The sequence below is a fragment of the Sphingobacterium lactis genome, from assembly GCF_051951495.1.
In the GTDB taxonomy this organism is placed as follows: domain Bacteria; phylum Bacteroidota; class Bacteroidia; order Sphingobacteriales; family Sphingobacteriaceae; genus Sphingobacterium; species Sphingobacterium lactis_A.
This window is the reverse complement of record NZ_JBNHAS010000001.1, coordinates 173015-230685: the sequence shown is the minus strand read 5'-3', so window position 1 is coordinate 230685 and position 57671 is coordinate 173015. Positions and strand designations below refer to the sequence as shown.

General features: G+C 36.4%; 35 protein-coding genes (1 of these 35 cut by a window edge). 17 read left to right on the top strand and 18 right to left on the bottom strand.

What is annotated here, in order from left to right; all coding sequences use genetic code 11:
• Positions 1–600: 600 nt before the first annotated feature.
• The 16 genes from ACP6L2_RS00890 to ACP6L2_RS00815 form a co-directional block, all read right to left on the bottom strand.
• A complete protein-coding gene (locus tag ACP6L2_RS00890) occupies positions 601–2376 on the bottom strand; it encodes a hypothetical protein (protein WP_440507429.1) in 1776 nt (591 codons plus the stop codon).
• Between the two features lie 15 nt (positions 2377–2391).
• Positions 2392–2610 carry a hypothetical protein gene (locus ACP6L2_RS00885; protein ID WP_440507428.1) on the bottom strand — a complete coding sequence of 73 codons (219 nt, stop codon included), beginning with the start codon at positions 2608–2610 and terminating at the stop codon, positions 2392–2394.
• 466 nt (positions 2611–3076) lie between these two features.
• Positions 3077–4474, bottom strand: a complete 1398-nt coding sequence (locus ACP6L2_RS00880; protein ID WP_440507427.1) for a TlpA family protein disulfide reductase — start codon at positions 4472–4474, stop codon at positions 3077–3079.
• A 27-nt stretch (positions 4475–4501) separates the two neighbouring features.
• Positions 4502–5650 (bottom strand): hypothetical protein, encoded by a 1149-nt coding sequence (locus ACP6L2_RS00875; protein WP_440507426.1) that lies wholly within the window; start codon positions 5648–5650, stop codon positions 4502–4504.
• A gap of 32 nt (positions 5651–5682) precedes the next feature.
• Complete coding sequence (locus ACP6L2_RS00870; RefSeq protein WP_440507425.1) at positions 5683–7497, bottom strand: hypothetical protein; 1815 nt, start codon at positions 7495–7497, stop codon at positions 5683–5685.
• A gap of 3 nt (positions 7498–7500) precedes the next feature.
• On the bottom strand, positions 7501–9474 hold the full coding sequence (locus ACP6L2_RS00865) for a M60 family peptidase N-terminal accessory domain-containing protein (protein WP_440507424.1): 1974 nt from the start codon (positions 9472–9474) through the stop codon (positions 7501–7503).
• Between the two features lie 19 nt (positions 9475–9493).
• Positions 9494–11257: a LamG-like jellyroll fold domain-containing protein gene (locus ACP6L2_RS00860; protein ID WP_440507423.1), complete on the bottom strand. Its 1764-nt coding sequence runs from the start codon at positions 11255–11257 to the stop codon at positions 9494–9496.
• 3 nt (positions 11258–11260) lie between these two features.
• Positions 11261–12883 (bottom strand): DUF5008 domain-containing protein, encoded by a 1623-nt coding sequence (locus ACP6L2_RS00855; protein WP_440507422.1) that lies wholly within the window; start codon positions 12881–12883, stop codon positions 11261–11263.
• Between the two features lie 9 nt (positions 12884–12892).
• Positions 12893–13621 (bottom strand): fasciclin domain-containing protein, encoded by a 729-nt coding sequence (locus ACP6L2_RS00850; protein WP_440507421.1) that lies wholly within the window; start codon positions 13619–13621, stop codon positions 12893–12895.
• Between the two features lie 12 nt (positions 13622–13633).
• Positions 13634–15211 carry a RagB/SusD family nutrient uptake outer membrane protein gene (locus ACP6L2_RS00845; protein WP_440507420.1) on the bottom strand — a complete coding sequence of 526 codons (1578 nt, stop codon included), beginning with the start codon at positions 15209–15211 and terminating at the stop codon, positions 13634–13636.
• A gap of 5 nt (positions 15212–15216) precedes the next feature.
• Positions 15217–18354, bottom strand: coding sequence for a SusC/RagA family TonB-linked outer membrane protein (locus ACP6L2_RS00840; protein ID WP_440507419.1), 3138 nt, complete (start codon positions 18352–18354; stop codon positions 15217–15219).
• Positions 18355–18381: 27 nt separating this feature from the next.
• The gene (locus tag ACP6L2_RS00835; RefSeq protein ID WP_440507418.1) at positions 18382–19434 is read right to left on the bottom strand and encodes a DUF5007 domain-containing protein; all 1053 of its coding nucleotides are present in this window, start codon (positions 19432–19434) and stop codon (positions 18382–18384) included.
• Entirely contained in the window at positions 19434–20096 is a 663-nt protein-coding gene (locus tag ACP6L2_RS00830) for a hypothetical protein (protein WP_440507417.1), read from the bottom strand. Before ACP6L2_RS00830 ends, ACP6L2_RS00835 begins: the two co-directional genes overlap by 1 nt.
• 16 nt (positions 20097–20112) lie before the next feature.
• Positions 20113–21585, bottom strand: coding sequence for a RagB/SusD family nutrient uptake outer membrane protein (locus tag ACP6L2_RS00825; RefSeq protein ID WP_440507416.1), 1473 nt, complete (start codon positions 21583–21585; stop codon positions 20113–20115).
• 79 nt (positions 21586–21664) lie between these two features.
• Positions 21665–24613: a TonB-dependent receptor plug domain-containing protein gene (locus ACP6L2_RS00820; RefSeq protein WP_440507415.1), complete on the bottom strand. Its 2949-nt coding sequence runs from the start codon at positions 24611–24613 to the stop codon at positions 21665–21667.
• 606 nt (positions 24614–25219) lie between these two features.
• Entirely contained in the window at positions 25220–26704 is a 1485-nt protein-coding gene (locus ACP6L2_RS00815; RefSeq protein ID WP_440507414.1) for a redoxin family protein, read from the bottom strand.
• A gap of 704 nt (positions 26705–27408) precedes the next feature.
• On the opposite strand from ACP6L2_RS00815, the gene ACP6L2_RS00810 reads away from it, so the two are divergent.
• The 3 genes from ACP6L2_RS00810 to ACP6L2_RS00800 all read left to right on the top strand — a co-directional run bounded on the left by ACP6L2_RS00810 (position 27409) and on the right by ACP6L2_RS00800 (position 31598).
• Complete coding sequence (locus tag ACP6L2_RS00810) at positions 27409–27579, top strand: hypothetical protein (protein WP_440507413.1); 171 nt, start codon at positions 27409–27411, stop codon at positions 27577–27579.
• A gap of 11 nt (positions 27580–27590) precedes the next feature.
• A complete protein-coding gene (locus ACP6L2_RS00805) occupies positions 27591–29363 on the top strand; it encodes a hypothetical protein (protein WP_440507412.1) in 1773 nt (590 codons plus the stop codon).
• A 600-nt stretch (positions 29364–29963) separates the two neighbouring features.
• Positions 29964–31598, top strand: coding sequence for a hypothetical protein (locus ACP6L2_RS00800; protein ID WP_440507411.1), 1635 nt, complete (start codon positions 29964–29966; stop codon positions 31596–31598).
• Between the two features lie 91 nt (positions 31599–31689).
• On the opposite strand, the gene ACP6L2_RS00795 is transcribed toward ACP6L2_RS00800, so the two are convergent.
• Positions 31690–34167 carry a TonB-dependent siderophore receptor gene (locus ACP6L2_RS00795; RefSeq protein WP_440507410.1) on the bottom strand — a complete coding sequence of 826 codons (2478 nt, stop codon included), beginning with the start codon at positions 34165–34167 and terminating at the stop codon, positions 31690–31692.
• Between the two features lie 886 nt (positions 34168–35053).
• Here ACP6L2_RS00795 and ACP6L2_RS00790 point away from each other — a divergent pair.
• Positions 35054–36079, top strand: a complete 1026-nt coding sequence (locus ACP6L2_RS00790; protein WP_440507409.1) for a LacI family DNA-binding transcriptional regulator — start codon at positions 35054–35056, stop codon at positions 36077–36079.
• On the opposite strand, the gene ACP6L2_RS00785 is transcribed toward ACP6L2_RS00790, so the two are convergent.
• Positions 36066–37640, bottom strand: coding sequence for an MFS transporter (locus ACP6L2_RS00785; RefSeq protein WP_440507408.1), 1575 nt, complete (start codon positions 37638–37640; stop codon positions 36066–36068). The two genes, ACP6L2_RS00790 and ACP6L2_RS00785, sit on opposite strands and share 14 nt — an antisense overlap.
• A 305-nt stretch (positions 37641–37945) precedes the next feature.
• Here ACP6L2_RS00785 and kduI point away from each other — a divergent pair, with 305 nt between their 5' ends.
• The 13 genes from kduI to ACP6L2_RS00720 all read left to right on the top strand — a co-directional run.
• Complete coding sequence (gene kduI / locus ACP6L2_RS00780) at positions 37946–38791, top strand: 5-dehydro-4-deoxy-D-glucuronate isomerase (RefSeq protein WP_440507407.1); 846 nt, start codon at positions 37946–37948, stop codon at positions 38789–38791.
• Positions 38769–39920 (top strand): DUF4861 family protein, encoded by a 1152-nt coding sequence (locus ACP6L2_RS00775; protein WP_440507406.1) that lies wholly within the window; start codon positions 38769–38771, stop codon positions 39918–39920. The genes kduI and ACP6L2_RS00775 overlap by 23 nt, the downstream gene beginning before the upstream one ends.
• A 9-nt stretch (positions 39921–39929) precedes the next feature.
• Positions 39930–40700, top strand: a complete 771-nt coding sequence (locus ACP6L2_RS00770) for an SDR family NAD(P)-dependent oxidoreductase (protein ID WP_440507405.1) — start codon at positions 39930–39932, stop codon at positions 40698–40700.
• A 66-nt stretch (positions 40701–40766) separates the two neighbouring features.
• A complete protein-coding gene (locus tag ACP6L2_RS00765) occupies positions 40767–41987 on the top strand; it encodes a glycoside hydrolase family 88 protein (RefSeq protein ID WP_440507404.1) in 1221 nt (406 codons plus the stop codon).
• A gap of 777 nt (positions 41988–42764) precedes the next feature.
• The gene (locus ACP6L2_RS00760; RefSeq protein WP_440507403.1) at positions 42765–45743 is read left to right on the top strand and encodes a SusC/RagA family TonB-linked outer membrane protein; all 2979 of its coding nucleotides are present in this window, start codon (positions 42765–42767) and stop codon (positions 45741–45743) included.
• An 18-nt stretch (positions 45744–45761) separates the two neighbouring features.
• Positions 45762–47360, top strand: a complete 1599-nt coding sequence (locus tag ACP6L2_RS00755) for a RagB/SusD family nutrient uptake outer membrane protein (protein WP_440507402.1) — start codon at positions 45762–45764, stop codon at positions 47358–47360.
• Positions 47361–47381: 21 nt separating this feature from the next.
• Positions 47382–48080: a hypothetical protein gene (locus ACP6L2_RS00750; RefSeq protein WP_440507401.1), complete on the top strand. Its 699-nt coding sequence runs from the start codon at positions 47382–47384 to the stop codon at positions 48078–48080.
• 7 nt (positions 48081–48087) lie between these two features.
• Positions 48088–49089 (top strand): DUF5007 domain-containing protein, encoded by a 1002-nt coding sequence (locus ACP6L2_RS00745; RefSeq protein WP_440507400.1) that lies wholly within the window; start codon positions 48088–48090, stop codon positions 49087–49089.
• A 32-nt stretch (positions 49090–49121) separates the two neighbouring features.
• Positions 49122–52286 carry a SusC/RagA family TonB-linked outer membrane protein gene (locus ACP6L2_RS00740; protein WP_440507399.1) on the top strand — a complete coding sequence of 1055 codons (3165 nt, stop codon included), beginning with the start codon at positions 49122–49124 and terminating at the stop codon, positions 52284–52286.
• A 17-nt stretch (positions 52287–52303) separates the two neighbouring features.
• On the top strand, positions 52304–53821 hold the full coding sequence (locus ACP6L2_RS00735) for a RagB/SusD family nutrient uptake outer membrane protein (protein WP_440507398.1): 1518 nt from the start codon (positions 52304–52306) through the stop codon (positions 53819–53821).
• A gap of 4 nt (positions 53822–53825) precedes the next feature.
• A complete protein-coding gene (locus ACP6L2_RS00730) occupies positions 53826–54539 on the top strand; it encodes a fasciclin domain-containing protein (protein ID WP_440507397.1) in 714 nt (237 codons plus the stop codon).
• 33 nt (positions 54540–54572) lie between these two features.
• Positions 54573–56276, top strand: coding sequence for a DUF5008 domain-containing protein (locus ACP6L2_RS00725; RefSeq protein WP_440507396.1), 1704 nt, complete (start codon positions 54573–54575; stop codon positions 56274–56276).
• A gap of 21 nt (positions 56277–56297) precedes the next feature.
• Positions 56298–57671: the 5' portion of a LamG-like jellyroll fold domain-containing protein gene (locus ACP6L2_RS00720; protein WP_440507395.1), read on the top strand. 363 nt of this gene lie beyond the right edge of the window; 1374 of the gene's 1737 nt are visible here — the first part of the coding sequence; its start codon is at positions 56298–56300; the stop codon falls past the right edge of the window.

Below are 57671 nucleotides of genomic sequence, written 5' to 3'. Positions count from 1 at the left end.
TTTTGAAATATTATTTTTTCAGTTTAATGGTCGATTAATAAGGCAGGTATTTGCTTCTACATTTTATTTTATTGTTTTATGATAAATGGCAATCCTTAATATGGACTTTCTGTATGAATGATATTCGGGTATAATTTGACTAGATTTTAAGGACACTTTTGTTCTATACTCCTACGGATTTTATAAGGATTTGACATGGATCTTGTTCGGATCTCGTTCGCTTCTAACCGAACGAGATCCGAAGGAGTTCCGAACGAGTTCCGAAGGAGATCCGAAGGAGTGTCGAAGAAAACCTCTGTAAGAGTCAGTTAGACATCAAACAAAAGGCACCAGAAAATATCAAAAAACAATAGAAAGGATTAAGGAAAAATCATATGGTTATATCGCTGATTTTACCGATTTTTTTATTTTATGGAAATGGGATTGTTTATGTGGGGAGGTTTAGATTTTACGAACAATTCAGAAATTTAGTCAGAAAAAAAAGGGAGCACATTACTGTACTCCCAAACTGCAACAAAAGGAATTGAAACTTAACAATAAACGCTCTTATTACATCATTAACACAAAAGAATGAAATAAAAAATTATAGGATTTGCAGCATTATTTCAGTACATCACGGACGCATCGAATTGGCAAACGTTCATCTCTAGAGAATTCGTTTGTTCCATCGAAATGTCGATCACTGACAAAGGTTTTTCCACTGACACTTCCTCGGTAAGTCGGAGGGTCCAATCTAAAAGTACAACCGCCATTTGAACTGTTTTTATACTCTTGTTCATTTGCCGTTGGGGCAGTTGCTCCTTGAATACAACTCAAGCAGCCTATATTAGCATCGATGGCAAGGTATTGAAAGTAACCAGGTCGCCAAGAACCATAGGGGGCAGCTCCTGCACCGAAAGCTCGCCCAGCAGCATAAAACCTCAATCGTTCAGATTTACCAGTAATTTCATTTACACCATCCCACCAAATGTGACCTGTATCGGGATTCCCATTAGGTTGAAATTTCGGAAGATATTGAACATCGACTTCTGGAAAAGTACTATTGACCTCTCCCAAATCAGCATATTCTTGAATAGTGGGCATTCGCCATCTTCCACCTATGATTTTTGTACAAGGATCATCAACTACATCCTTTATACGATCAATATGCTTATTGTTTGGCCAAACCGCGTTGATGACTTTTAAAGGTTCAAAGGAATCAAAGGTCCAATAATCTGTATGATAACGTTTGTTGTTTAAAGTCATCTCCGACCCATAATTCAATCCCTGTCCCCATCCAGTCTCTTCAGGGAGATGACGGTTAAAATAAATTCCATTTACTTTAGCTAAATTTCCTTTTGCCCAAACCAAATTATTAACCCGTATTCCTGCTGCTTGAAAACTAACCTTTAATTTATAATGGTATCCAGGCTTTATTTGGAAACCAGTCAGTTCAGGTATCATAGTATTTGGCATCTGACCATCTCCAGAATTTGGAATGGTTTGGGTCATACCATTAAGCGTGATTTCCGAAATTTTTAAAGAGCTTCCCTTATTCGTTGTTCCGCATATAATCAATTCTTTACTTTCCCATAAATTTCCTTGACCAGTTATAATTAATGGCAGCATGACAGGAGTTCCATAGGGCATCAGCTCTTTACGACCTAAGTTAAAGTTAGCTGTAGGATAATGCATACCTAAGGAAGCTTTAATAGAAGTAAAAACACCCATATCGGGGGAAGATTCAAATACTACAGAAACTTTGGCCATCTGATAATGCAGTACGACATCTAAAAAATTAGATGAACCATATTCTATTTTCTTGACGGATTTATTATATAAAAATTCAGAATCAGCAGTTATGTTCTGTATCACAAGATCAGAAAGGGCAACATCCTTTGAAATCGGAGGAATGTCTTTTGTATTATTAAACGAGTAGATAACGAAAGTATAGCTTTTTCCGGCATCCATTATTAAGGAGGCATCCTTATCAACACTAATAAATTGTTCCTGTGTTACTAATTTCTCATTAGCATCATACACTAAAATTCTATATTTTACATCAGGAGCCATTTCCATTGCACGAGCAGTTCTTTCAGATCTCGATTCTTCTTGGTTGGCCTCTTCTAAAACAGCGACCAGCATATCACCATTAGGTAAAGGAGCCGTTTTTACTTGATTGGTCATTTTAGTCGATTCTCCCCTATTCTGAATTAGATTATCTGGTATATCAGAGTTTTCCTGGAGCGGATATACAGCACCTTTATAATTTAACTTTAGAACTACTTTCCCTCCCTCTAAATCTCCATTATCTAAGGATTTTGAACAAGAGGTGTAAGCAATATGGATTATAAATGCAAAGACCGACACAAGCAATAATTGAAATTTTATTTTCATTTTCATCATTATTAATTACCAAATTACCTTGTCACCATATTCGGAAATAACTTCATCCTCGCCTTTCTCCCATTCGTACATTATTGAGTTATTTGTTGGCCCAATAGGATTAACAATAGCTGAGCCTGCTGCAATTTCACTTTCCATCTGAACAAGAATCTCTTCTATGTTAGGTTTTACATACTTTCTTTTAATCTTTAAACCAGCTAGATCATTTTCGCCTTTTAAATTCATATTTATTCTTTAAATTTTATTTTATTTCGACAAGTACATAGATAATCTACCCTACGCTATCATACGAGATAAATCGATAATATTTTTTACCCATGAATGTTTAATATTTAACAAATATGCTATTTATTAGCTATTACGCAAATGAAGGGAATCACAATAAATAGTAAGGCAAATCACTTATTAATAAGTAACACCTTACAATCAATACTTTACAAAATATATTATTCGAAATTATTAAAATAAAATTAGATGCATAGAAAACCAATTAACCTAAATAATTATATTATTAGTATAATTCACCTCTTTATTTACAATAAATGTCTCTTGAGAAAAATTCTTCGGATAGGAACTTGACTTTGATGATGCAATAGGTATTGGAGTTAACAGGATATAAAAAAAATAGAGCCTAACTAAAAATTAGCTAGACCCTAAACCTATTATTTATTTACCCAGTTTTTCTAATGAATTATAGATGCTTTAAGATTAGTTCTTTAAGTTTTGGATCACTTGGTCTTGGCGCACTAAGTGTGATAATCTTTCCTTCTTTATCGAAAAGCATAAATTGCGGAATGGTTGTGAAGTTATAATATTTGGTAATGTAAGTCCAGCCATTTGCCCACAATTGGATATTATGTTCTGTACCATCATCTTTCATAGCCTTCAACCATTTATCACGATCTTTTGGTACATCGAGTGTAATACTAACTACTACAAAGTTTGGATTATCCTTTAGTTCCTCTTCCAGCTTTTTAAGAGCAGGAACTTCTGCACGGCAAGCATGACACCAAGAAGCCCACATATCCAATAAAACAACTTTACCTTTGAAATCATTGAATTGAACCATTTCACCTTGGAGATTCGGATATTTAAAATTTAATCCTTGATCTCCAGGTTTTAATTTGGCCACACGGATAAGTGTTGCCATGTTCAATTCTTCTTGTTTTGGAAGTGTTATAAGGTCTCCATATTTCTGGTATGCCTCATCATACTTTTCGAATTCATTTTGACGGTAAAGATAATTAGCCAAAATATCGCCTTTCAAGGTGTCGTTATTCAAATAAGTCATTTTACGCTCGAAAACCTCGTAAGTTCTTGCAACATTCAAATCTGTAGGTTTACGAACGCGTTCTAGGACATGTGTATATCCTTCAACTGCAGTGTTTCCCCAAGGAAGTTGATGCACGTCAGAAGCAGCATGCGTAAAGGTATTTGGTTTTATTCCATGTAAGAATTCACCTAATAAATCTTTTTTACCACGTTCCACCATTCCTTTGGTTTGGAAATACTCTCCTATTAGGCTGTAAAAATTAACGTCCAATAATATGGGCAACAAATGATTGAACTGTTTATTTTTCGTTGGATTCTCCTTTGCAAATGTTTTAGTGCGTTTATATAAAGCATCAATTTGCGGCATGGTATGATCTCCTCGACTATACTTTTCACGGCTATTGACTACCTTTTGCTCGAAATTTAGAATTTCATTATGCCATTTATTTAAAACTTGGTTTTCTGGACTAATAGATTTACCATTTAGCATATAGGTAGAATCGTTGATCGTCAGATCTAGTTTATCACCAGGCTTAAAATAAAACGTATAATTGTTATTTAACGAATTTGTACCCCCAAATCCAATGACGTAGAATGACTCTTCAGAAGGATAAAATGAAAATCCAAAATCTCCTTCTTCCAAACCTTTTGCACTTGCAATTTCAACCATTCTACCTTCAACGGGTTTCAATAGACGGACTACTGAATGATTAAGGACAATATCCAATTTCCCCTTAATCTCTACCTTTTCTTGTGCTTGAACTTGGCAGATTCCCAAAAGGGCGAATATTCCTGAAAACAAAAAAAGCTTCTTCATCTTATATATTTTTTCTATTATCAATTACTAAAATGGAAAACCATCAATATTTATCTCATGTATAGCTATAGTAGCTGCAGAAGTATTATTAAACTGCAAATGCAAACCAATTAACGGTCCCTGATTTGGCAGGGGTATTTTAGCTTGCAGTTCAATACTGGTTTTAACGTAGTTTATATCAAAATTCTCCAGCAACTTAACTTGACTTTTATCCGCCCGTATACCAATGACGGTAATGGTATTTAAATTTGCTACAAAGTTATTTTGAAAACTTATGTTTAAAACCGTTGGAAGAATTTCATCAAAAGGACCTGTAGGATTCATTAAGGAAGTCTCATCGTATTTTGAGGTGGTTGCTACCCGTTGTTTCGAGAAGAAAAAACGAATATTCTTTGTATTACCCGTTGTACCTGTACGGAATGCATAAGTACTTAATGTTGCCCCTTGACCTACTCGACCATCAAATGCACGATCTAGGAAATAGTTTGTAGCATGCGTGTTTGGATTATCGGTATAAAGGGTCCAATTATCATTATCTGAAGCTGCAGAATAACTTTTTGAATGATATTCGACAGAAAAACTTCTTTTCGCTTTTTCCCCGTCAGGCATGGTAACCGTTACACTCATTTGTTTTCCTTGAATTGGACTGATGAGTTTGGAGAACTGTTCTTGCGAGAAATCTCCTTTTAAATGAACCGAATCAGTACTTGTGCCTAAGTAAGTAAATTCATAAGTTATCTTCTCTTTCAATGGGTTAACAAACGAAAGTTTTGTTGTCCCAGGAATTGATAACGCTTGAATTTGTTGCATTATTGAAGTCAAATAAGATTCTTTAGTCCATGTCCTTATAACGGAAGGATTTGAAAAAAGACCGTTATCAACCGCATAAAATTCCAAACTATATTCCTTAAAGAATTTCATCTCCAATACCAAGGGTTTGGAGAAATCTGTAACCTTTAACTTTTGGTTCTGATTATCATCAATATAGCGTAATTCAATCTCTTTGATTTCCTTTTGCATATTGCTCCAATCAATCACCAATTTTTGATCGTAATCACCAGTTACCGAAATACCTGTAGGTTTTCTCAGAAAATTTATGCTACTATCTACACCTTCCACTTCGGGGAATTGTTGTAAAGTATCCTTTGCACAGCTGCTGAAAAATAATACAAACATGCCTAGCAAAAATGAAAATATGCTAATTCTTCTCATCGTGTGATTTCATTTTCAAATTGGTTCAAAAATAAGCGTCCATCTAATCTCCATTCAGCTGGAACGGTATAACCTAGCCAATAAAAGACTTGGGGTAATAGATCAACTGTCCTAAATGGTACTGTAATCTTACAAGAAGTACCTAAGCGATCATAATCCTTTATAGGATCCTTACCACTTATCGTTAAATCGGCAGCTTTTCCTACAATGCTATTCTTCCAAATCTTTTTGTTTCCAGGAATAAAGATTTGGTCATAGGAAGCAATTAATTTAGCGTAGTTTGGATCGGATGTAGGCACAGTGGTCTGACAGGCCAACCTAGCAACATCTTCATTGGTCAAACTCGAGTTCCATACACGCACATTGCCATAATCTGCAGATGTGATTGCATAAAATTCATCTTGTTCATTAAAGCCAAGCGTAAATGGATAATTATTACTGATACTTGCGACCGTAAAGTTTTGCATCGTAAAATATTCCCTTTGTACACCGTTTACATACCATCTAATGACAACTGAATTGGTTGTATAATTTTTTATGGAAAGGGCATAATGAGTCCATACGCCATCTGTACCTTTAGAAATATTAGCTTTTGCATTAGTAGTTCCGTTATCTAAGCGTAAAGAAAATTCATTATTCCAACCGATAATACTCCATCCAGGTGTATTAGGAGCAATGGCAGAAGAATCCTTCCCAATAAACTGATTACTGTAAAAAGTGTAACCGCCTGACCCTGCTAAATTTACCCAGTAATTATCTGGGTAAGTACGCATTCTAAATTCGATTAACAGCTCACCAGTAGTGCTGAAATTAAAGGGTTTAGAACCTTCATTTGCAGGACTCTGAGCTCTATAACCCATCTCATCAAATCCACGTGGGTTGGTGTTGTTTTCAGAATGTTTTACAACCATTGGATAATATCCATAGGCATGAAAGTAGGAGAATTTATCATCATCAAATTTTTTCTCACTTAATCTTGGCGAACTATAAAGTGCAAAGGTCTCCAAACTTGAATTCTCCGCATTTGCCGTCACACCAGCTGCTGTTCCACCAAAAGAGGAAGAAACAATAATCATCCAATCCTCTTGATTTACATTTGTTCTTTGTTGTATAGCATCTAACAGTTTTCCAATATTTGCATCAGCTTTTTGAAGTGCATCTGTATATTTACTATTCTCTACTATAAACCCACCATTTTTCCCTGCTATCACCGGATCGGTCAATTCTACTAAACAGAAATCTACTGCACGCTTATTTATTATATCAACTGCTGATTTCACTACATCAACATCATTAGTAAAAACAAAACGCTCTGTAGCACCTTGAGATATCACGCTGCTTAACTCTTTCGATTGCATGAATGAATAACTGATTAATTCCGTATTCAAGGTATTTAATCGAGTAAAAAGACCTGGAACGCCAGTGTTTTTAGCAATACCGCGACGACTTTGATCCGTGGCGCTTTTAAAAGATAAATCCTTAATTTGATGTGAACTATAATCAAAGCCAGAAAACTGTGTGCTCCAAGCTGTTGCTTCTCCATTTGCTGAACCGGCAAGGGTTTTAAAACTATATTTTCCTACAGCCATCAATTTTTCAAGATTGGCCAACTTGCCTTTATTAGTGGTCAGGTATTTTTCAATTTCCTTTCCAGGTAAGCCGTCTATCTGAACAAGCAAAACCTTTCTGGCAAATACTTTTGCAGAATCTACACCAGCCTTCTCCCCCTCTAAATATCCAGGGGTATTATATTTCTTACAGGATGCGAATAAAACTATCGCTAAACCAAATAACCAAAGAAATCTATTCATCTCTTAGCGTTTAATATCATAAAATAATCCCAACTCACTTAGTGCTACTAAGGTTGTACCACTACTATTAACCTCTGGAAATGCTACTCGAACATATTGTGCATCCACTATTTCATCAAGCTCCAGTTCAATTCTTCCTGATCCTCTCTGTGGTAAACCAGAGAAAGTCTTTACTAATTTCCAGGTATATTGATCCTCACTGGTATACACTTCTATTTTCTTAGCCATATTAGCAGTAGTTCCTTGATTTCCGTAGAACAACCCTTTAAAAGATTCCACTCTCGTTAAATCCAAATTAACATAGACAGGCAGTGTAGTCACAACCTCACAAGTACCTGTACAAGTACGCCAGAAAGTAGAATAATTCTTATCGTTAATCTTATCAAAGCCATTGCTGCTAAACGTACTTACATTCGTGGTATAAACGAAATAACCGTGATTCAGATCGTATTTAGAAGTTACAGGTTGATCACCTTTTGTCTTATCTGCAGGGTTATATTCCCAAATTGCGCGTTCAAGTGGTTGATAATTTTTACGAATTTCTTGTTGAACAAAATAACTTGGATAAATCCCCCATTCTTTTAAAAATCGTTGGTAATCCTTTCCAGTAGCCTCCGAAAGAGTCTTATAAAAAAAGTCAATTTGATTTTGAGCAATTAAAAAATTCATGGTGCTTAAACGACCTTCAGAGAATATTTTTGACAATAGTTTCCAACCTGGCTCACCTGTTTTACCAACAGCCTTCTCCATGATTTGAATAATTGGTGTAGAAAAGATCACAGGATGATATATCGATGGATAATCAGCAGCTAAAGTTCCTAAATCACGCTTGGTTGTACTATTAATAAATTCCATCGCATATTTGTGCGAATTAACAATCAAAGGATCTGTATTATACAATGGTAAATTTAAGCGCTGTGCTGTGCGATACATGTAAACTGTCTCCATGCTTGGCGCAATAGTTTTCCACATCCATCCTCTTGATTGAGCTTGGTTTTGTCCTATTAAAGAATAGACTTTACGAAGTGCTTCTTTCTTAAAATCGAAAGCAGTTAATGATGATTTCGTTAATATATCTTTAAAATTATCATCACTCAATTGCATCATCCAAGGAAATCCAGAGTGGCTTCCTAATAATGGCTGAATATCAAATACACAGCGATCTACGTATTTAGGACCTTGATCCTTTGGATCTGTGGTCAATCCAAAACCTTGAAATTGATAAAAGTCTTTTTGATAAATTTCATCCCAGAAGTTCAATGCGTATTCTGGATCCATATCATTTAGATATTTCAGAACATAATTCCTAGGAACAGAAAAACTAATGTTTTTTCCTTGAAACTCTACCCAAGGAACATCTTGTTTTAGAATATCTTGTTTCCAAGTAGCAACATTGGTTTTCCCTAAGACGAAGTCTGGACTACGTACAGCACCTTTAACTTTAACAGCCATAACATTAGCGATAGGTGCCACATCTGCTTGCAATAAAATAGTTCCACCAAAAGGATTATTTACTAAGTTTTCTCCTGGTAATAATACTGCAGTCATAGTGATCTTATCATCTCTATGCAAAGCACCCTGCTCAATAAGGTAATCGGTATGTACCCCAATCTGTACTTTCATTCCTTGAATTCCGTCAGGAATGGTAATACGAATTGGTTCTCCTGCAGGAGCATAAAGGCCAGTATTTAAAATGGCTTTTGGTGAAAAATTAGTACGGATAACCTGAGGATTTGGATTTGGATATCTAAAGTCCATTTGTACCGTAGTATCTGCGATCCTTTTCACATCATCTCCTACCAATCCAGGAAAAACTTTAGCCTTTTCTAAAAATCTAGTATCCTTTTTATCTGAGCCATTATAGTCATTTCCAGTCTTATCTCCTTCAGGATAGGTATTATCAAAATCATACCCATACTTACCACAAGATTGGAATACCAATGCCGCGCAGAATAAACTATATATAATTCGTTTCATAAGTTGATTTAGCTAGTGATTAGTATTCTAAAATTAAATATGGAGGTTGCCACGATTGTCCATCCAACTTCCAATCTTTACTCGGCAATATGCCAAACCATTGATAAATAAATGGTGCTATATCCACCTGATTAGGCACTTCCTTATATTTTGATAAAGGCACCACGGACTGAATAAAATTGCTTTTCAATTGATCAGTAACAAAGGCAACTCTATTTGCAGAAGCCATAGTAAATCCATTACCAGAGGCATCAGATAAGGTCCTACTACCATTATTATCCTCATAGGTTGGCCAATAACCTAATAGGCTGTCAAAATATGGTGAAACTTCTGGATTAACTGTTGATAGGCCAGCATATTTAGTGACATCAGCCGACGTCCAAGCAAAATCATAAATCTGGAAATTACAATAAGAATAATTTCCACTGTGATCCTCAAAATTGTAGAAATATCCTAATCCTTGGTTGTTTAGAATGGTATGAACCTTACCTATTAATAAAGGCTCGTCGTTTGTTAAATCCAATGCTTCTACATCTTTTTCTGCAGATAGCACTCCATCAATATAGATGGATGCTTTAGCTGTTGCACGATTTACTGTCACGGTGATAACATGCCAGTTTGTATCTTCAATTTTAGTTGTTTCAATAAAACCATCCATTCCAGTAACCCGGAAACGAACTGTAGCATCGCTATTAACCATTGCTTCCCAGCCACGTAAAAATGGATTGACATTTCCACGCTTACGTATCACGGTAAGCTCTTTTCCAATACCTGGTAATGCAATCTGTTTCGCAAAAAAGTTTATCGTAAAACTCTCTGAATAATCAAAATTAAATTTGTCAGCATTTCTTAAATGATAAACCGCTACGAAACTTGAGCTAATATAAGGTACACTCATTACACTTGTTGCAAAATTAAATGGAGAGGTAACTGGCTTTGTCACCACTTTCTTGGAAAACAAGGGCGAATAAAAATAAGTGAAAACATCACGCTTACTATCAGCAAATCTCGTAGGATCATTAGGATCCTTATAAGCAATTTCACCACCATAAGAAGAGGTTACCACTACTAGCCAATTCTCTTTTAAATAATCTGGCCTACTTTTGATTGACTCGGTTAATTCACCAAGTTGAGCATCTAAAGTATTTATAGCATCACGGTATTTAACATCATCTGTTTCAAAAGAACTTGCCTTCCCAACTTTGTAAGGATTCGACAATTGAGTTACAATTAGATTAACATCATCTTCTTTTTGGATGGCTGCTTTTGTTTTTGACACTATTTCAGCATCGTTAGCTAATACCTCAGATTGATCAATTTCTTTAAGTAAGGTATTTTTCAATTTGTCATCCGATACAAAGGCTAAACTGTTAAACTTTGGAACAGTGCTTTTTATCCGACCAATAAAAGTAGGATAGGCTTCCCCTTCCCAGGTACTTAAATCGTTAAGAACCTCGCTTTTTTCACTCGTTACACCTGTAAAGATATTCGCATAACCTGTTTCTTTCGTAAATGCACTATTCGTAAAATCACCTAAGGAATTATTACAATAAAAGGCATTTTTTGCGATCATCCTAAAATTCACAGGCTCCATTACATTCAGCATATCACCACGAACACCGTCTACAACAACCACCAACACCTTTGTCATTACAGCATCTTGTGCATCAGGATCTGTATTATATTCCTTGGTTAATTTCTCAAAATCCTGACTACAGCTAACCAAGAAGAAACTGGAAACCATGAGGACTAAAAAGGTTAATATTTGATTAGTATTTTTCATAGTTTAATTTTTTACGATCAATTTGAATATATTAAACACATTTTTCCCATCAACAGAATTGATCATTCCCGAAATATATAAACATGGATGGCCTGCTGCTGTTACGCCTTCATTGATACTGGTAACTCGACCAACTATAGGCCCCATATTGTTAAAATGTTGTTTTGCTTCTCCATTAGATTCAAGAATCAACAAGTTGGATCTTCGAACGTTATTATAATTTTCAAAATCACCAAAAACAACAACTTTTGAATTATTCATGAGCATAGCATAATTAGGCCTGCGATCATCGGTAGTACCAAACTTAAACTGCTCATCGGTCTGTCCATTTTCTTGCAATACAACTACACCATTTGCGGGTTTACCGTTGAATGTGGTAAAACGTCCAGCAATTATCATTTTCTTTAACCGTGAATTATAAAAAATACTGTATATCTCATCGTTGGCTCCTGAACCTATTTGAAACCCTTGATCTAAGGTACCATCTGCATTAAGCGCAAAAATTCGGTTTCTAGGTTGACCATTGTAGCTTGTGAAATTTCCTACAACAACTAATTTTCCAGAAGGAAGCAATACGGAAGAGCCAACTGTACCATTGGTACCTGTATTATTACTATTATAGTTTAAATCAAGCTTTCCATCTACCCCGATTTTTGCAATATTTCGAACCAGAATTTGTTTTTTAGAAAGTATAGTTTTAGTAGATTGGGTGTAATCGATATTGCTGTATTGGGTGAAATTACCCACGGCAATAACATCCTCACGATCGGTCAAAAAGAGCTTCTGTATTATACCACCATCTAAAGAGGCATTAAAGTTTGATACGGTATCAAATGAATCATATGGTCTGGCAAGGTTATCATTTAATACAGCTACCCGTAGGGTATCTAAACTACCATCAGCATTTAAACGTGCCAAATTACCAACAGCATCTTTATTATACTTGTTAATTTGTCCTGCCACATAAAACTTATTATCAGCACGTTGTACAATACTGTTTATAGTACCCACAGCTCCAATCCCTTGTACTAACGGAACAGTGGAGGCAATCCCTTCTGTGGTTATGCGCTGAATACCACCTAGAATAACATCATCATAATCACTAGGATCAAAACCCCTATTAACAAATATCTTATAGTTACCTACTGCAATAAAGTTTCCTGGATTTGCACGATCAGATAGTAATTGATTAATTGGCCCATTGAAACCATTCGTAGTATAGAATGTAGGATCTAAATAAACATTTCCATCAATTGGAACTTTAGGTCCGAAATAAATCTCCTCTCGAATCTTCACCTTTATACCACCAGTCGCCACTTGATTGGGAACAATAAAACTAACTGTAGAGTCCGTTACTTTTTGTAAAACACACAATTGCTCATTTAAAAACAATTCCATTTCCTTTTCATACTGCTTGGTACCACGCAAGGATACTTGTACAATATCTCCGGGTTTAGCAGCAGGTATGGGACGATTTAAATGTTCAAAATAAACACCTAGTGGAGCTTTTCCTTCCGCATAAGGATCTTCTCCTGTAATTACATTTTTACTACAGGCACTAACAAGCCAAACAAAGCCTATTGCTGCAAATAAAATGATCGATATATTCTTTCTTTTATTAATCATGACCTTGAATTAATTAACCAAACCCTTACTGTAAACTGATGAGATGAATTTGAAGGTGTCAAATCCAAAATTGTGTTTATTCAAGTTTAAAACATGCACTACGCCGTTGTTAGTCTTAATATTGGAAGTAGCAACAGGCGCATTAATCATAGCTCCTAAAGCTTGTAAATCACTAATATTATTGATGTAGGATATATAAAGCTGTCTATAACCAGCATATTTTACCACTTGACTACCACCAGAACCAGATGACTTTACATCATTATAAAGTACGCCTAAATTCATATTCTGATTTGCTACAGTAGCAAAACCTTGACCCGGATACACATTCATATTCAAGGTATCAATCTGAGGCACATCTTTTAGGAATAATACCTTATTGAAAATGTACAAAGAGAGGTAGGATTTCCAGATATCTGGATGGATCTGCTCTAAACGGACAACCGTATCTTTACCATTATCATATAAAAACTTATTTAAAGCTTTTACCGAACGTTGTATGGTATAATCAGGTGCAGCAAAGAAGCTGTTTGGGTTCTTATCCAAAAACTCTTCCATACCTGCTAGTTTTATCACCTTGGAAAGGGAGTCAAACAAATCAGGTCTGCTATGTATAAATTCCAAAGAGCTACCATCATAAATACCTTTTTGTACACCGGTATCATGGAAGTAATCCTTCTTACAAGCTACTCCTAAGAATAAGGTTCCAAAAAACAGGATTGCTATTATCTTTTTCATAACGTCAAATAATTAATTGTTCCAAAAGGTATTTAATACCATTTCTGGATTGTTTAATAATGCCGATCTATCAATTGGCCAAGTCCAAGCTCCCTTAGCAAAGTCAGAAGATAAAATCGGGTTTGTAGTATAGGCAGGATTAGTCGCCTTTTTCGTACGAACTAAATCAAAGAAGTAATGGCTTTCACCAAACAACTCCCTACTTCTTTCAAACCAAATGGCATCTTTAAGTTCATCTAAACTCATACCGCTGTTCAAAGCACTTGCTTGCGCACGATTACGAATAACCATTAGTTTTTCATAAGCCGGTCCTGGCTGATTTAAGTTTGCATAAGCTTCTGCCTGCAATAAAATACAAACAGGTAATCGAAAAACAATCTGGTTATTATTAGGCACTAAATCATTGATTGCCAATTGGGCTTTAGTATGGAATTTTTTACAATCAAAATAAGTAGGATTATCAGGAATAGAAGGATCCATATCGCCGTTAAACCACAAAGCTTTTCGCTTATCTGGTTCGTTTAATGGATATAGTTTGTTCATATATCCAATATCATATTTTACGATTGAGTAAAATATTTGGGCCGTAGCGGATACTCTACGAGACTTGGCCATCTGAGCGAAAGTCAAGGCCCTATTGAACACTTCTCCTGAGAAATTTGAATTTTGAGTAATTTCAAACAAACCTTCCTTTGAACGACCCTGGAAAACCGTCTCAATGTTGTCTATGTTCACCAAACCATAAGCATTTTGGTTCTCATTCAATAGTTCATCACCTAAAGTAATGGTACGTTGGTAGTATTCATCTTTTTTAGATTCTGAAAAACCAGCTAACCACATATTGGTATGCATCATTAAAGCAATTGCCCCACCACGTTGAGCACGACTCCCTACCTGTGCATTGTTTGAATAAGTCCATGGAAGATCTTTATAATATTCAGACATATCCTTGTCAATGTTGGCTAATACCTCCAACATATTGGTACGACCAATCACCTTATCAAAATATGCTTCTGTATAATAAGGTACATCGCCAAAAACCCGAACTAAAAAGAAATAACATAGATTACGGACAAATACCGCTTCAGCTGTGTATTGCTTTCTTTCACGTTCAGACAAATCAGGACCACCCTCTTTATTTATTTCAACAACAGCAATATTTGCTTTTTGAATAATTTGATAAAATCCTGACCAACGTTTTACAAGATCAAATCGTGCAAAATCTCTTTTAGGAAAAGCAGGTAAGTAATCATATTCAGCTATATTATAATAATTATATATTTCATCTAAATCATTAGTTCTCAATAGAGAAAACATTTTATAGGCCTTTAAATCATCGGGCAAACTTGGATGTGCAAACAATATAGGTGCTGCACGAAAATCGCCAGTGGCTGCTAAAAATATACTTGAAGTTGTTGTCGCTCGGAAATCATAAAATAAGCCTTGCATATACATCTCCACATCATTACGATCTTTCCAGAATTCATTCCCAACTAAATCATCGTAAGAACGAACATCCAAAAAACTCTTTGTACATCCTCCGAATACTAATAAGGAGAATAGGCTAAGTGTGATTATTAATTTCTTCATAGCTCTTAAAATTGAATGTCTAAACCAAATGAAAATGTTCTAGCTCTAGGGTACCCATTGGAGCTATCGTATCCTAATGATGTCATCAACTCCGGGTCTGGACCAGAATACCTGGAAAAAGTATAAATGTTGTTAGCAGTTAAGGATAAACGTGCAGAAGAAATGTTCCAAATTCTTCTTAATAATTCTTTCTTGAAATTATAGGACATGGTCATGGTATTGAATTTAAGATATGACCCATCTTCCTGGAATAAAGTAGAGTTATGACGGAATGCATCTACAATAGTCGCTCTACGGAAATCAAATGGATAAGGGAAATCAGGATTACTGGATCCATTTCCATAATAGTTATACATATCGATAGGCACCAAGGAAGTAGAAGCACCAGGATTATAATAATTCTTAAAACGATCTGCTAATGCAGAGTTTATCACATCACGTTTCATCAAATAAGAAAAATTGGATAACAAGGACCATTGCTGATATTGTAGTGTGATGCTAAAACCACCAACAATTTTCGGCTGAGAGTTACCTGCAATTACTAAATCCCGCTCATCTAAAATATAATCCTTATTCAAATCTGTAAATATTGGATCACCGGCACGGAAGAAGTTATCCGCTCCAGTATTAGTTCCAACTCGATATCGCAAACCTGTTGCAGGGTTAACCGGTACATCCTCATCAGTTAAATAAACACCACGATAGTGATATAGCACATTAGATGTCGTATTACGTCCTAAGCGTTTTAAAATATTGGTATAACCACCTGCTCCCAGCATCTCTTGTCTACTATCATTAGCTAAACGCGTCAAATAATCGTTGTTAATCGCTACGTTAAAATTGATCGACCCTCTCCAGTTGGTATTTTTAAAATTAGGACGGTAAGAGAATGAAAACTCATTACCAATATTTACCATCGCTTGAGTATTCAATTTAATAGCTGAAAATCCATTCACATCAGTTAATGGCACATTTACCAACTCATCATCTGTCTGTTTATAATAGAATTCATAAACGAAGTTGAAACGGTTATTGAACATGGAAATATCCGTACCAAGGTTAAAGGTAGTATTCGTAACAGGCAATAAATTGGTATTTGGAAGTGTTGCTAAATTCAATGAAATAGCTGGATCTCCATTGTATGTCCCTTGAATTAAAGAATAACGGCCAAATGCATCGTACCTTGTACCTACAGGAACTATATTTCTACCTAGTGATGCACGAATTGAAGCTTCATTTAACCAATCAATTTCTTTTACAAAATTCTCACGATGAATATTCCATCTTAATCCAACAGAAGGGTTGATAGTCCATGGTTTTTCAATACTGCGAAGCGATGAACCATCCATACGGTATGATCCTTCTACGATGTACTTATTATCATATTGATAAGTGAAAGCAGCAGCATAAGATAGCGATCTTGATTCCGACTGGTTTTCTAATGTTCCCCCAGTAGATTTTGTACTGCTGTATCCAATTCCCGATTGAATATTGTCATTCCCTGTTCCAATAATACGCATGGCTTCTGAAATATTATTGGCAATACGCATCTCGTGGAATGCATAAGCAGATATATTGTGTTTGGGAGATAAATCCTTACTGTATCTTAATAAGTTACGGTTGTAAATACTATTATTATTGGAGCGGAATACATACAATAAATTACTTCCTGCATTTAGTAGTTCAGGCGTAAATTTATCTTGATGCTGAATATTATAAGCATATTGACCTGTAGTTGTGAATCGTAATCCTTTCAGGATTTCATACTCTATATTAATATTGGTTGATAAATTCCCTGTCTTATTATCTGATTCCATCGCCGTTGCCAACAAAGCATCATAACTACCCGCGAAAATAGAAGGTGAAGGAAGTAGTGATGAGGTATTGGCACTACTAGCCACCCCCTTTTGTTGATAAGCATTTCCAGATCCTAAACTATTGCGAACTAAGCCTCCATTTACATAAGCAGAAATCAGAAATTTATTATTAGGACGGAATTGCATATTTGAGTTTAGGTTATACCTAGTAAACCCTGTATTCGCTATAATTCCATATTCTTTCGAATATCCTGGTGCCAGCTTATAGTTAAAGTTCTGGTTACCACCACTGATATTTAAGTTCTGATTCGTGTTAAAAGTGTTCCCATAGAAATAAGACTGCCAATTGGTGGCATTATTATAATAAGGGTTAATTGAATCGGCTAACATAGGCGTGTTATGGATCAACTTTAAGCCATTCAAATAAGAAAGGTCATTATTTAAAATAGAATAAATACGAAGATCTCTTTCTCCTTTACCACCGATAACATCACGTAACCTAGGAACAGTATTCAAGAAATACCTAGATGTATAAGAGATCATAGGAATTTGAGAATTTCCACGTTTAGTAGTTACCAAGATAACGCCATAAGCACCTTGAGCACCATACAATGAAGTTGCTTGAGCATCTTTTAAAATGGTTACAGATTCAATATCATCAGGTGGAATCATTGCCAATGGAGAAATACCTGTTCCCTGAGTTTGGAATCCATATTCGAAGTTATCTGTATTCTCGATAGGCACCCCATCAATTACAAATAATGGCGATGTGGAGGTCACATAAGCATCCGGACCATCTCCTACGATATTTGCCGTATTTACACCACGAATATTAATACTTCCTGCCATACCAGGTGTACCTGTATTTAACTGTACATTTAAACCTGCTGCTCTACCTTGTAATAAATCAGTGAAGTTAGCTGCTGGAGCATCTTTAATATCGTCCATCTTAATCACAATAGCAGAACCTGTAAGTGTTTCTTTCTTACGACCCACATATCCAACAACAACCTCTTCGATCACATCCGTTCTGGATTTCATTACAATCTTAATCTCCTTTTCATCTGTAGGAACTGCGATGGTCCGTGTAACATAATTTAAATGTCGAATGGTGACAGTTTTTATATTCACTGGAACAGAAACACTAAACTTTCCATTTAACCCAGTATATCCATATGCATTAGCATTATTGGTTGTCGCAATGGTAATATCTGAAATTGGGTCACCATTTTCATCCACAATAACACCATGGAATTTACGCATTTGAGTTTGCGCAAAAGTTGAAAAAAAGCAACCTAGTAGAACTATTAATAGTAATTTTTTCATAAATTAAGTAGTCTTTAAATGGTCAGATTAATCGTTTTCAAATTTTGGACTTTGTCCTCTGAACCAAAACTGTATTTCCCAGTTCCCCTCTTGATAGATGGCAAATTGATGTCCCAAACTTGCCTCTATATTCTTTCCATCTTTTCCTAGACGGTCATAACGCAATTCAAATTTTGCCTGATCTCCAGTTGTATTGGTAAATTTCGTCGGTATACTCACTAAAGGAATGGGATAACACACCTCATAAATCACTTTGCCTCCCTCGAACCTTGGATTAAAACCATGTAGTAAATTCTTAAAGTCTGTCTTTGAGAATTTTTGGATATCAATCACTTTCCCAATTGAATCAATCACAGAAATGGTTAATGTTTTTGAACCACTAGTTTCAGATACATTTCTTAAAAAATAAACCTCTACTTCTGGATCAGCACCTTCTTGATGTCCAGAAATATTTTCCTTAATTCCTGGATAAACAAATGGATTTCTTAAAATGCCAGAATTCTCATCCATATCAATAGGATTATAAGGTCTTGCCCTTTTAGCTTGTAGTTTTAGATTTCTAAAATGCTGTTTACCACCAGAATTTTCATATTCGATATCGAATAAATATCCCTGATGTGGATAGGTATGTATTTCAGGATAATTAGGAGTATTCCAAAATGTCAAATTGCCATTCTTCTCACTAATCTCCATAAAGGAGTGGTATTCTACTACTCGCTTTTTCTCAATCTCTTCTACCGAAGTTTCGTTTCCAGTATATTGGTTCTTCCAAATCTTTACAGCATATTTCTCTTGCAATTCTGGTGCTGGCAATCCTTCAAATGTGCGAACATTTTGTAAACGGAAAGTTAATGGTAATGAAGAATTCTTACCTACATTAACTAGATTTTGAAAGTATTCAGTCTTTCCTAAGAATGGTTCAAATTTGGTCCTAGAAATGGATATATCCTTTCCTAGATTATCTAAATCTTCTGGAATATTTGACATACAACCATTCAAGAAAACGGCTAATAATAATGGAAGCGAAGTCCATACAATTGCCTTGCAAATATTTGGTTTCAAATTGGTCTCTTTCATCATTATTTAATTAATGTCTTAGCAATTTTGCCATAACCAAATTCATGGTACGGGTTCAAAACATGTAGAATACCGTTGTTACTTTTTATATCCACTAATTCTGTAGTAGCTTTCAACCAATCCTTTTCAGTTGTTAAACCATTGGTATCATTCAGATCAATTTGGAATTGTCCGATATTTTGCAAACCTGAAGCTGTTGAATTAAATGCTCGGATATTCATGATGTAATCTTTTTTATAAGATGGGATACTAAGTCCATCCTTTGATTCTAACAAGGCACTCGTGGAGTACTCTTCCACCATCATATATCGATAGAGCAAACTATCTATCAATTTAATCGGAATATCCTCTAAATAGATTGGACCTAATTTTCTTTGCTTACGTTGGGCGTTAAGATTGTTAATGGCAATTTCAAAGGATTTATTTGATGGCGCGAAGAAACTGATACCTTTTTCCGTATCAAGGAAAGTCTTCAACTCAGGTAAATAATCCAAAACAAGAATTAGCGAATCAAATTTATGTGGCTGTTTAGAAAGGTAGCTATAAATAGACCCATCAAAAGTTTGCTTTTCATTGTAATCATAATAATGATCATCTGATTTCTTACAACTCCCAATAAAGTATAAGCAGGCAATTGGAAACAGTATATATAGTATGTTTTTCATTTTCATATTTCCTCCTTTATTTCCAATATTCATTTTGAGTAATTTCTGAGTTATTCTTTATCACGACTGGAGCTATTGGCCAAAGGAATTGTCCAGATTTTATTTGATTCAGTCTTTCTGGATTACCCTTCAACTTGTAGAAACGTTGTAGGTCATAAAAGCGCCATCCCTCTCCTAGTAGCTCCTTACGACGTTCTTTAAATATTTCATCCATTAAAGGTCTTCCAGGCTCCATAGAAATGGAATATGGTGTTGCCTTACGCATATTCTTAATCCTGTTTAACATTACAACCGATTCTCCTGTTCTACCCATAGCAGCTAAAGCCTCTGCGCGTAGTAAAACGATCTCCTCTAAACGAGTAAAAATCAAATTAGAACCAAACTCTGCGAACTTACCATCCTTAATGATATTGATCTTGCAGAACACAGGATACAATGATGCTATGTTCTTGAAATAAGCTTCATTATATAATCCAGAGGAAGCAATAAATCCAAATCGCTCATCATATAAGTCTTGGAAAATGGAGGTGATACTATCGCGGCTTACGTATAGGTCTGGTTGAGTCTTATTAATAAATGGTGCTGCTAATACCAATTGTTCAAAGTGCCCGGTATTAGATGCTTCCAAATTGGTATAGGAACCTGAGATACTAAATAATTGTGAAGGTTCATACGCATTAGAGAAAATCCCAGTGATACCCGTTAATTTGTCAATCCCGATATCAGAGGTATTTAAATTCCCATTATATTGAAGATTGGCAGATACAACATTATCAAGAATAAACTTAGTATAAGCATCTACATCGATGTATTTCCCTTGCCATGCTGCAATATGTGCCATGATGGCATAAGCTGTGGACTTATTAAAAAGGATGTTTTTCCAAGTCTTCGCCAATTCCCCATAATACTGCTGATTGTCAACACCATATTGAAAAGGCAAATATTCTGTAGCCTCCATCAGTTCATTTTGTGCAAACTGTAAGACTTCTGTGGCATTGGTTTTTTTGAATTTTGGGAAATCCTCCGAATTATCAAAAGAAGCAGTAATCAAAGGAACATCTCCCCAAATACGCACCATATAGAAATAAGTGAAGGCACGAATTAGTCGAGCTTGAGAAACATCAATAGCCAAGTTTTCACGCGTATAACGACTATCGGTTTTGATCACCTCTGGAGCACGTTCAATAAATAAATTTGCTGCATTAATAACTGCATAAAAACGTTTCCAGTTGGAAAGATCTTCAATTAATGGAAAAGACTTTCTTAAATCATTTTCAACAACAGCTTCCAAATCTTGTCTTGCAGTTGACTGAAAATCCCCCATTCGAACCTCCCCATATATCCAATGCGCATTATTGCCCACCATTGCTGAACGAAGTAGACCATATATACCTAATAGTCCACCTTTGGTATCGGAAATACTTTCCCAATGTTTAGCCTCTGGTGCAATTTCATAACTTGCAATATCCAATTTCTTATTACAGGACATAAAACTTGCACTGCATAAAAATATCAGGAGGAAAAAGCAAATAATCTTATTATAAACCATGTTATTCATAACTTTAGGGTTAAAAATCTAATCTAAATCCTGCAATTAAAGACTGCGTCACTGGTAATCCATAGCCATCATAGACGCCGTTGAAATTGACCATCTCTGGGTCATTACCGGAAAACTTAGTCAATGTGAACAGGTTATTAGCAGTTAGGTATATGATACTCTTTTTAATACGTGCATTCTTTGGAAAAACACTTGCCAAGTCATAGCCTAAGCTCACGGAACGTAACTTCAAATAGGAAGCATCCTCCAAAAAGAGATCTTGATTTACTTGGTATGGCATGGTACTACTCCATACATTATAGACTGGGTAGTTAGTTGTTTCTATTTCCTGTTGCCATTGGAAGATTTCACGCGCAGAGCCTATATTATTTTGTCTCGATCCGTCAATAAAATTGAAGAAATTAGATGCACGGTGGTTTAGTGCCTTATTTCCAAGTGAGAATGCTAAAGAAACATCTAGTGTGAATTTATTATAGCGGAAAGCATTTTGGAAACCACCATAGAAATAAGGTGTAAATCTTCCTTTTAAGACTTTATCATCATCGTTAATAATGTAGTCAGCATTTTGGTCAACCCATTTTGCATCACCTACGGAAAAAGCATTGCCACGATAAGATAAGCGCTGATTGGTTTGTGGATTTTCAGGAACATCAGATGCTAAATTAAAAATTCCATCGTTCTCATATAACCAGAAAGAGTCAATTGGTTTTCCAACCTTAATTAAATGCCCTCCATTTTCTATTTCCTGCAAGCCAGAAGGCAATGCGGTAACTTTATTACGATTTAAATTAGTAGATAAATACGAAACCCATCCAAATCCCTTATCTGCCTCCTTTTGTTTTACAAGATCAGCTTGAACAGAAAAATCAATACCCTCATTGCGGACGGTTAATCCGTTTAAGAACTGCCCGGCATAACCATATTCCTGTGCAATTGGCACTAGGATAATTTGATTTTTAGTCTCTTCACGATATACTGAAAGGTCAAAATTCAAACGATTCTGTAGAAAAGATTTCTTGACGTTTACCTGATGACGATCCGCATAAGCCCATTTCAAGTCATAACCAACCCATCCAAAAGAATAACCTCTAGATAAAGTGGCATAACCATAATATGAAAATACACTTGGATTATCTTGCCAACCTAGGTCTGATTGGTACTGAGGACCTGTGGCAAACTTACTGCTAAAATTAGGTTTGCCAATTCTAGAAAATCCGTAGCTTAATTTAAAAGCTTCGTTACTATTTAAGTCTTTGGATAGATCATACTCTATACGAGCAGCTGGGCTAAATAACCAACGGCTATCCGGTTGAACAGTGGAAGCACCATCACTACGTAAAATCGCTTTTAAGGATAGTTTCTTTTGATAAATATATTCAAACTGTCCATATAATGAATGTAAATGGAACCTTTCTCTATTATTCCAACGATAAGTGGTTAGTGCTGAATTACCTGTCAACTCTTCATTCTGTCCACTTACTATATTTTTACGGATATAATCACTAGGACCATTATATACTCTAGAATATAAATAACGGTATAAATCTTCTGAATAGTCCGAACCTACAGTCGCATAAAAATCATGACCTGCAGCTAATACCTTATTATATTTCAATTTATTGGAAAACACATATCGTTGTGTATAGCCGTTATAAGCAGACATATAATTCACACCATCCATTAATGCTTTTGGATAGAATAAATTCCTATTTCCTTCTTGATAATCCAGCATGAATGAAGTTGAAAACTGAAGGTTTCTAAGTATGTCAGCAACGATATCCAATCGACCTTGAATAAAATTGGTATTATTATCATCAAGACCTAACTCATCATATACATTCAACATACTACCATAGGCAGCCTTATTTGGAGAAATAGGGCTGGATAAATCTGGTAAATAATCCATCTCTGAAAGACGGTCTCTAATATTTTTATTACGATTGCGATCTAATTTTCGGGCATTTATATAAGAACTTGCTTTAAGCCACGTAAATGGCAACATTTTGATTCCGAATAATACATTATAACGTTTCAACTGCGTTTCATCAGCAGTGCTTCCATTCTTGGTATGACCAGCGTAGAAGGTAAAATTCGCACGTTGATTTCCACCTGATAAATTAAAATCAACGTTATAAGAAATAGGATTTGAATAATATAAATCACGCCAATTTGAAGGACCATAATATATATCACTATTTTTATCCTTCAAGTAATTAGGTGTTTTTTCTATCTCTTCTTGCGAAGCGTATCGCTCGTAAAATGCACTTCTAAATTGACTTTCATAATCAGCATTAATAGGTGTAACTATTGGTTTTGAACCCATACCAAAATAAGAATTCACACTAAACTGCGTTCTTCCTGAGGTAGGCTCAACAGTGGTGATCCAAATTGCACCATTTACCGCCAAAGGTCCTAATTCAGCTAATCGAACAGGATCCTTTATAATTTCAATAGACTTGATGGAACCAAAATCAATGGAATTACCATAATCGATAGCAGGACCGATACGATTGAAATCATAACGCTGAATATCATAGGCAAAATTGCTTTCATAAGGAACAGGAATTCCATTGACAAAAATAGCAGCTTGATTATTAATGATATCCTTGTTATTGAATTGAGGCGATCTTATGCCACGGATCAACATGTTTTGATAGGCTCCAGGCTCTCCTGTCGGCGTTTGATTATACAAGCCTGAAACACGGCCTTTTAACATCTCTGCCAAACTAGACGAAGTCGTTTGTTTTAAATCCCGAATGACCACTCGCTCTGGAAGGTAGTTGAATGTTGTTCTTCCAGGACTGTTTCTATCTTGATTTACAACATTTCCTAAAGAGTCCTGTACAGAATTCCCTGCTCCTGAGCTTCCTTGGACCTGACCAAACAAAGGACTGGAAAGAATCGTAAAATGAAACAAGCTTATAGCAAGTCCTCTTTTCAAACTTTGGGATCTTATCATAATTTGGTTAATTTTTTTAGGCAATACAATCTGCTAGGTTAGTAGCTTAATCTGTATCTCGAAACGTTAGTGTGAACTTTTCGATTTAATTAATTTCGATAAAAGTACATTATAATCGGCTTTTCACAAACCTCATTAGTAAATTCGATAAATATTTCAGTTTTATATTTTTAATTAAGCGAGTTGCAATAATTTTTCTTGAATTAATGCCATACACAGAAATATTTATCGTAAATGATTAATATCAAAAGAATATTTATCAAAAAAAGGTGTTAAAAGCAAATATATACAACATTATTAATCTATACACAATAAAATAACACTATTAGGTTAATTAAATACTAATTATTTATTTGAAAATAGGCTACCCTGTGTTTTTTATATATCAAATCCCAATGACCTGCTAAAAGCCAAGCATCTATTACTAGTTCTCAACAAAAATCATCGATTCAAGCCATACGAATACCTCATGAAAAAACAATGTTAGAAGCCACAAGAGGATATATTCGATAAATTTCACCCCCAATTCTTGAACACACACCAGACAATAAAAAAAAAGAGCACCCCTAAAGAGTGCTCTTATTCAACTAAACAACGATTAAAACTTTAAATCGCTTTTAAAATATTGATTTTGGCATCTGTTTCGGCCACTACGCTTTTAACATCAGATGAGGATCCCGAATATTTGAAACGGATTTTTCCATTCTTATCAATCATGACTTTAGTTGGCAAAGCCTGTACTCCATAAAGATTTCCAACATTCGGCTTTTTAAACTCCTTGTTATCCAACAACACATGGAAAGAATAATTATTTTTAGTCATTAATGCTTCTACATTCTTTTTATAATTAGCATCAGATTCGGAAGTATTCACAAATAGAAAAACAACATCTGGATCATTTTTATATTTATCAACCGCTACCTGCATACCAGGGAACGAAGCAATACATGGGCCACACCAAGTTGCCCAGAAATCCAATATTACAATCTTTCCTTTGTAAGCAGAAAGCGAAACCTCTTTACCACTTAAATCAACCAAGGTAAAATCAGGAGCCACCTCATCAACCATAGATGCTTTTACCGCAGCAAGCTTATTCACTTCCGCATTCGCTTTCAATGCATCCGTGTACTCACTGAACGCTTTGTTTGGATACAATTTTTTATACACCGGCTCTAACATTGCAAAATATGCTGTATTATCACCTGTTGACCCTTTCAATACATCATCCAAAAACTTAAAAGCTTCCTCATTTCGGTTTAATTGAACAAGGGATTTAAAAATCGTCTCATTAGTTGCCCATGAACCCATGCCTTGACCCAACTTCTTCATTTCCTCTACCCTTGCCAAAGCTTCTTCTGGTCTATTGTTACGCATTAGCGCCTGCGAATAAACAGACAAAGCACTACCTAGGAAAACTGTCTCATCTGCCTTACCCGTTTTCCCACTTGCAATATCATAAGCAACTTGGGAAATACGTAAAGCCTCTTTATCTTCATTTTTTCTTAACAAAGCACCTGTAGCTTGAATCCTCAGGTAAACCTCCGCATTGGTTCTACCATCAAAATCCTTTAAAATCTCATCGATCTTAGCATAATTCCCTTCACTCACATATTTACGGATCACATCAGCAGCAAGCAAATCATAGGGATGTTGTTTCGCGCCTTCAGCAAAGGTATTTCGAGGGAATGTGGTTAAAAACTTTCGGTACTCACTCTCCAAGTCCGCCCCATTTAATGTTTTTCTTTTAGGCTCTAGCTCTTTCAAATATGCTGCTCGAGCTTGTATGCCTTTCGGAAAACGCTGTAGAAGCTCAGCTTTAACAGAATCCGCTGTCGCATCCTGTCCCAGCTTCTTATACAACATAGCCGCATAATTAACATATTCTTCGTTCGCATTTATACGCATCGCCTGTAATTCCTTCATCAAAGAAGCAGACTTTGCTGGATCTGAACGCTGGTTATACAAATTCGCAATCTGAGGCATTAACTCATTCACCGGCAAGTTCTTGTTCGTGAGCTCCTGCCCAGACAACAAGTTAACCCCTAACAGCATTGGTACAAAGGCCAAGGGCTTCATAAATTTTGTAATCATCAGTTTATAATTTTTAAAGCATCAAATGTAGAAACTTCCAATGACTATTATTAACCGACCATTAATTTGTTACACAATCTATTAATTAAAAACACCTACAATCAACACAAACCGCTATTTATTAACTTTATCTTAAAATTACTACAATTTAACTTTTGCTTAATTTTTAACCTATTAATATCGCGCTATAAGTGCTAAATTTTTTAAGTTTATTCATTTTTTTAATAAACTTTCATTAAGCAAATACAGGGCTTACTTTATTTATTTTTTCAATAAAGCAACTGCCTTCACCTCATTTTTCATAGATCTAAAAACGATTATTTTGAGCTTTTAAAAGCATATATTTTTCAATTTCGTATAGTCTATCTTTAAATATTAGCTGACTTTTGTTACAATAATTTTTAACTATATTTTTTGCTAAAATTCTTTATTGTAATTTTTAGTAAAGTAAAACAAAAGTTGCTCAACAATGCTTTAAACAAACATTTAAAGTAAATAATATTTATTAAATAAGAAACAATTAAACCAATAAACTTCCAATAAACCATAAAACAGAACATAAAATGTAAATATTTGCTTACAGGTTTATAATTTGACACAACAAGAATATTGATAATGCATAATTTTGTCCACCGAAAGACAGAAGGAACATCTATTCAGTCAATCTAATTTTTCGGTAACGCGATTAGTAATCATCACACAACATGAAAGAAAAATACATCAAACCTCAGATTATTCTTACTAAAATTTATTTAGAAGAATCCATAGCTGCCAGTTCCAGAATCACTGTTTCTGGCGGTAAGAACACGGATTATACCCCAGAAGTAGAAGATTGGACTACCCCTGACACGGAAACACAAGGATTCGAATTTTAAGACTAATCTACATGAATACTTCTAAACACAACTATTTACACCTGCTTATCTTAAGCATATCCTTAGTATTTTTTTCTTGTAAAAAAGAAAATGGCTCCAAGCCAAATCCAGTTGGCGGTGAAACCATAGGGCTTTCTTTCAACACATTAATTTCAGATGATTTTACTGATTTAAATAAGGAATTAAAAGCTTCAACAAACCCAAGCAACTATTCTATAAGAGAAGAATATGGAACTTTTATAGGGAGTACAAAAAATCAAGATTTTGAAGTAGCTACTTTTGTTAAAAACACGAAAAGTAGCAGCTCAAATGGAAACAAATCCATTAGAGCTCAATCTGAGAAAAACGCCAATAGCAATAACTTGAAAGCTACAATTCCATTAGGTACCGGCATGAAATACCGCGTTTACCTTAGAAACAGAGCTACAGGTGAATGGCAAACAAAAGTCTTTAGTTCAAACTCGACTTCTGGCGCAGACACCATTAGCATCTATAAACACAATGATTACGATTGGTATGCTTTCTCACAGAACACGAACGCTAATACAGATGTGCCCGACATTCGATCTGGTAATACTTTAAAAATAAAAAGTGAAAATAAAGATTTGTTATGGGCAAAAGGAGAAGTATTAGCTAGTAATGATACCGGAAATAAAAAATTGAATATAGTATTTCAACATAAATTAGCCCAATTAAAGGTTTACCTAGATTACAGAGGTATCTTTGTAAATACCTTAACTAATTACGCTTTCAATTTTGTAATAAACAATCCATCCGGAATTGCAACTAGTCTTCAACGAGGAGACCTGGACATTTTAACAGGTAATTTTATCGCCGGCACACACGCTAATTACACACCGTCAATAACAGCTACTTTTAACGAACCCCCATATGTTGACCAGCAGACATATTACCTCTATTCTTCGACTGCATCAAATTATAGCAATATCATATTAACATTTCCAACCTTGGCTTATTCGACATATGATGGAAGGAACGTTTCACTTTCCAACCGTCCTTTAACCTTACAAGGAACTGGAACAAATGGAATAGTAACAGAAATTGGCGGGTCCACAACCTTAAATTTCCTTTTTATTGAATCACCAGTTAAATCAGGAAACGCAAATACCGAATGGGCAAGAGCAAATCTATATTACGAAGGAGATGCTGCTCATAACCCTTATCGTTTCCGTAGGCAAACAACACAAGCTGGAAATCCCCCCAATAATAGTTTTATCTATCGTTCGGCAAAAGTTCCGAATAAAGATATGTTCATGAAAAACCATAAAAAACCTGACACCTACGCCAACCGACCTGTAGGAGACCGAAATAATACCGCCATCTATCCTTTAGGTGACCCTTGTTTAGAGGTATTTCCAAAAGGCGCATGGAAAAAACCATCCCATCAAGATTTTGTAGATTTTGTTGCATCTGTACCTAAGTATCCTTGGGGTGACTTTAACACAGATTATTTCAAAGGAATAACTCACTTAGTAGGAGGACCAAATTCTCAGAATACCTTAGGTCAATACGAGTCTAATTACGTAGTTTTTGAACGAAATGGTTTTATCAACAATACGGATTTAGTTGTAACAACAAATTTTGGATACTATTGGTCTGATAGAAATCCTGGAAATGGTGGCACTCAAATTGGATCCCTATTAAAGATTGAAGGAGATGGTGAGTCGCCTTTTACAAACCAACCTTGGTTCGTGTCAGTGGTTAACCAGGTTGCTCAAACAGCCGCAAGCATCCGCTGTGTAAGAACAACTCTTTATCAATAATAAGAATTTATTTTATTTGGAGGCTAACATTTCATAAAGCTCTCTAACCAAGGAAAGCCCATTAAAAATGATGGGCTTTATTTTTTTTTTACTAACGACTACCCTCTAAATAATCAACTTCACCAAAGACTTATACCTAATTTTTCAACCCTTAACACAAGACTTCTTTGTTACATTATACATGAAGAAAATATTTACAAATTCCCTTTATTGCAATTTTTAACGAAGCGCTTATAATCTTGCTTTAAGCACACCTAATTGGATGTTTTAGTAAATAATATTTATCATTAAAATAAAATTTATACACAATGTCATAGATAACCATTATAAAAACAAATTAAAATGTAAATTTTTACTTACAGGTATATAAATTGATTTACTATACGTTTTGGTTCTATATAATTTTACCCACCAAATGACAGAAGAAATAGGATAAATAAGAACCATGTTTTGAATTTAAATTAATCGATTATGAAACCAGTCAGAAAATATCAATTAACTGCAAGCATTTGTTGCATCATTTTATTTTTTAGCGCTTGTAAAAAGGAAAAGGGAAATGGGTCTGTTTTTCCCAAAGGTGATTTGATAGGCCTGTCTTTTGTGTCGAATATTGAAAGTGATTTAGATAATATCTCTCTTGGATATAAAGCTTCTACAAATTACTCATCAGATCCATATGAAGGCTTAGGGACCATGACAGGAAATTATCAAAACGAAGAATTCGAGGTTGCTACATTTATCAAAAATCCAAAAAAATCTACAAAAACCTCTTCTAATATTAAAGCACAAAATCCTGATTTTGTATCTGAAAAAGAAAGCTCATTTAAAGCCAGTATCCCGATGAAAACAGGGGTTAAATACCGAGTTTACCTTCGGAATAGAACCACAGGCCATTGGCAAACCAAGGTCTTTTCTTCCAATTCCACTTCCAATCAGGACACCATAGGAATCTACAATTATTACAGCTACGATTGGTATGCCTTTTCCAATAATACAACCTCAAATAACGATGTTCCAGATGTCTTATCGGGAAACAGTTTGGAAGTCATGAGTGAAAACAAAGATTTACTTTGGGCTAAGGGAGAAATCTTAGCAAGTACAGCAACAACAAACCAAAGACTAGGTATAACTTTCCAACACAAGTTAGCCCGCATGCAGGTCAATTTAGATTATAGAGGGCTTTTTATCAACAGTATGTCAAATTACGACTTCAATTTAGCTCTTACTGGAGCGAGTCCTACATTTAGAAAAGGAATATTGGACTTAAAAACGGGTAATTTCGTCACTGGAAGTCACCAAAATTACGCTCCTTCAGTAACGCCCAATTTCCCAGAAACCGGATATGCGGATAGGCAAACTTATTATTTTTACTCTTCTGAAGCCAAAACTTTCGGAACGGTAAAAATAAATTACACGAGCCTAAACTATACCACTTACGATGGAAAAAACGTCGTTTATGATCAATCTCACAACAAATCAATCACCCTTGTCGGTACAGGCGCTGGAAATATCGTTACAGAGATTGGAGGCAATACCGTATTGAACTTTATTTTCATCGAATCATCGGTTAGATCAGGAAATGCTACAACAAAATGGGCGCGAGCAAACTTATACTACGAAGGTGATGCCGCACGAAATCCTTATCGCTTTCATAGACAAACTACTCAAGCAGGCAATCCGCCTAATGACAATTTTGTAGTTAGAAGTTTTAAAATAGCAAATAGGGACATGTTTATGAAAAACCATAAAAAGCCTGATACTTACGCTAATCGGCCGGAGGGAGATAGAACTAACACCACACTTTATCCACTGGGAGATCCTTGTTCCGAAGTTTTACCAAAAGGAGCATGGAAAAAACCTAGTCAAAATGACTTTACAAATTTCGTAAATACTATACCCAATATGTTAGGATTTTATAACAACGTAAACTTTAAAGGAATAACGCATTTAATTGGAGCCTCAAATAACACAAACGTATCCTTTCCCTACGATTCTCCATACGTTATTTTTGAACGGAATGGATTGATTAATTATGATGACCTGGTTGTTACTACAAATGATGGTTATTATTGGTCAGATCAAAACCCTGCTGATGGCCAAATAGGAAGTCTTTTGAAAATCGTAGGCGTTGAATCAGTTTCAATCACAAATCCAATTTGGAATGTTTCTGTGGTTAATCAAGACACCCATACTGCAGCGAGTATTCGCTGTGTGAGAACAAACTTGTATCAGTAAAATCCTCCATAAGAAGGTGGCAATAATACAATTTAAGCCTGGCTATTCATTAGGACAACCAGGCTTAAATGAATGAAATATAGAGCTATTATTAGAATTTGAAATTTATGGAAGCAGCAATATTTCTTGGATCAATCTGGTTAATAAAACCTCCACGGAAGTAGGAGTTTAATCCCAGTTCATCCGTCAAATTATTCAAGAAAACTCTTCCTGAAAACCGAGCTGTGTTATAACCTAATTGAAGATTCAAAGTCGAATAGCCAGGCATATCAAATGGTTTTACCCCAGGGTTGTACGTATGGCCATCAAATGCGTTACTAAATTCATTAACTGGACGTTTTCCAACATAATAGAATCCCGCACTTAAACTAAGATTTTTCAAAATACCATGTGGAATGGCATATTGCACCCATGCATTTCCCGTATGTTCAGGAGCATTCATTGGCGCTGAGCCATCAACGTAAGATGGCGAATTCTTATACCGAGCATCTAAATAGGCATAACCCAACATCACCGTCAAATTATTCAAAATACGTCCGTTCAATTCTGCTTCAATACCATCTCTCAACAAATCTCCAGCTTTAAAATAATAACCCGTGGTATTTGTCGTCCCTGCAGTATACTCTGCATTCGATAAATTGGACGTATAAATATGGAAATAGGTTAAGTTAAAGCGTAACTTTTCATCTAACCAATCGGATTTAATACCTCCTTCAAATTGCTGAGTAACAGATGGTCCAATGGTACCTCCGCCAACCATAGGGTTAGCAGCACTTCCTAAATTGGTCGCATTGGTATAGGAAGCGAATACATTAAAATTCTTCATAGGTGTTACTATAACGCCTACGCTCGGATTCCAAGCAGAACCTGTTTTACGTTTATCAGAAACAAAATCCTTAACATCTATTTCTGAGTACCTTAACCCTAATGCCAATTTAAGGTATGGATTAAACTCAATAACATCTTGTGCCAGTATTCCAAAAGTCTGATAATATGCATTAGTAGTGGCTCCAGGAACAAAAGAAATTCTTTTACCGACCCTATCAATTCCCATTTTATCCTTATAACGTACCTGTGTCAAGTCATTGGTCCAATCGCCCAAAATATTAATCGTATCGATGATATTAGTATTTCCAAGAACAATGTTTTTTTCCATTCCAGCTAAGGTACCCAGGTAGCTCATGGTTTCTGCATCTGCGATTCGGTAATCAAAACCAACTTGGGCAGTATGCTTTATCTTTCCAGTATAAAGCTCCTCTCCTATTAAATCAAATTGTACTGTAGTATTTTTATCATCTCTTGTACTTCTAGAACTTGAACGGCTGAATAAATCAAAATTTGGATTATTCGCTCTCAAAATGCTAGCAGAGGTAGACAGATTATCTACTTGATAGGATGATTTTGCATAAACACCTCTGATGCGCCAATTTTCTGACAGAAAATGATTTACACTTAACATGATACTACTCAATTTTGTATTATTATTATCCGAATTCAAACCTGAAATTTGATTATATGGCAATAAATGGAGCGCATTTACTCCTTGCGATGTGTTCAAATTCAACGCTGAAGTGACCGGAGTTTTATTGGAGTTGTGGTAATCCCCTTCCAAGGTGAAGGTCGTATTTTCACTTGCCCGCCATTTTATAGATGGATTAAAATATACAGAATTTGAACTTAATCCCTTCCGATAACTATCGGAACGCTCGTATGCCCCATTAAAACGAATGGCTAATGTTTCATTTTTATCCAATATACCTTGCACATCAAAAGTTGGTCTAAATTGGCCCCAACTGCCTGCTCTTAATCCAACCTCCCCATTGGTAACAAAATTTGGTGTTTTTGTGACTACATTAATAACCCCTCCTGCATTACCGATATCTGTAATCACCCCTTGTGTTATTGCTGCTGATCCTTTGATCATTTGAATGGATTCCACCCCTTGCATATCAACAACTCCTGACGCTGTTTGAAATTGTGAATCCATACGTACACCGTTTTTCAATACTGGAATACCGCGGAATCCTCTTGTGGACATCGATTCTTTAACTCCTCCATAACTTCCAAATAGGGTGACACCTGGCACATTTCGCACAGCATCTGTCAATGTTAAAGCTCCTTGATCTTCAATAACTTTATGTGAAATAATAGAAATTGTCTGGATTTGATCAGATGGCTTTAATGGCATACGGGTTATATCTTCCAATCCTTTTGGTTGTTTCTTACGCTCTCCAAAAACTTCCACCATATCGATATCGTAACCGTTGGATTTTAAAACAATATCTTGCAATTCAGTTATGTTTCCTTTGGGGTCATAACTAAGCTCTCGTTTAGAAAACCCTACACCAGTTATTTGCAAATTAAATTTTCCTGGATTAGCAATATATAGACTGAAATTCCCAGTTGAATCGGTCAATGTTGACCTACCCTTACTAGTAACTGTAATATTAGTAATCGGATTATTTTGTTCGTTAAGGATTCGACCACGGACAGTAGTTTGGGCACTTAGGGCACTGGAAACGGCAATTAAACCCAACATTGGTAGGGCAATTTTATAGTTAAGTATCATGATTATTATGAATAAGAGTAATAAATTGCCGCTAATTTAGAATTAATCCAATTAAAAACAAATAGGATACAAAAATTTATTTCACAATAAATTATCAAAACAAGCCCGCTGGTTAATTTTAGCGCTGACTAAAAGGAGAATAGACAAATGAGTTTTGACTGATAGTTTCCAAATTTTCAATCAATAATTCAAAACCAACCAATAGAAACAATGCAAGTCTTGTTTTTTAAGAAATTCGTACAAGAATATTGAAGAATAAAATGGGAATTAATTTTTCCTTTGATAAAAACACAAACTATATAACAAGACAACAAATACTTAAATGTCATACTTTCCCGATATAATTCATTTAAATGTTGCACCTGTTTGCCTCGATTCTGGGATGGAATTTCCTTGTATCTGATACGGAACTCCTTCGGATCTCGTTCGGTCGGAACCGAACGAGATCCGAAGGAGTTCCGAAGGAGTTCCGAACAAGCTCCGAAGAAGACACGAATCAAACCTTATTTTTAACCTATGAAAACACAAATGAACACCTATCTTATTTGAACTAAAATCTACTTAAAATAAACAACTATAAAACTAAGTTTAAACTTCAAAAAGGAAGTTTTACAGATTCCTTTGAGCCTTTTCCACAGTAATTACTCATTTAAGCAATAGCGAAAAATTCTTGTTTAGCAGGATGAATTTGTATATTTATTTCGTCTGAGAGAAATTAACAAAATAAATCACGGTATTTCCACAAGAAATTATGAATCACACCATCAGGCAATATCATTTGATATAGTAAGATTTCCAGGCCCTATTTAAAAACAAACATTCGGATTGAAGCCAATGGAATGAGCTTCAGGAAGAGCTTTTCATTTTGACGATTATTTTTTCAAGCATGAAAAATATCACCTTAAAAGAATTAGCTAAACAGTTAAATCTATCAATATCTACTGTTTCAAAGGCGATCAATGATAGCCACGAAATCAGTAACGAAACCAAACAGAAAGTAAAAGAATTAGTAAATGAGCTGAATTATAGACCTAACATCGTTGCAAAAAACCTCAAAACCGGCCGAAGCAATACTTTAGGGTTGATCATTCCTTTTATTACAAATCCTTTTCAAACACAGATTTTAGAGGGTGCGCAGAAAGCGGCAGTCGACCATAATCTAAATTTGATTTTCATGCAGAGCAGTGAGAACACGAAATTAGAGGAAGAGGCTGTTAATTCGATGGTTCAACAAAACATTGATGGAATCATCATTTCCCCTAGCGCGAACACCAATGAGCAGTTTTTGCATAAAATGATTAAGCAGATACCCACCGTGCTCGTGGACCGTATAGACTTTGATGTTCCGACGCATAGAATAGGTGTAAACAGCGAAAAGGGCGCATTTCTTGCTACCCAACATCTTATAGATAAAGGAAGAAAAGAAATCGTTGTGATTACAGGTAAAAATATTGGGGTAAACCAGAAAAGAATATCTGGTTATAAAAAAGCATTATTAGCAAACTATATCGAGTACAATCCAAATAATGTGATCAATGTAGAATATGGTCAACATACAAAGGATTTGGTAAAGAATCTTTCCATTATTTTAGAACGAAAAATGAAAGATTTTAAAGATCCTATAGGGATCTTAGGTATTACGGATACTTTGACGGTCAACACCTTAGGGATACTTGCCAAATTAGGCTACCGAGTACCAGAAGATGTCAGCGTCATTGGATTTGCAAATACAGAATATGCAGAATCATTAAATCCGTCTTTGTCCTCTATTTTTCAGCCAGCAAATGCTATGGGTTATCAAGCTGTTGAAAAGTTACTTGAAATAATCAATCATAAAAATGCGGATACGGATGATTTTGATACTCTTTATTTGGAGACCGAATTAATCTTACGCAATTCTACTTCAAATTAACTATTTTCATTTTTGGAACGAGTAATTTCATAACAACCCAAGCAACCAAATAGGCTACGGCACAAATGGTAAAAATGATCATGTATCCTTTTTCAATACCATTTTGAACTAGTACGCCTTGTTTTTCAATTAGTTTCAGGAATTCATCCAAATTACTAACATGGTGACTTTGGAATAGCGATTTGGCTTGCTCAGCATGTGCAATTTGGGGGTAAGCTTGAATTAGATTTTGGCCATCTACGCTGGTCCAATTCTTTTCTGCAAAATCGAATAATCCGCCAGATATCTTATTGATGAGGTAAGCACCGATACCACCAGCAAGACCACCAATACCCGTAACTGTCGCCACAGCACGTTTTGGAAACATATCCCCTACTGTTGAGAATAAGTTAGCAGACCATGCTTGGTGTGCTGCACCCGCCACGCCTATACACAATACCGGAATCCAAAATGAGATATGTCCGAATGGTTGAGCAAAAAGAACAACTAAGGCAAAAAAAGCAAAGATTAACATGGCGCGCATACGTCCAGCATAGGGGTCCATACCTTTTTTCTCTACAAAATAAGTCGGCATCCAACCACCAATTATGGAGAATAAAGTAATCAGGTAAAGAACAAACAATGCAATTTGACCTTCAAAGTCAGAGGATTTAATGCCATAAACAGAACTTAAATAGGCAGGCATCCAGAACAAATAAAACCACCATACACCATCTGTCAAAAATTTACCAAGTGCAAATGCCCAAGCTGGTCTGTGCTTTAGAACAATGCCAAAAGTTACCTTCTCAGCCTTCGCAGGAACAATCTTTTCTGTGTTTGTTACCTCGATCTCCTCATCTTGAAGGATATACTTTAGCTCCTCTGCATTCACCCGTTTATGGCTTTCCGGCCTGTCATACATGAATTTCCAGAAAATCATCCAGATAAAGCCTAAGGCACCAATAATGACAAATGACATCTCCCATCCATAATATTTGGCTATAGTGGGAATGGTCAAAGGTGCTACCAATGCTCCTATGGTTGCTCCAGAATTGAAAATACTGGTTGCAAATGCACGATCTTTCTTCGGAAAATATTCTGCAGTAACCTTGATGGCAGCGGGAAAATTCCCCGCCTCCCCAATGGCTAAAATCAATCGAGCAATAATAAAAAAGGTCACACTCACAGATACCACGCTGGATATATTAGCTACTGTACTAATAATATCTGCTGCTTCTTTAAAACCTACTAACCATTGCCCTGTGAGAATACCTGATGTAACCATACCTGAAAACGCATGTAGGATAGCTCCTACTGACCAGATTCCGATGGCCCACATAAAACCTTTTTTCGTACCTAATCTATCAATTATACGTCCAGCAAAAAGCATGGAGATGGCATAAAAAATAGAGAAAAGCGCGGCAATATCACCATAATCCTCATTAGTCCAATGATATTCTACAGCTATAAAATCTTTCCAGGTTAAAGAAAGTACTTGTCTATCTAAATAATTGATGGTCGTAGCAAAGAAAAGCAACGCACAGATGTTCCAACGGTATTTACTGATTTTATCTGATATCATATGGTTCGGATATACATCCTTATTTTATGGTTAAAAAGCATCCGCATCCCTCATTATTTGAAATAATATTCTCATGAATGATAAGTCTCATTGCACCTTAAATCATAGGATTTTCTAGTTTTTAGGGAACGATACGGTTTATAATATATCCAATAATATACATTACAATTTGAATCTACTAATACTTTTTACTCAAACGTTTTCGAAGGTTCATAGAAACCGTGATTTGAGGCGCGCTAATTGCTCGAAATCGTTTTCGTAGTTATTGTAGCATTTGCATCATAAAGCCCCTTATATTTAGAATTATGACATTAAATTTTGAAAATAGGTACGCCCTGGGACCTAATGAAACCAAAAACCTAGACACAAAGGGACTAAGAGATAATTTTCTTATTGAGAATTTATTTCAGCCAGGTAAAATTAGCTTTACATATAGCCATTATGATCGTTTTATGGTGGGTGGATGTCAACCCATAAACGCGGCTATTACCTTGGAAACCATTGACGAGTTATTGAAAATGCCAAACTTCTTAGACAGAAGAGAAATGGGCATTATCAATATCGGTGGAAATGGGAAAATAAGCGTTGATGGTGAGGAATATGAAATCGCTTTTAAAGATGCGCTTTATATAGGTAAAGGTGCAAAAAGTGTTCAATTTAGCAGTGTGGATCCTTCAAGTCCTGCAAAATTTTACTTGAACTCAACCCCTGCTCATCAATCCTTTCCAACAAGAAAAGTTACCAAACAGGAGGCTAATCAAATACGTCTTGGGACAGTGGAAAATGCCAATAAGAGAACAATAAACCAAATTTTATTACATAAAAACATTGACACCTGTCAGCTTCAAATGGGATTAACTGAATTGGATTTAGGTTCAGTTTGGAATACCATGCCTGTGCATACGCATGATCGCAGAATGGAAGCTTACCTTTACTTTGAATTGGATCCAAGTCAAGCGGTTTCACACTTTATGGGAACCATTGAAGAAACACGCCATATTTGGGTAAAAAATGAAGAGGCGGTGCTTTCTCCACCTTGGTCCATACATTCTGGTGCCGGCACAAGTAATTACTCGTTCATTTGGGGAATGGCCGGTGAAAATTTAGATTATGATGATATGGACAAATATGAGATTTCAGCCATTAAATAAAATCAAAAATCGGTTATGCTATGTAGCAGCTTTGTGCCTAAGCTTATTTCTAGCCAAGGATGTACAAGCCCAGAAGAAAATCGCCTTACATAATCCTACAACTGCGAGTCGGGAAGAACTGATTTCTATTCCCTATAAAAAGTTTAGTCAGGCTTATGGTTTAGATAGCAATTTCCAAATTAAAGATGACAAAGGAAATCTCTATCCACATCAGTTGGAGCGATTAGGTGAAAGCAAGGTTCAAAATGTTTTGATTCTTGTGAATATACCTGCAAAAGGGAATTTGGAACTGCAGCCAGACTTTTCAGAAAGTACCCAATACCCGGCGATGACCTATGCTAGAAAAGTTCCTGAACGCTTTGATGATTTTGCTTGGGAAAATAATGTAGTAGCATTTCGCATCTATGGCCCTGCCTTAGAAGGTAGACCTGATGATGCGCAAGGTATAGACTTTTGGGCTAAGCGCACCTCTAATCTCATCATAAACAAATGGTATAAATCGGAAGACTACCATCAGGATCATGGTGAAGGATTAGATTATTACAGTGTTGGGAAAAGCTTAGGTTTAGGAGATGTCGCCATTTACTTACAGGATTCCTTATTGTATGGTAAGCACTATCGAACGCATAAAATTTTAGATAACGGTCCATTGAGGACGACATTTGAATTGACTTATCCGGAGGAGGATTATCGAGGTCAACGAATTCAGCTAAAAAAAACAATAAGCCTAGATGCAAATAGTAGATTCAATCGGATTCAAATTGAAGTAAACAACAGGGATAGATCTTCTACAGCAATTGTTATTGGTTTAGTAAAACGAAAAGAAAAAGAGCCAATTTTTCAGTTAGGGGACAAAAATAATTATTTGGCTTATTGGGAACCTAATATGAATAAAAATGGTCATACGGCTACAGCCATAGTTTATCCAAGCAAAATAAAAAGTAACTTTATTAATTCACCTCTTCAATTCTTAAAAAGAATTGTTGTTTCCAACAAGACCCCAATAACCTATTATTCTGGTGCGGCATGGGACAAAGAAGGTAAAATAACGGATAGTAAAACTTGGTTTGAATATGTAAAGCAATTTGCAAGTTCAAGAAAAGAAGCTATTCGAGTAAAAATAAAATAACAATCAACCATGAATACCTTATCATTATTCGATTTACAAGGAAAAACAGCCTTGGTAACGGGCAGTAAAAGAGGCATTGGAAAAGGAATGGCAGAAGCATTGGCGGAGGCTGGTGCTGATATCATTGCTGTATCTGCTAGTTTGGAATTAAAAGACTCAGCGGTCGAAAAAGCTATCTTAGCACGAGGTCGTAAATTTTGGGCTTACCAATGCGACTTTTCCAAAAGAGCAAACCTTTATGCTTTTATAGAGCAAGTAAAAAAGGAACATCCTAAAATTGATATTTTAGTTAATAACGCTGGAACCATATTAAGGGATCCTGCGGCACATCATTCTGACAATTATTGGGATGAGGTTATCGAAATCAATCAAACGGCACAATTTATCCTTACTAGAGAAATAGGCAAGGAAATGTTAAGTCGAAAATCCGGAAAGATTATTTTCACTGCTTCCCTATTATCCTTTCAAGGAGGAATAAATGTTCCAGGCTATGCAGCCTCAAAGGGGGCAATCGCTTCTTTGACGAAGGCATTTGCAAATGAATGGGCAGCGCAAGGTGTAAATGTTAATGCCATAGCACCTGGTTATATCGCGACAGATAATACGGAAGCATTACGAGCAGATGAAGATCGTTCAGCCAGTATTTTAAGTCGAATTCCTGCAGGACGCTGGGGAAATCCAGAAGATTTTAAAGGCCCCATAGTTTTCTTAGCATCGGAAGCCTCAAATTATGTTCACGGGACGATATTAACCGTAGATGGAGGCTGGATGGGTCGTTAAGTCGTTTAACCCTAATTCAGTACCCTAAAAATGAAATAAATAAAATAATTACCTTTTATATTCCACATGAAAAAGATAAAACAGATTATGCTCTTTTTAGCATTAGCAGGTTGTACACAACCTATTTATGCACAAAAACAGCCGAAATATGCGCTCGATAAAACCTTTATCGATCAACAATTAGTTAAATCTGCAGAACAGATCAAAACCTTAGCTGCAGTCACTCCAGTAGATAAATTCCCGCAAACTTTCCGCGATGGGAAAAACATATTCTCCGGTTCCAGTTGGTGGTGTTCTGGATTCTACCCTGGTACCCTACTCCTACTTTCTGAAGCAAATGATGATCCGTCCTTATTAAAGCTCGCTCAGGAAAAATTAAAGTACCTCGAGAAAGAACAATTTAATAAAGGAACCCACGATCTAGGGTTTATGCTTTATTGCAGTTTTGGGAATGCATTAAGGTTAACGAAGGATACTGCTCAATATAAACCCATCTTATTAAATGGTGCTGCTTCCCTAGCCTCTCGATTTAGTCCGAAAACCCAAGTTATTCGTTCATGGGATCATGGGCCATGGAAATACCCCGTAATTATCGATAATATGATGAACTTGGAGTTCTTGACTGAAAGCAGCAAGCTAAGTGGAGACCAAAAGTATTATGATATAGCCATTACGCATGCAGATAAGACGCTTAAAAATCATTTCCGCAAAGATTTCAGTTCCTACCACGTCATTGACTATGATCCGAATACCGGAGAAGTACATGCCAAAAAAACGCATCAAGGTGCTTTTGATGAATCAGCTTGGTCTAGAGGGCAAGGATGGGCTTTATACGGATTTACGATGATGTATAGAGAAACTAAAAAGAAACCATACCTAAAAAGAGCTCAAGAGGTTGCTAATTATATTTTGAATAATCCTAATCTACCTAAGGATTTAATTCCATATTGGGATTTTGACAAGGATAAGATATCCAGTGACAACAAAATGTATAAAAATAAAGATTTAAGAGATGCTTCAGCTGCAGCCTTATATGCTTCTGCGTTTGTTGAGTTGGCTGAATACAGTAAACCAAAACAGGCTAAGCGCTATTTACAAGCCGCTGAAACCATTATTAAAAACCTTTCCTCTGATGCTTACTTTGCTAAAAAGGGAGAGAATGGTGGCTTTTTATTGAAACATAGCGTTGGTGCTTTACCTCTAAATTCTGAAGTGGATGTACCATTGAGCTATGCCGATTATTATTACGTGGAAGCTTTATTACGGTATAAGGAATTGATAAAATAACTTATGCATTTTTAGCTTAAATACGATTCTTTAAAAGATTATAATTTAAAGGGAGGCTTTTGCCTTCCTTTTTTGCTTTTACAATGTATTAGGTTTCATCATCACATTTACCATAAGGTACTGAAACTCTTATAGAATTCTCAAGTTCTATGATTTACATAAGCAAAGAAAATTAATCTTTATACTGTTTGGAATTTTCTTGATATAGATCTTATTATCCTTGTTACATGTTTATGTTATACATATTTAATCAATCGTTTGCGTGATTTTACGCAAACGATTTCGTTGCTACAATCTTAGGTAATTATGTATAACTTATACTATACTTGTCTAAGAAGCCTATAGAATTAGACCGAATTTTCAACCTTAACTAACCTAGAAAAACTCGATTAATTATATAAGTAGCTTTAACCTGATTAAAAGATTATAGCAAAATATTTTTTAAAATAAACGGCTAAAAACTAATAAATCAAGAAACTAAACCGAAAAAACAATTGACATAAACATAAACTAGTTCATATTAATAGCAAAAAACAAGTCTTTTAGAAGTAATTTATAGAATCAACCTAAACCCTTTTAATTATTTGCCCATACCTCCACTTCTAAAGCTTTCATCAAATAAATGTATTAATTAACATTAACTAATTTAAAAGTGAATTATGAATAAACCACAAGAAAGAGAGCCTACTGGATAAAGAACAAACCTAATGTTACTGGGGCAACAACCTAGCCACTAGTAAGAACTACAATTTATTAACAATACATAAACTGGAAAAAATGGTAAAAACTTCCATAAGTCTTTCTATTGCCTTGTTTTTAACAGTTGGAGGTCTCAGTCATACCCATGCTGCAGACAAACCAATTTTTCGGAGTTCAAATAGCTCTTATAGGTCCACCTCGGTGAATTCAGCTATTGATACTTCCAAATACAACGCAAAAACAGACACCATAGGCCAGATGATGAAGGCCTTACAAAAGTTCAAAACAGCTAAAGACAGCATTAACATTCGGGAGGCGATCGCTGTTCCGAATTTGTCATTACAACAGATTGTCAAAGGACATTTAGCTGGACTTTATGTTCAAGAACCGAACGGAGAACCGGGGACTGAACAAAGCATGATTATTCAAGGCCCATCGGGCATCTTGTTCTCGAAAAAAGACATCTACGCATTACAACCTGCAGTATACCTAAATGGTGTTCCTCTAGTACAGGACAATCCTTTTGCATTTGATGTTCAGAAGTATGATTACAACCGAGTTGGTCCTGCCAACAACTTATTGGCTCAAGTCAACATCAGTAACATTCAATCTATTGTAGTCGTTAAAGATCCATTCGAATTGGCGAAATTGGGTCCAAATGCTGCGAATGGAGCAGTTTACATCACAACAAAAAATGCCAAAGCAGGCGTTCGTGATATTAGCTTGAATAGCTACTTCGGCTATGTGACAGCACCAAAAGTATATACTGTGAATGGTGAACATGAAAATAATTTTAGAAGACCATTCTATCAACAGTACGCCAGCAAGGAACAATATGATGACTACTCCTTGTATTTACGTGATTCAACAAATCTAGCCTATTTCGGTCCTTCTAATTGGAACGATTTGTATTATAAAAATACGCCTACCTTTTCGGCGGATTTAGGTATTACCGGAGGAAATGACCGTGCTAACTTCCGCTTTTTTGGTTCAGGAACTAAAAACGCTGGAAATGCCGATGATACGAACATTGATCGATACAATGTATTTTTCGGAATCAATATGGCACCATTTTCCTGGTTAACCGTATCAAGTAATGTCAATGCAGTTCGCTTGGATAGGACCCGTAATAAATCCTTGCGTGATAGATTTGCAGAAACACGTTATATCCCAGATTTATCCACTCCGCTCTCCCCTAACAAAGACAATTTTGGAGTATACTTAGATGAGAGTAAGAAAAATGTCGATAATAACCGTACGACTACCCTAAATGGTAATGTGACTTTACGTTCCAAGCTTGACAAACTCACACTAGCAACAAGCTTAATTTTCGACTATAATGAGGGAGTTCGTGATTACTTTACTCCTTCAACCTTAATGGATGGCGTAAGTTATATCTCCACTTATTTCGGGTATAATCAACGTTTAATTTTCCAGAATACCATAGGATATGATTTTGAATTTAATGAAGATCATAGCTTGGATTTGGAAGCAGGACATGTATACCAAGGAGACACATACAAGTATAATTATGCTCGTGCTTATAATGGGCCAAATGATTATGTAAAATTGGTATTCGTGAATCCGGGAGCACCTGGAGACGGTTACTTAAATGCCTTAAATGCAGGTAACTTCTATGTATTCCGTTATATTGATAAAGAGGTTAACAACCTACTTTCTTTCTATGGTTCAGCGAGATACAAATACAAGGATTTATTTAGCATCAATGCTTTAATTCGTCGTGATGGGAGCTCAAATGGTCAGCCTGATAGCCGTTGGTTAACTACCCCAGCAGTAAGTGCGACCTATAACCTAAAAGAGCAATTCTTAAAGGACAACAATTTCTTTAACCAATTAAGCTTAAATGCTGGTTGGGGTCGCAATATCCGAATTTTCTTGGATGACCGCTTTGCTGCTGGTCCACAATACCGTACAGAAAGTGGTTGGTATGAAGAACCAACTATACCAGGATATGGTGGTTTAGTAGGGATCAACAGACCTTATAACAGTGGATTTATTGGTTATGGAATTAAACTTCCATATGCTGACAGGACTAATATCAGCTTAGATGGAACATTTTTCAACAACCGAATGAATGCTGCTATTTCTGTATACAATAGAAATGACAAAAATCAGTTGGTTGGGGTGCCAGTTCCATTGGAGTCGGGCTATAGCTTGAACTACAAAACAGGAATGGAAGTCAATAATAAAGGATTAGAATTCTTACTGAATGGACAAATTTTACAAAACCAAGATAAGTTAAGATGGAACTCTTCCATCAATTTAAACTACAACAAAAACGAAGTTACAGCCTTACCTGATGGTTTAACCGAGCTCATCAATGGCGATAACAAGTTAGAAGTTGGTAAGCCTATTACGAGTTATTGGATCTATAAGAACCAGGGTATTTACAATAGCGATTCGGAAGTTCCAAATGGACATACTTTCAACGGAATCCCAATGTTTGCTGGTGACCCTAGGTGGCAAGATCTAAATAGCGACAATCGAGTAGATAATAATGACAAAGTCTTAGAGGGAAATCGTATTCCTACTTTAATTGGAGGCTGGAGCAATACATTCTCTTACAAAAACTTTGATTTAAACTTCCATTTCTTCTTTGCGACTGGACATAAGATCTTAAATCAATATCAATCGACTAAGTATGATTTCATCAACCGTGAATCTGGAAATGATATCACAGCTGTAAAAGAAGTTTCCTCATGGCAAACTTCAGATAAGGAATTAAGCTACCCGATTTATAATCCTTGGAGTGATGTTAGCCCGTACCGCTTAGATCAAGATTTATTCTTGGAAGATGCGTCGTACTTAAAGCTTCGTTCCATCACTTTAGGATATGATTTCAAAAATATGCCATTCCTAAAGAATTCAGCAGGAAACTTCAGACGAGTTTATCTATATGCTACAGCCCAAAACGTATGGACCCTATCGAAGTTCTCAGGTGTAGATCCTGAATTGAGCAATTTCAACGGTGTATATGATGGCGCGAATTTGACTATTCCAAGAACATTTGTATTGGGATTGAAACTGGATTTATAAGAATAAACAAGTACTATCATGAATTTATCGATTAAAAACAATTTATATATCCGTAGAGTATTTGCTGGTGTCGGCATGGGCCTATTGCTATTAAGCGCAGGGTCATGTAGTAAGATTGACGATGCGCCTTCTACCCGATTAGCTACTGAAGAGACGAACTGGAAGACTTTGGAAGATGGCAAAGCAAACTTGATGTCTATCTATGGCCTATTACGTTCAGCTACTGTTGCTGATAATGGCCACTGGCTAATGGGGGATTTACGTGAAGGTGATTTTACCATTACTACCCGTGCAGACCTTAAAGCTATTGTAAAAGGACAATTAAATGCTTCATACCCGGTAATTGACCGCATCACGAATTGGCGTCGCTTTTATGCAGCCATCAATGCTGCAAGTCTATTCATCGAACGTTCAGGTGAGATTCTAGAACTTGACCGCCGATACACCAAATTAAACCATGACGTAGATGTGGCTCAAGCAAGAATGCTACGTGCATTTGCCTACTTCTACATGGTAAGGATCTGGGGCGATGTGCCATTGATTACATCATCACATGATGGCGATTTCATCAAGACAGAACGCACCTCGCAAGAACGTGTATTAGGATTTGCGACTTCCGAGTTATTAGCAGCGGCTAAGGTTGTTCCCTTCCGTTACGGAGGTACAGACCCTATCTATCCTGGTCAGTATTATGGTGGTGGTTGGGCTAGCTGGAATGGAAACATCTATACCCGTTTATCCGCGTATATTCTATTAGCTCATATTGCCGCTTGGCAAGGAAACTATATTGATGCTGCTACCTATTCAAAATTTGTATTGGATAATCAATCCACTCAATATTATGTAGATGGTGCGAATCCATTGGATTACATCAATATGGATGCGCTTACAGAAAACCAAAATAACATGAGTCCATTTGCTTATAAGCGTGCGACAGTTATGGTGGGTTTTCCATTTGAAGCAGGTAATGGACTTTCAACTGCCAATGGTCACATTGAGCAACTTATCCTAGCCTCTCCTTTTATCCCTAAGTCGAAGCCAGAGATGTTTGTCAACAAAGACAGTATTATTAACATCTTCACTAATCCTAAGGATTTACGCTTTAGTAAAGATCCGGTATCTGGTTTTTATAGAACAAATTACTTCTATGGTTTTGAGACCGAGATGCCAATCTTCAATAAAATCAAGGTGTTATACCCTTCAAATACATCAGGAAATGTAACCCTATTCTCCTCTTCCTTAGTATTCAGCCGTATGGAGGAAATCACTTTGTTAAGAGCTGAGGCTTTGGCTGCATTAGGAGATATTTCAGGGGCATATGATGCCTTGAATAAGGCATGTAACTTAAGAGGTATCGTCTATTCAACAGAAAACTCTCCAGATGTTTTAAAAGCAATTTTTGAAGAACGTAGGAAAGAACTAATGGGTGAAGGTTGGAGATGGTATGACATTATCCGTTACCAACGTTTGAAAAAATCCAATAAGGTATTTGCAACTAAAAATGGAAAAGACATGACCTTCCAAGAGTTTGAATCTGCCGGAGGTATCTACTGGCCAGTTTCAAAGGATGTGATCAATGCCAATTCCTTAATCACGCAGAACCCTTATTGGCAATAATAAAACCTAAAAATGATGAGTATGAAATACCTAAATATAAGAAATACGTTGGCCTTTATGCTGGGTATGGTTGCATTATGGTTTTCCTCTTGTTCCAAGAGCGATTCTCCATATTACGATTATGAAAACCAGGTGCAATCCTTCAATGGAACTGCATTAGCTTACTTAAAGGCTCAACCTACAGGAACTTTTGATTCTTTGCTTTTGGTCTTAAACCGTTTTCCAGATTTGGAAGACTCTTTAACCAATCAACAGATTACCTTATTTGCCCCAGTGAATGAAAACTTTGAAGCTGCTCTAAAGTATTTGAATTTATCACTTAAAGCTGAAGGTGAAACACCTTTGACGCTAAGTACAGTAGATGCTGATCAGCTAGATACCTTAATCTGTCGATATATCATCCGTGGTGTAAAAACTACTAATGATTACATCCAAGAGTTAGACGGATTGCCACTAATGTCTATCAAGTTTAATTATCCAATGCATGCCCGTTATGTCAAATTAAGTGCATCAGGCTTTGTACAAGGAGGAGCAAGTTCATTGGACTTTAGTAATCCTTTTGGATCTGACTTGGTAAAAGATTGGATCACCAGCAGAGCTACAACAGTTAATATCAAAACCAACAATGCAACCATCAATATCCTATCGCCTACGCACAATTTTGGATTTGATGAATTTACGGATCGTATGAAATTAATTGAAGATGAAGATAACTTATAATAACCTTATGAAGATTGGTGCATGCTTAGGTATAGCCCTCTTGGCATTTTCATCTTGTAGAAAGAACTTGCCGGAAGAGCGATTATCAATCGCCAATGACTCTAAATATACGCAGACGATATTTAAACCTGTACTGGGAAGAAATACCTTATTTAATAATATTTTTCAATATGGTAACTCCAGTAAGCCATTGGACTTCAAGATCGTTAATATGCGAACTTTCGATGGAAGCCCAGCACCTGAGTTGACAGAAACTTATCCTGTTACGGTGTGGAAGGGAATCTATAACGGAACAGAAAAATCCATTGAGGAAATTGAAGCAAAACGTACCATAGAGAATCATCCATTATTTGAGATTAGACCTCATTCTGGTGATTTTATCATGTGGGCAGCAGCAAATTCCAATATGATCAAAGCACAACCTGATTCAGGTTATGTGTTTGATGTGGAAATGTCGAACTCAGGAGGTCGTCGTTACTTCCAGAATTTACGTGTTATGCCATTGCGCGAACGTCCTTATGAACCGTCAAATTTAGACCCGATTACAGGTCAAGGAACATCTATCTCGGTAAACCCAACGAGTATTTTTATGATGGGCGAACGTGGTCAACCGCTTAATACTAGAGATGATGTACAAGTGCTTTTCAAGAAAACAGGAAAAGGAAATAGTTTGACCTTCAAGTTTATTGACTCCTTGTCAAATCCTATTGACCCGAACTTATTCGATGAAACAGATTGGGCAAACTTAGTCCATGGCTTTAACATGAAGAAGGATGATAAAATGGTTCGTTATGATGTGGCGTATCCTATTCCATTGAGTAGTTACCCAACTCGCTACACAATTCCATCTGGAGATCAGGCTCAAGTAGTTTTCCGATTCAGTAGAATGGCTTTCGGAAATGTCTTCCAGAAGAACTTCATGACCTTCAATTTCAAGATTTTCGAGAAAGCAGATTGGGAATTGACATTTTGGTTTAAAAGGGACAAACCGAAGTTTGACAACGATTAGTTTCCTATCCATTCACATTTAAGACTATTTCAATGAAATATATCAAATACATCATAGTTTTACTGCTTTTCCATGTGCATGATGTGGCTCTCGCTCAACAACGCATAACGGTAAAAGGAACAGTATACGATAGTTCTACCTCCAGAAGGGAAGCAGTAGCTGGTGCTACCATCCTCAGCAATGGCTCTTCTGTGGGAAGTACAGATAAAGATGGTAAGTTCAGCATCAATGTACCCAATAATGCCACGCTGACCTTCCGTTTTGTAGGTTTTGAACCGAAATCTGTAAAGGTAGAAAACCGTACTAATATCTTGGTTGGCTTAAGCCCTTCCAGCAATACCATTGAGGAAATCACGGTAACATCGGGTTACCAAACAAAAAGTAGAACCTTAAATACTGGTGCTGCAGTTACCATTTCTGGTAAAGACATTCAAGGTCAACCAGCTGGTGATGTGATCAGCTTACTACAAGGTAAAGTTGCAGGTTTGAATATACAGAACAATACAGGTGCTCCGGGTTTCCGTGGTTCTGTAACCATCCGTGGTATCTCTAGCTTAAACGTTACTGGCGAAGGTAACTCTGCATTCTTGACACCTACTTCACCCTTATATGTAATTGATGGGGTTCCAGTAGATGATAATGCTGACTTCTCTTATGGTTTCCAACAAGCAGGTCCTGGTGTATCACCAGCATCACAAATTCCACCTGAGGATATCGAGGATATTACCGTATTGAAAGATGCTGCAGCTACTTCCATGTATGGATCTAGAGGTGCATACGGTGTAATTCTAATCACCACAAAACGTGGTAAATCCAGAGTACCAGTAGTTCGCTATAATGGGTCTGCATTTATGTCTGCAGTTCCTCAATTGCGTTCCGTAATTGGTGGTAAAGAAGAACGTATGCTGCGTATTCGTCAGATCTTGATGAACGATACATCGTATAACCATGGATTGGATTTAGTGAACTCTACGCCTTTCCTATCCGATAGTTTGAATGCTTATTATAACAATTCTACCGATTGGCAGTCTTACTTCTATCGCCCGACCTACAACCAAAACCACAACTTAAATGTATCTGGTGGTGATGTTAAATTCAACTATAAGGTTGCATTAGGTTTATACGATGAAAAAGGTATTCAAGAAAACACAGGTTATGCCCGCTATAACTTGAATATGAACATGATTTATAATCCTGTTACGAAGTTTAAATTAGAAGCCTTACTGAACAACTCCATACAGCGACAGCGAATGGGAAGTGGAAATGGATTATTGAATCAAGGGGTAGCATCAGGGGGAGCTTCTTCCTCATTATTACCTCCACCATCCTTATATTCTTCTGTAAACTCTGTTTTAGGAGCACTTAAAACCGATGATGACAATAAGGTATTGGTGACTTCTGCTACCATGAATATTTCTTATGATTTCTTTAAGAACTTTAAGGCAGCATCTTATTTGAACTATAATGGCCAATCGGGAACTAAAGATAACTTCTCCCCTGCTGCATTAAATTCAAATCAAGCTAAGTATTATACTTATAATGATCGAGCAACAACACTTTATAACCGTAATCAATTATCGTATGTATTCGGGTTTAAGGATAATTCAAAAGATGAAGAAGATGCGCATAGCTTCTCTTTATTCGCATTCTCTGAATTAAGAGCATCTTTCTTTAAATCAGATGCTATGCTGAATGACCGTGTTGTAAATGATCAATTGCGTGGTCCATTCACCAACATGACTAACTACTTAAGTTCAAAAGGTGGTACTATTGGTTACACTGACTTAAGAACAGTTGCTTTTGCAGGTCAATTCTCTTACAACTACAAGCAGCGTTATGTATTGGATTTGAATTACCGTATCGACGGTCTTTCAACCAACGGTCCTAATGCAGGTTATAAGAAAAACCCTTCCATTGCGCTTAAATGGAACTTTGATAAAGAGAAATTCATGGATAACCTGACTTGGTTAGACTATGGTGATTTACGCTTTAGTTATGGTTCCAACATTTCTCCAAATGGTAATATCTACCAAGCGTATGGTAAATATGTTGGTGGTAACAGATACAATAACAACAACACTGTTATTTCTGATTTAGGAACTTTACCTAACTTAAGTTTAGAGCCATCAAAAGCGACAACTTATAACTTCGGTATTGACTTTTCGATCTTTAATAACCGTTTCAACATCATGATGGACAGTTATTACAAGCAGAATGACCACATCTTTAAGAAGAAACAAATTTCTGAGGCGAATGCCTTCCGTGAAATTGCTTCTACCGAGATTAGTAACGTCAATTATGGTTGGGAATTCCAAGCTACTGCGAGACCTTTAAGTCCTACTAGTCCGGTGAAATGGTCTCTTTCAGGAAGTTTCGCTATTAACAGAGAAGTGTTGGCAAAATTACCTGATGGATTAAGAGAACAAATCTATGTTGACCCAGGATTAGGACAGGATATCTATTACCGCTTAGGTCTTAACTCTCTATCGAACTTCTTGTTCAATACCAAAGGGGTTTATGCAAATAATGCAGATGTTCCAGTTGACCCAGTAACGGGACTTCCATATCGCGTAGGATCAAATGGTCTTTTGAATTACTTCAAAGCAGGTGACCCAATTTTCACGGATTTAGATGGTAACTACATCTTGGATAACAATGACCGTGTTATTGCAGGTAACTCACAACCAGCTATTACTGGTGGTTTGATGAACTTGGTTCAATTCAAAAACTGGAGTTTAGAGGTTAACACGTCTTTTACTTTGAAGCGTGATATTCTAAACAACAACTTGGCTTCTCAGTTTGCAATGTTTGGAAATCCTACAGGAATGGGTGGTTTAGTGCCAATTTCGGAATACAGCTACTGGCAAACAGATGGAGATGTGGCAACCTATCCTAACCCATTTGACTTTGTGCGTAATGCCTTATTAAATCCATTCCGTATTAACCAGACCTTATTCCAAGAGGACGGATCTTATTTCAAATTAAACTCGGTGAAGGTGTATTACAACTTTAACCAAGACATGACAAGAAGATACGGTATGAACAGAATCAGTGTCAACTTTACAGCTGCAAATTTAGGATACATCTCTCGTTATTCAGGTCCTAACCCGGAGAACGTATCAGCATTAGGTAGAGATTTCTCAGGTGGATATCCATTGCCTAAGCAGTTTACATTAGGTTTAAATGTTGAATTCTAACAATTAGTATGATGAAGATGAAAAAATTAACAAAGCTCATTCTCTTAGGGTCCTTGATGTTTGGATTCACAGCATGTGATAACTTCCTTAATGTGACGCCAATCGATGCCCTATCAGGAAATAATTTTTGGAAGACCAAAAAAGACGCAGAAAGCTATATGGGTGGAATCTATACCAGACTACGTTCAAAGGTTGGTAATAGCATATTAATCCCTGCATTGGACATGCGAGCTAACTTTGTAAAAGTAGTTGGAACAATTGACAACAGTGGAAATGGTCCTGTAAATAATGTAATCAACAATAACTTAAAACCAGTATTCAGTGGAGGTTCAACCTATGACAACCGCTTTAAGGATGTCATGAACTGGAAAGGTTGGTATGATGTTATTGCTGCTAGTAATATCTTAATTTTTGAAATCGATAAAATTCCATCTTCGGAATTATCGGATAAAGATAGAAGACAATATAAAGCAGAGGCTACTTTCACCAGAAACCTGAGCTATATGTTCTTGATCAAGATTTTTGGCGATGCTGTGTATTACACCGATGCTTATCACAGTGAGGCATTACCAAGAATGAATCAGGTTGAAGTTGCTAAACTATGTATTGAGGATGTGAAATCGGTTATAAACGATTTACCGGTTAAATATTCTGATAATGCTTCTACAGGCTTTAGGCCAACTAAAGGTGCTGCCATAGCCTTATTAATGCACCTTAATATGTGGGCAGCTGCTTGGGATGAAACGGATAAGAATCAGTATTATCAAGCAGTAGTAGATTTAGGTCAAGAACTTGCTACTTATACCGATTATCAGTTATTGCCTCTAACCATTGAGAATACCAAGAAAATCTTTAAAGGTAAAACATCAGAGAACTTATTTGGTGTGTTGCAGGAGTATAACTATGGAGAGACCTTTGCAGCATTTGCAAACCCTTCATTTTTCTTCTCTCACTACCCATATCGTGGCCAAACTTCTAAGACCACGAGTTTTATGGCTTATGAAAAGGAGTACATTGAGAAGTTATTTCCTGTAGCAACTCCAGATGAACGTAGAGCTATATGGTTTGAAAACATGAGCTCAGACAACAACACCTTCCAATTGAAGAAATTCATTAATATTTATTCAACAGGTACAGGTGCTAACCTAACAGTTAATAATGATGATTCAGCTATCATTTTCCGCTTGCCTGATGCCTTATTACTAGTGGCAGAAGCACATGCAGAATTAGGAAATGAAGATGAAGCAAGAAGCTATGTTAACCAGGTTAGAAATGCCGCAGGTGCACCAGCATTTACCTCCAGTGGTCAAGGTCTAAAGGATGATATCTACAAAGAGCGTTCGAGAGAGCTAATTGGTGAAGGTCATTTCTTCTTTGACTTAGTAAGAACCAAGCGTGCCGTTAGTACAGAGTTCTCCAATGCTATTATTCCAGTAGGAAACTTCAATAGTGGAGCATGGACATGGCCATTAATTATTTCCTCTCAGGAGGCAAGTGCGAATCCAAGTTTAATCGGTAATACTTTTTGGAACTAAACTTATGAAAAAACAGCATTTTAATATAGGAATATTGGCAGTAGTCTTGATAATCTGTTTTACAGGTTGTAAGAAGTATTACTTTGACTCCGGAATACATGATCCTAAATTTGATGGTAATACCATTCAATATATGGAGCAGAAGAAGCCATTCTTCGATAGTACCTTAATGGTTCTTGAATTGGCGGGTATGAAACAGGTCGTTCAAAATGAAGAAGTAACCTTTTTTGCTCCTCCAAGTGGATGTATTACCCGTGCGGTATTGGGATTGAATAAATATCTACAATTCAATGGTAAGGACACGGTGAAGCAATTGGATCAAATTAAACCTGAAGTATGGAAAAACTTGATCTCCAATTATATTTTCAAGGGTAAAAACCTATTGAAGGACTATCCACAACGCGACACGATCTCTTATGTAGCTTATCCGGGGCAGAACTACACCAGTTATGCGGGTCGCATTATGAATATTGGTGTCATCTTCAATGATGCAGGAGGCGTTCAATATGCAGGTTACAGACAATTGTTTTTAGCCTATATACCAGACTTGTCGAATCCACAGATAGCATTGCGCAATATCCCTGTGGCTACATCCGATATTCAGACGAACAATGGGGTTATGCATGTGCTAAACAGAAAGAAACATACCTTCGGATTCTTTGTAGATTCCTTTATCGATCAAGCGATCTCCGCAGGTATCACTCCCCTAACCCCTTAAGAAAACAGGTATTAACATAAATATTATGATTCCATGTTAACATTAAAGAACTATAAATTAAACCTCTTTTCCGCTGCTATTCTTCTGTTTAGCTGTACCTTCTTTGCATGTACGCGAAAAACAGAACTTGCAGAAGATCCCTATGCTGGTGGTAAACAGGTTCTCGACATCAACTTTGTGACGAAGTCCACAGAGCTTGGTACCATAAATGCCGGATCTCAAGTATCCTTAAAAGTCAAAGGCTTAATGAAATACAAGGACAACTTCAAATTATTTGTCAATGAAATTGAAGCCGAAGTATTGAATTTTACAGATAGCACAATTGCCTTCCAAGTTCCACTTACTGCAAGTACAGGAAGTGTTTGGATCACTGCAATGGATCAAACGTTCTTTGGCCCTATCCTAACAGTAGGTGGAAAAGTATCGGTGGACCGTTCATTTAAAGTAGTGAATGGTGCTGGCCGCTTGAATGGTGGTGGAGCATCCACTGTATTTGACATTGAACAATTACCTTCAGGACGCTTTTGGGTAACTGGTGCCTTCAATAACTTTGAATTAAAAGGCACAGAGGCAAAACCTAATGCTGGTATTGCTCAGACAGATCCCGATGGTGCTTATATTACCAACAATATTGACTTTGGTAAGGGTGTCGTGGGTGGTGCTGGTATCATTTACTCCATCAGCAGAATCACTACTGGACCTTATAACGGTAAATTTATTATTGGAGGTAGCTTCACAGCTTTCAATAGTTCAAAACCAAATAAGCAAATCATCAATAATGTAACTCGTTTAAATGTCGATGGTAAGTTAGACACTATGAAAACTTCTGACCGTGATATCGCTGGTAATTCATTGGTTCCTATTGTGAACCCTAAACCAGAGGAAACATGGAAGAATAATGATACTGTTCCTGCCTTCAATGCAGGAGTTGATGGTGTTGTCCGAAAGGTTTTTACTTTTGGTGAGAAGGTTTATATTTTAGGAAACTTCCAAAACTTCAAGCGTATCTATTATCCTAACTCTACTTATGACGATAAGGTATATGACTATACCCGTATGCGTCAAATGGTTCGCGTCAATGCAGATGGCTCTTTAGACTCTACATTTCATTACCTGAAAAACATAAACCAAAGTGGTGTAGCCGGAGATGGAGCTATTATTGATGCAACCATGCAAGCCGATGGTAAACTTATTTTGGTGGGTAACTTCCAAAACTACAATGGTGTATCTGCAAAACGTATAGTACGTCTTAACTTGGATGGATCAGTAGATCAATCTTTCCAGACAGGAACAGGTGCTGATGGAGACATCTCCTCTATCCGTTTTAATAGTACCACTAACAAATTTGTCGTTACTGGTAATTTCACGAAGTTCAATGGTAAAAGTGTATCTGGCGTTTGTTTACTGAATGCCAACGGTTCAGTCGTGGACTCCTTCAACACACAAGCCATTACAGGTGGAGGAGTTACTTGGGCTGGACAATTGAATAATGGTAAAATCATTGTCTCGGGTACTTTCAATAAATATGGCGATTACCTACGCCAAGGATTTATGATCCTTGAAGCTGATGGAAAATTAAAACCAGAATATAACAATACTGGTGGTTTCCAAGGTAGAATTTACGATATGGTTGAGACCGCTGTGGCCAATGGGACTAAGGTTATCCTTGTTGGGGATATCGTACGTTTCAACGGTACATTACCTAAAAACCTGATGCGAATTACCATTGCCAACTAATTACATCTTAAGATACTAGATATGAAAAAAAGAAGAAATTTACTTCAAGGGATCAAGTTGTTTAGTGCATTAACGGTAGCTATTACAACTTGGAGCTTATCAAGCTGTAATAAAGAATTTGCTAATGAGCTCCCTGAGCCCACTGAAAATGACACAACAAACGTCAATGACGGTTCTAAGCGTGTCTTATATATCATTATGGATGGTGTTAAAGGATCTGTTGTTGAAGAGATTGCTCCCAACAACTTATCCTTAATAACCGAAAATTCTATTTACAGCTATGATGGTCTTGCTGATAATCACCGAAATGCATTAACCTATGCAGGTGCATGGACTTCCATGATGACTGGATTAGATTATACTGTTTCAGGTGTTACGACAGAAGATTTTGCGGGCTTCAATAACAATACTAGTCCTTCAATTTTCACGCGCTTAAAGAGTGAAAAAAGAAACTTGGAAACTGTTTCCATCAGTACATCAGCTAGCTTCAATGATCATTTAGCTATTGATGCCACGACCAAGAAAACACTTGCTAATGATGAGGAGGTAAAAACAGCAGCTGTTGAACAAGTTTCCAATGGCAATGCATCGGTAGTATTGGCTCAATTCCATTCTGCTGAAATTGCTGCAAATAATGATTATAGCCGTAACAACGATGCTTATGTAGATGCTATCAATAAATTAGACACGTACATTGGGGAACTTCTGACCGCATTAAATAATCGTAAAACTTTCCATAAAGAAAACTGGTTAGTGGTGGTAGCCTCAAGTAAAGCTGGTGGCCCATCAGGCGGTCCTAACGGTTCCAATATCTTTGCAGATGGTTCAAGAAACACCTATTTGGCATTTTATAACCCCAAATTTATTCCAGTGGTTTATGAGAAACCAAATGTAAATGCATTACCATATTCCGGTACTACAGCAAAATATGTAGGTGCAGGATCAAATGCAACACAATCAGATCCTAATGTTGGAAACTTTGGTGCTGACAAGGATGCTACCATTCGTTTCAACATCCGTTGGGATTATGGCTCTACCTTCTACCCTAGCTTTTTAACTAAAAGAGCATCTTTTAGTCCAGGTGTAGTTGGATGGACTTTCTTCATGGAATATGGGGGGACAGTTGGATTGAACTTCAGTCAGTCTGGACAAGGAAATACACAACGCGTGCATACCAAATATATTGCAGATAATAATTGGCATACCATTGCTGCCCGTTTCTATAAAGAAGGAAGCACAAGATATGTTGCAATATATGTTGATGGTGTGCCTGCGCCAGGAGGTCCTTTAAACATTACAGGATTAGGAAATATCAATACCACTAGTCCATTGCGCCTAGGCTCTATTGGCGATGGAAATGTTAACTGTATGATTGCTGATTTAGCGATCTACGAT

Coding starts and splice junctions, on each gene's coding strand:
- ACP6L2_RS00890 (WP_440507429.1), bottom strand. CDS start 2,376: ATGAAAATAAAATTTCAATTATTGCTTGTGTCGGTCTTTGCATTTATA.
- ACP6L2_RS00885 (WP_440507428.1), bottom strand. CDS start 2,610: ATGAATTTAAAAGGCGAAAATGATCTAGCTGGTTTAAAGATTAAAAGA.
- ACP6L2_RS00880 (WP_440507427.1), bottom strand. CDS start 4,474: ATGAAGAAGCTTTTTTTGTTTTCAGGAATATTCGCCCTTTTGGGAATC.
- ACP6L2_RS00875 (WP_440507426.1), bottom strand. CDS start 5,650: ATGTTTGTATTATTTTTCAGCAGCTGTGCAAAGGATACTTTACAACAA.
- ACP6L2_RS00870 (WP_440507425.1), bottom strand. CDS start 7,497: ATGAATAGATTTCTTTGGTTATTTGGTTTAGCGATAGTTTTATTCGCA.
- ACP6L2_RS00865 (WP_440507424.1), bottom strand. CDS start 9,474: ATGAAACGAATTATATATAGTTTATTCTGCGCGGCATTGGTATTCCAA.
- ACP6L2_RS00860 (WP_440507423.1), bottom strand. CDS start 11,257: ATGAAAAATACTAATCAAATATTAACCTTTTTAGTCCTCATGGTTTCC.
- ACP6L2_RS00855 (WP_440507422.1), bottom strand. CDS start 12,883: ATGATTAATAAAAGAAAGAATATATCGATCATTTTATTTGCAGCAATA.
- ACP6L2_RS00850 (WP_440507421.1), bottom strand. CDS start 13,621: ATGAAAAAGATAATAGCAATCCTGTTTTTTGGAACCTTATTCTTAGGA.
- ACP6L2_RS00845 (WP_440507420.1), bottom strand. CDS start 15,211: ATGAAGAAATTAATAATCACACTTAGCCTATTCTCCTTATTAGTATTC.
- ACP6L2_RS00840 (WP_440507419.1), bottom strand. CDS start 18,354: ATGAAAAAATTACTATTAATAGTTCTACTAGGTTGCTTTTTTTCAACT.
- ACP6L2_RS00835 (WP_440507418.1), bottom strand. CDS start 19,434: ATGATGAAAGAGACCAATTTGAAACCAAATATTTGCAAGGCAATTGTA.
- ACP6L2_RS00830 (WP_440507417.1), bottom strand. CDS start 20,096: ATGAAAAACATACTATATATACTGTTTCCAATTGCCTGCTTATACTTT.
- ACP6L2_RS00825 (WP_440507416.1), bottom strand. CDS start 21,585: ATGTCCTGTAATAAGAAATTGGATATTGCAAGTTATGAAATTGCACCA.
- ACP6L2_RS00820 (WP_440507415.1), bottom strand. CDS start 24,613: ATGATAAGATCCCAAAGTTTGAAAAGAGGACTTGCTATAAGCTTGTTT.
- ACP6L2_RS00815 (WP_440507414.1), bottom strand. CDS start 26,704: ATGATTACAAAATTTATGAAGCCCTTGGCCTTTGTACCAATGCTGTTA.
- ACP6L2_RS00810 (WP_440507413.1), top strand. CDS start 27,409: ATGAAAGAAAAATACATCAAACCTCAGATTATTCTTACTAAAATTTAT.
- ACP6L2_RS00805 (WP_440507412.1), top strand. CDS start 27,591: ATGAATACTTCTAAACACAACTATTTACACCTGCTTATCTTAAGCATA.
- ACP6L2_RS00795 (WP_440507410.1), bottom strand. CDS start 34,167: ATGATACTTAACTATAAAATTGCCCTACCAATGTTGGGTTTAATTGCC.
- ACP6L2_RS00790 (WP_440507409.1), top strand. CDS start 35,054: ATGAAAAATATCACCTTAAAAGAATTAGCTAAACAGTTAAATCTATCA.
- ACP6L2_RS00785 (WP_440507408.1), bottom strand. CDS start 37,640: ATGATATCAGATAAAATCAGTAAATACCGTTGGAACATCTGTGCGTTG.
- kduI (WP_440507407.1), top strand. CDS start 37,946: ATGACATTAAATTTTGAAAATAGGTACGCCCTGGGACCTAATGAAACC.
- ACP6L2_RS00775 (WP_440507406.1), top strand. CDS start 38,769: ATGAGATTTCAGCCATTAAATAAAATCAAAAATCGGTTATGCTATGTA.
- ACP6L2_RS00770 (WP_440507405.1), top strand. CDS start 39,930: ATGAATACCTTATCATTATTCGATTTACAAGGAAAAACAGCCTTGGTA.
- ACP6L2_RS00765 (WP_440507404.1), top strand. CDS start 40,767: ATGAAAAAGATAAAACAGATTATGCTCTTTTTAGCATTAGCAGGTTGT.
- ACP6L2_RS00760 (WP_440507403.1), top strand. CDS start 42,765: ATGGTAAAAACTTCCATAAGTCTTTCTATTGCCTTGTTTTTAACAGTT.
- ACP6L2_RS00755 (WP_440507402.1), top strand. CDS start 45,762: ATGAATTTATCGATTAAAAACAATTTATATATCCGTAGAGTATTTGCT.
- ACP6L2_RS00750 (WP_440507401.1), top strand. CDS start 47,382: ATGAAATACCTAAATATAAGAAATACGTTGGCCTTTATGCTGGGTATG.
- ACP6L2_RS00745 (WP_440507400.1), top strand. CDS start 48,088: ATGAAGATTGGTGCATGCTTAGGTATAGCCCTCTTGGCATTTTCATCT.
- ACP6L2_RS00740 (WP_440507399.1), top strand. CDS start 49,122: ATGAAATATATCAAATACATCATAGTTTTACTGCTTTTCCATGTGCAT.
- ACP6L2_RS00735 (WP_440507398.1), top strand. CDS start 52,304: ATGAAAAAATTAACAAAGCTCATTCTCTTAGGGTCCTTGATGTTTGGA.
- ACP6L2_RS00730 (WP_440507397.1), top strand. CDS start 53,826: ATGAAAAAACAGCATTTTAATATAGGAATATTGGCAGTAGTCTTGATA.
- ACP6L2_RS00725 (WP_440507396.1), top strand. CDS start 54,573: ATGTTAACATTAAAGAACTATAAATTAAACCTCTTTTCCGCTGCTATT.